This window comes from Nocardia sp. NPDC004415 (assembly GCF_053602435.1).
Genome location: NZ_JBSGDP010000022.1, coordinates 25,856 through 83,526 on the forward strand (window position 1 = coordinate 25,856; position 57,671 = coordinate 83,526).

The 57,671-nt window shown below is 70.4% G+C and carries 49 protein-coding genes and 1 pseudogene (1 of these 50 cut by a window edge); 37 read left to right on the top strand and 13 right to left on the bottom strand.

Features of this window, described 5'->3' with window-relative positions:
• Positions 1–180 (bottom strand): annotated as a pseudogene (locus tag ACWEMY_RS13335) (hypothetical protein); the annotation flags it as partial.
• A 30-nt stretch (positions 181–210) separates the two neighbouring features.
• Here ACWEMY_RS13335 and ACWEMY_RS13340 point away from each other — a divergent pair.
• The 15 genes from ACWEMY_RS13340 to ACWEMY_RS13410 all read left to right on the top strand — a co-directional run bounded on the left by ACWEMY_RS13340 (position 211) and on the right by ACWEMY_RS13410 (position 17,812).
• Positions 211–7,362, top strand: coding sequence for a hypothetical protein (locus ACWEMY_RS13340; protein ID WP_452390228.1), 7,152 nt, complete (start codon positions 211–213; stop codon positions 7,360–7,362).
• 21 nt (positions 7,363–7,383) lie between these two features.
• Positions 7,384–8,127 (top strand): toxin-antitoxin system YwqK family antitoxin, encoded by a 744-nt coding sequence (locus ACWEMY_RS13345; RefSeq protein WP_452390229.1) that lies wholly within the window; start codon positions 7,384–7,386, stop codon positions 8,125–8,127.
• A 14-nt stretch (positions 8,128–8,141) separates the two neighbouring features.
• Positions 8,142–9,341, top strand: coding sequence for a hypothetical protein (locus tag ACWEMY_RS13350; protein ID WP_452390230.1), 1,200 nt, complete (start codon positions 8,142–8,144; stop codon positions 9,339–9,341).
• Between the two features lie 65 nt (positions 9,342–9,406).
• Positions 9,407–9,883 (top strand): YbaB/EbfC family nucleoid-associated protein, encoded by a 477-nt coding sequence (locus ACWEMY_RS13355; RefSeq protein WP_375934282.1) that lies wholly within the window; start codon positions 9,407–9,409, stop codon positions 9,881–9,883.
• 177 nt (positions 9,884–10,060) lie between these two features.
• Positions 10,061–11,809 (top strand): hypothetical protein, encoded by a 1,749-nt coding sequence (locus tag ACWEMY_RS13360; protein ID WP_452390231.1) that lies wholly within the window; start codon positions 10,061–10,063, stop codon positions 11,807–11,809.
• Positions 11,806–12,588, top strand: coding sequence for an ESX secretion-associated protein EspG (locus ACWEMY_RS13365; RefSeq protein ID WP_452390232.1), 783 nt, complete (start codon positions 11,806–11,808; stop codon positions 12,586–12,588). Before ACWEMY_RS13360 ends, ACWEMY_RS13365 begins: the two co-directional genes overlap by 4 nt.
• 4 nt (positions 12,589–12,592) lie before the next feature.
• Entirely contained in the window at positions 12,593–12,925 is a 333-nt protein-coding gene (locus tag ACWEMY_RS13370) for a hypothetical protein (RefSeq protein ID WP_375934291.1), read from the top strand.
• A 28-nt stretch (positions 12,926–12,953) separates the two neighbouring features.
• Complete coding sequence (locus tag ACWEMY_RS13375; protein WP_375934294.1) at positions 12,954–13,250, top strand: YbaB/EbfC family nucleoid-associated protein; 297 nt, start codon at positions 12,954–12,956, stop codon at positions 13,248–13,250.
• 100 nt (positions 13,251–13,350) lie between these two features.
• Entirely contained in the window at positions 13,351–13,662 is a 312-nt protein-coding gene (locus ACWEMY_RS13380) for a type VII secretion target (protein WP_375934297.1), read from the top strand.
• 2 nt (positions 13,663–13,664) lie between these two features.
• Positions 13,665–15,011, top strand: coding sequence for a hypothetical protein (locus ACWEMY_RS13385; protein WP_452390233.1), 1,347 nt, complete (start codon positions 13,665–13,667; stop codon positions 15,009–15,011).
• A gap of 28 nt (positions 15,012–15,039) precedes the next feature.
• On the top strand, positions 15,040–15,345 hold the full coding sequence (locus tag ACWEMY_RS13390) for a PE family protein (RefSeq protein ID WP_452390234.1): 306 nt from the start codon (positions 15,040–15,042) through the stop codon (positions 15,343–15,345).
• A complete protein-coding gene (locus ACWEMY_RS13395) occupies positions 15,342–16,328 on the top strand; it encodes a PPE domain-containing protein (protein WP_452390235.1) in 987 nt (328 codons plus the stop codon). Before ACWEMY_RS13390 ends, ACWEMY_RS13395 begins: the two co-directional genes overlap by 4 nt.
• Entirely contained in the window at positions 16,325–17,116 is a 792-nt protein-coding gene (locus ACWEMY_RS13400; protein ID WP_452390236.1) for an ESX secretion-associated protein EspG, read from the top strand. The genes ACWEMY_RS13395 and ACWEMY_RS13400 overlap by 4 nt, the downstream gene beginning before the upstream one ends.
• A gap of 42 nt (positions 17,117–17,158) precedes the next feature.
• Positions 17,159–17,488, top strand: a complete 330-nt coding sequence (locus tag ACWEMY_RS13405) for a WXG100 family type VII secretion target (RefSeq protein WP_336085347.1) — start codon at positions 17,159–17,161, stop codon at positions 17,486–17,488.
• Positions 17,489–17,518: 30 nt separating this feature from the next.
• A complete protein-coding gene (locus ACWEMY_RS13410; protein WP_375934311.1) occupies positions 17,519–17,812 on the top strand; it encodes a WXG100 family type VII secretion target in 294 nt (97 codons plus the stop codon).
• 94 nt (positions 17,813–17,906) lie between these two features.
• Here ACWEMY_RS13410 and eccE (ACWEMY_RS13415) read toward each other — a convergent pair whose 3' ends face one another.
• Complete coding sequence (gene eccE, locus ACWEMY_RS13415; RefSeq protein ID WP_452390237.1) at positions 17,907–19,646, bottom strand: type VII secretion protein EccE; 1,740 nt, start codon at positions 19,644–19,646, stop codon at positions 17,907–17,909.
• A gap of 117 nt (positions 19,647–19,763) precedes the next feature.
• On the opposite strand from eccE (ACWEMY_RS13415), the gene eccB (ACWEMY_RS13420) reads away from it, so the two are divergent.
• On the top strand, positions 19,764–21,272 hold the full coding sequence (eccB, locus tag ACWEMY_RS13420; protein ID WP_452390238.1) for a type VII secretion protein EccB: 1,509 nt from the start codon (positions 19,764–19,766) through the stop codon (positions 21,270–21,272).
• 44 nt (positions 21,273–21,316) lie between these two features.
• On the opposite strand, the gene eccA is transcribed toward eccB (ACWEMY_RS13420), so the two are convergent.
• A complete protein-coding gene (gene eccA / locus ACWEMY_RS13425; RefSeq protein ID WP_452390239.1) occupies positions 21,317–23,158 on the bottom strand; it encodes a type VII secretion AAA-ATPase EccA in 1,842 nt (613 codons plus the stop codon).
• Positions 23,159–23,316: 158 nt separating this feature from the next.
• On the opposite strand from eccA, the gene eccD (ACWEMY_RS13430) reads away from it, so the two are divergent.
• The 4 genes from eccD (ACWEMY_RS13430) to ACWEMY_RS13445 are packed head-to-tail and all read left to right on the top strand — an operon-like array spanning position 23,317 to position 30,742.
• Entirely contained in the window at positions 23,317–24,777 is a 1,461-nt protein-coding gene (gene eccD, locus ACWEMY_RS13430) for a type VII secretion integral membrane protein EccD (protein WP_452390240.1), read from the top strand.
• Positions 24,774–26,171, top strand: a complete 1,398-nt coding sequence (gene mycP / locus ACWEMY_RS13435) for a type VII secretion-associated serine protease mycosin (protein WP_452390241.1) — start codon at positions 24,774–24,776, stop codon at positions 26,169–26,171. The genes eccD (ACWEMY_RS13430) and mycP (ACWEMY_RS13435) overlap by 4 nt, the downstream gene beginning before the upstream one ends.
• A gap of 6 nt (positions 26,172–26,177) precedes the next feature.
• The gene (gene eccCa / locus ACWEMY_RS13440) at positions 26,178–30,242 is read left to right on the top strand and encodes a type VII secretion protein EccCa (RefSeq protein WP_452390242.1); all 4,065 of its coding nucleotides are present in this window, start codon (positions 26,178–26,180) and stop codon (positions 30,240–30,242) included.
• 2 nt (positions 30,243–30,244) lie between these two features.
• Positions 30,245–30,742, top strand: a complete 498-nt coding sequence (locus ACWEMY_RS13445) for a hypothetical protein (protein WP_452390243.1) — start codon at positions 30,245–30,247, stop codon at positions 30,740–30,742.
• Positions 30,743–30,769: 27 nt separating this feature from the next.
• On the opposite strand, the gene ACWEMY_RS13450 is transcribed toward ACWEMY_RS13445, so the two are convergent.
• Together ACWEMY_RS13450 and ACWEMY_RS13455 are read right to left on the bottom strand one after the other, a co-directional pair.
• A complete protein-coding gene (locus ACWEMY_RS13450) occupies positions 30,770–31,348 on the bottom strand; it encodes a GNAT family N-acetyltransferase (RefSeq protein ID WP_452390244.1) in 579 nt (192 codons plus the stop codon).
• Positions 31,345–32,154: a GntR family transcriptional regulator gene (locus ACWEMY_RS13455; protein ID WP_452390245.1), complete on the bottom strand. Its 810-nt coding sequence runs from the start codon at positions 32,152–32,154 to the stop codon at positions 31,345–31,347. The genes ACWEMY_RS13450 and ACWEMY_RS13455 overlap by 4 nt, the downstream gene beginning before the upstream one ends.
• A 323-nt stretch (positions 32,155–32,477) precedes the next feature.
• On the opposite strand from ACWEMY_RS13455, the gene ACWEMY_RS13460 reads away from it, so the two are divergent.
• On the top strand, positions 32,478–32,828 hold the full coding sequence (locus ACWEMY_RS13460) for a DUF4254 domain-containing protein (protein WP_452390246.1): 351 nt from the start codon (positions 32,478–32,480) through the stop codon (positions 32,826–32,828).
• A 16-nt stretch (positions 32,829–32,844) separates the two neighbouring features.
• On the opposite strand, the gene ACWEMY_RS13465 is transcribed toward ACWEMY_RS13460, so the two are convergent.
• Complete coding sequence (locus tag ACWEMY_RS13465) at positions 32,845–37,248, bottom strand: nucleotide-binding protein (RefSeq protein ID WP_452390247.1); 4,404 nt, start codon at positions 37,246–37,248, stop codon at positions 32,845–32,847.
• 240 nt (positions 37,249–37,488) lie between these two features.
• On the opposite strand from ACWEMY_RS13465, the gene infA reads away from it, so the two are divergent.
• The 12 genes from infA to ACWEMY_RS13525 all read left to right on the top strand — a co-directional run bounded on the left by infA (position 37,489) and on the right by ACWEMY_RS13525 (position 46,181).
• Positions 37,489–37,710, top strand: coding sequence for a translation initiation factor IF-1 (gene infA / locus ACWEMY_RS13470; protein WP_003418601.1), 222 nt, complete (start codon positions 37,489–37,491; stop codon positions 37,708–37,710).
• 148 nt (positions 37,711–37,858) lie between these two features.
• Positions 37,859–37,972, top strand: a complete 114-nt coding sequence (gene rpmJ / locus ACWEMY_RS13475; protein ID WP_011207363.1) for a 50S ribosomal protein L36 — start codon at positions 37,859–37,861, stop codon at positions 37,970–37,972.
• 177 nt (positions 37,973–38,149) lie between these two features.
• Positions 38,150–38,521, top strand: coding sequence for a 30S ribosomal protein S13 (gene rpsM, locus ACWEMY_RS13480; RefSeq protein ID WP_452390248.1), 372 nt, complete (start codon positions 38,150–38,152; stop codon positions 38,519–38,521).
• Positions 38,522–38,530: 9 nt separating this feature from the next.
• Positions 38,531–38,944, top strand: a complete 414-nt coding sequence (rpsK, locus tag ACWEMY_RS13485; protein WP_019045110.1) for a 30S ribosomal protein S11 — start codon at positions 38,531–38,533, stop codon at positions 38,942–38,944.
• A gap of 21 nt (positions 38,945–38,965) precedes the next feature.
• Entirely contained in the window at positions 38,966–39,571 is a 606-nt protein-coding gene (gene rpsD, locus ACWEMY_RS13490; RefSeq protein WP_019045111.1) for a 30S ribosomal protein S4, read from the top strand.
• Positions 39,572–39,664: 93 nt separating this feature from the next.
• Entirely contained in the window at positions 39,665–40,723 is a 1,059-nt protein-coding gene (locus ACWEMY_RS13495) for a DNA-directed RNA polymerase subunit alpha (protein WP_022567324.1), read from the top strand.
• A 44-nt stretch (positions 40,724–40,767) separates the two neighbouring features.
• Positions 40,768–41,277, top strand: a complete 510-nt coding sequence (gene rplQ, locus ACWEMY_RS13500; RefSeq protein WP_375934350.1) for a 50S ribosomal protein L17 — start codon at positions 40,768–40,770, stop codon at positions 41,275–41,277.
• Positions 41,278–41,352: 75 nt separating this feature from the next.
• Positions 41,353–42,192 (top strand): tRNA pseudouridine(38-40) synthase TruA, encoded by an 840-nt coding sequence (truA, locus tag ACWEMY_RS13505; RefSeq protein WP_452390261.1) that lies wholly within the window; start codon positions 41,353–41,355, stop codon positions 42,190–42,192.
• A 272-nt stretch (positions 42,193–42,464) separates the two neighbouring features.
• Positions 42,465–42,839: an SHOCT domain-containing protein gene (locus tag ACWEMY_RS13510; protein WP_452390249.1), complete on the top strand. Its 375-nt coding sequence runs from the start codon at positions 42,465–42,467 to the stop codon at positions 42,837–42,839.
• Between the two features lie 20 nt (positions 42,840–42,859).
• The gene (locus ACWEMY_RS13515; RefSeq protein WP_452390250.1) at positions 42,860–43,834 is read left to right on the top strand and encodes a helix-turn-helix domain-containing protein; all 975 of its coding nucleotides are present in this window, start codon (positions 42,860–42,862) and stop codon (positions 43,832–43,834) included.
• 253 nt (positions 43,835–44,087) lie between these two features.
• Positions 44,088–45,062 (top strand): AraC-like ligand-binding domain-containing protein, encoded by a 975-nt coding sequence (locus tag ACWEMY_RS13520; RefSeq protein ID WP_452390251.1) that lies wholly within the window; start codon positions 44,088–44,090, stop codon positions 45,060–45,062.
• A 213-nt stretch (positions 45,063–45,275) separates the two neighbouring features.
• Positions 45,276–46,181, top strand: a complete 906-nt coding sequence (locus ACWEMY_RS13525) for a nitrilase-related carbon-nitrogen hydrolase (protein WP_452390252.1) — start codon at positions 45,276–45,278, stop codon at positions 46,179–46,181.
• A 9-nt stretch (positions 46,182–46,190) separates the two neighbouring features.
• Here ACWEMY_RS13525 and ACWEMY_RS13530 read toward each other — a convergent pair whose 3' ends face one another.
• On the bottom strand, positions 46,191–46,517 hold the full coding sequence (locus ACWEMY_RS13530) for a metal-sensitive transcriptional regulator (RefSeq protein ID WP_375934362.1): 327 nt from the start codon (positions 46,515–46,517) through the stop codon (positions 46,191–46,193).
• A 129-nt stretch (positions 46,518–46,646) separates the two neighbouring features.
• On the opposite strand from ACWEMY_RS13530, the gene ACWEMY_RS13535 reads away from it, so the two are divergent.
• Complete coding sequence (locus tag ACWEMY_RS13535) at positions 46,647–47,456, top strand: S-methyl-5'-thioadenosine phosphorylase (RefSeq protein ID WP_375934365.1); 810 nt, start codon at positions 46,647–46,649, stop codon at positions 47,454–47,456.
• A 1-nt stretch (position 47,457) separates the two neighbouring features.
• Here ACWEMY_RS13535 and ACWEMY_RS13540 read toward each other — a convergent pair whose 3' ends face one another.
• The 3 genes from ACWEMY_RS13540 to ACWEMY_RS13550 form a co-directional block, all read right to left on the bottom strand.
• On the bottom strand, positions 47,458–48,435 hold the full coding sequence (locus ACWEMY_RS13540) for a GAF domain-containing protein (RefSeq protein ID WP_452390253.1): 978 nt from the start codon (positions 48,433–48,435) through the stop codon (positions 47,458–47,460).
• 84 nt (positions 48,436–48,519) lie between these two features.
• Positions 48,520–48,900, bottom strand: coding sequence for a MerR family transcriptional regulator (locus ACWEMY_RS13545; protein WP_452390254.1), 381 nt, complete (start codon positions 48,898–48,900; stop codon positions 48,520–48,522).
• A gap of 30 nt (positions 48,901–48,930) precedes the next feature.
• Complete coding sequence (locus ACWEMY_RS13550) at positions 48,931–49,950, bottom strand: NADP-dependent oxidoreductase (RefSeq protein ID WP_452390255.1); 1,020 nt, start codon at positions 49,948–49,950, stop codon at positions 48,931–48,933.
• A 66-nt stretch (positions 49,951–50,016) separates the two neighbouring features.
• On the opposite strand from ACWEMY_RS13550, the gene ACWEMY_RS13555 reads away from it, so the two are divergent.
• Positions 50,017–50,577 (top strand): NADPH-dependent FMN reductase, encoded by a 561-nt coding sequence (locus tag ACWEMY_RS13555; protein ID WP_452390256.1) that lies wholly within the window; start codon positions 50,017–50,019, stop codon positions 50,575–50,577.
• Here the strand turns inward: ACWEMY_RS13555 and eccE (ACWEMY_RS13560) are convergent.
• Positions 50,574–52,217: a type VII secretion protein EccE gene (eccE, locus tag ACWEMY_RS13560; protein ID WP_452390257.1), complete on the bottom strand. Its 1,644-nt coding sequence runs from the start codon at positions 52,215–52,217 to the stop codon at positions 50,574–50,576. The genes ACWEMY_RS13555 and eccE (ACWEMY_RS13560) overlap by 4 nt on opposite strands.
• A gap of 113 nt (positions 52,218–52,330) precedes the next feature.
• Here eccE (ACWEMY_RS13560) and eccB (ACWEMY_RS13565) point away from each other — a divergent pair, with 113 nt between their 5' ends.
• Complete coding sequence (gene eccB, locus ACWEMY_RS13565; protein ID WP_452390258.1) at positions 52,331–53,812, top strand: type VII secretion protein EccB; 1,482 nt, start codon at positions 52,331–52,333, stop codon at positions 53,810–53,812.
• A gap of 189 nt (positions 53,813–54,001) precedes the next feature.
• Here eccB (ACWEMY_RS13565) and mycP (ACWEMY_RS13570) read toward each other — a convergent pair whose 3' ends face one another.
• Both mycP (ACWEMY_RS13570) and eccD (ACWEMY_RS13575) read right to left on the bottom strand, forming a co-directional pair.
• The gene (gene mycP, locus ACWEMY_RS13570; protein ID WP_452390259.1) at positions 54,002–55,414 is read right to left on the bottom strand and encodes a type VII secretion-associated serine protease mycosin; all 1,413 of its coding nucleotides are present in this window, start codon (positions 55,412–55,414) and stop codon (positions 54,002–54,004) included.
• Positions 55,411–56,877 (bottom strand): type VII secretion integral membrane protein EccD, encoded by a 1,467-nt coding sequence (gene eccD / locus ACWEMY_RS13575; protein ID WP_375934390.1) that lies wholly within the window; start codon positions 56,875–56,877, stop codon positions 55,411–55,413. The genes mycP (ACWEMY_RS13570) and eccD (ACWEMY_RS13575) overlap by 4 nt, the downstream gene beginning before the upstream one ends.
• A 186-nt stretch (positions 56,878–57,063) precedes the next feature.
• On the opposite strand from eccD (ACWEMY_RS13575), the gene eccCa (ACWEMY_RS13580) reads away from it, so the two are divergent.
• On the top strand, positions 57,064–57,671 hold the 5' portion of the coding sequence (eccCa, locus tag ACWEMY_RS13580) for a type VII secretion protein EccCa (RefSeq protein WP_375934393.1). It continues 3,430 nt past the right edge of the window; 608 of the gene's 4,038 nt are visible here — the first part of the coding sequence; the start codon lies at positions 57,064–57,066; its stop codon lies beyond the right edge, outside the window.

The following is a 57,671-nucleotide window of genomic DNA, read 5'->3' on the forward strand; positions in this document are numbered from 1 at the left end:
GGGCCTGCCGATGGTGGGCCAGCTGCCGGTGGGCCTGCCGATGGTGGGCCAGCTGCCGGTGGGCCTGCCGATGGTGGGCCAGCTGCCGGTGGGCCAGCCGATGGTGGGCCAGCCGATGGTGAGCCAGCCGATGGTGAGCCAGCTGCCGGTGGGTCTGCCGCCGGGCCGCGGACGATCCACGGTGGTCCGGATCCGCGGTCGGCTACCGATGTGCCGCCCGAGCGTGGCGGGGAACTCGACGAGCGGGCCGAGGCGAAGCTCGACGAGACCCTGCGCAAGCTCGATCGGGTCGCCGACGAGCTCGCCGAGCCCCTGCCGACACTGGACGATCTGGTCGGGCCGGGCGAGCGGGTCGACCCGCTGACCAGGATCGATGAGGCCGTCGACCGGCAGAACAGGCTGGCCGATCAGGCCGATGAGCGCCGGGCGGACCGGGCCGACGCGGCGCTGGACGAGACGATGCGCGCCCTAGACGGCGTCGATGACGATCTCGCGGCCCAGCAGTCGCACCTGCGGGCCCAGCGGGAACTCGATGCCGCGCAGGCCGACATCGCCCGCCGATTCGAGGAACTGGCCGGGGAGGCCGCGAATCAGCGCGCGGACGATCCCGCTGCCGCGCCTCCGGGGGGAGACCGAGACGGCACCAACGGCGACAGTAGGACCGGCGATGGTGGGACCGGAGACCGTGGCAAGAGTGTCGCGGGTGACGGCGACAGCGGTGACGGCCGGTCCCGTGGGGACGACGATTCGGGAGAGCCGCCCCTTCCTGCCGATCCGGGTGGGCCGCCGTCGAAGCCGCCCTCCCGGCCGCCGAGCGCGCCGAGCCCGGAACCCGAAGAGCCGTCACGCAATTCGTCACCGCTGGGCTCGGGCCTGCCCAAGGCGCCCGCCGAACTGGCCGTCCCCGCCGCCGACGGGCCGGATCAGCCGGTCACCGACGGCGCGGGCGACGTGCCCCAACGCGCCTACCAGCGCCGGGATTTCCTCAACGACGTCCATCGGTTCCTTCAGGAACTGAGCGACCTGCCGCCCTCGACCACCGCGGGCACGCCACCGCTCACCCCCGACCAGGCCGAGCAGGTCCGGATACTCGCCGAGGCGCTCGGTCTCGGCGACGCGCTGACCGGTCAGCGTGATCCGCTCGGTGCGCTCGCCGAGATCGCCGACATGGCGCGGGCGCGCGGATTCCTCGACCGGGCCCTGGATTCCGATGCCGAGCTCGGCAAGCCCATGCGGTATCCGGACGACTACGAGCCGCTCGACCTGGACGAATTGCAGGACGGGCTCGATCACTGGCGGGTCGAGGGCGATCCGCGCGTGCGCGCCGAGCTGGCCGAGGACCTGCGGTTGGCCGGACTCGATGACGCCCGCCCGGCGCTCGGCGCCGAACCGGAGCCGAACCCGCAGGCCACGCCCTTGCGTCCGTCCGCGATCCTGCCGCCGGAAGACGGGGCGCGGCAGCCGGGTGGACCCCGGCTCGAGCCCGCGCAGCAGGCGATGGATCGCCTGGCCGCCAGGTTCGGGGTGGACCTCACCGACCCCGGTGCCCTCGACGCCGCGCGCTACCGCCAGGTGTTGCGGGCGGGCGCGGTCGAGGCGTTCGCCGCGGCGGTCCGGCACGCCGAGGCCGCCACCGATCCGCAGCAGCGGGCACTGCGCGAGGCCGTCGCGCGGCGCTGGGCCGCCCGGCTGGGACTGCCCGCCGATCCCGGTCTCGTCCGCGCCGCCGACGACATCCTCCGGTTGCGGTCGGGGGTGGCGCGTGATGCCGGGGACATGGCGCACCTGTATCAGATGGTGCGCCACCAGCTCGACGACCGGGTCCTGTCGCTGGATGTCGACGGTGACAAGATGCTGGTGCGGCTGGTGGCCGACGGGCCCGACGCCTGGCATCTCGAACCGCTCGCGCACCGCGAACCGCGGCCGTTCCGGCCTGCCGATGCTCCGGTCGAGGTGGCACCGAAGAAGAACTGGCTGCGCAAGCTCTGGGATCGCCTGGTGAATCGCGGCTTCCACGGCGAGAACCCGAAGTACCCGTCGGGCTCCAGCCTCGACAGCGCGGGCCAGTCCATGCTCGGGCACGGCGCCGGGCTGCCGCTGACCTCGGAGAAGGACGCGACACCCGGGGTGCCCGGCGGCGAATACGACCAGTTGCAGGTCAAGTTCAATCCGGTGCGCATCCTCAAAGAGAGCATCGAGATGTGGCGCAAGCGGGAGCTGGTGCCGATTCTGCGGCATCTGTCCGCGCGGATCGCCGATCAGGCGGGCGAGTTCCTGCCGCTGCGCAATCTCGACGGCACCGAGTACAAGCCGTGGATCTCCGACGCCGATCCGGAACTGCGTCGCCGGATCGAACAGGAACTGCGCGACGCCGGGCTCGAGCACCTGCTCGAACCGGAGAGCCTCACTCCGGAGGAACTCGCCGACCGCGCCGCCGACGAGCTCACGGAACCTGCTGAGCAGCAGCGAGTTTCCGCCGAACCCGAGCGGACACCCCCGCCGGATGAGCCACTGCCGCCGTGGCTGCGCGAGGTGGTCGACGCGGTCGACCAGCGCCTCGCCGACGCCACCGTGCTCGACGCGCTCGCCGCCGAAATCGGCCTGCGGATCACCGATTTCAGCGAGGAGGGTCTGCGCAAGGCCCTCGCCGAGGCGCAGTACCGGTTGCTGCGTCGCGACGGGGTGATCCAGGCGCTGGAAGCCGCGGCGCGGTTGTTCAACGCCGAACACGCCGACATCCCGTTCCGGCCCGCCAATTTCTTCAGCAACGATCCGCTGGGCGCCTACCTCAAGGAAGTCGTCGCGGCCAGGGGCGAGCAGTTCAGCTTCGACATGCTGAACTGGCGCGGGGTGAACAACGGCGGCGAATGGGTCGATCTCTGGCCGGATCTGAGCGACGACGGCTCACCTACCGTCCACGCCGAGGACGCGCGCCGGATCTTCGACGACGCCCTGCGCCGCGCGGGCCTGCGCGACGAACGGTCCACCTGGGCGCATCTGGCGGCCGCTGATCTCACGGCGCTGGTCGGGAACCTCGACGCCGAGATCGCGAAGCTGCGTGACCAGCTGGACCGCAATGCCGGGCTGTTCGACGAATTCGCCCGGCGGACAGCCGATTTCCTCGACCGCGACTCCGGGGACCGGCTCGTGCTCGATCCGGAGAACGGCACGATCGCGATCGTCGACACCGGGGCCGGGCACGAAGCGGCGCTGGCGCGGGCACTCGCCGCGGCCGCCGCGGACTTCATCGATCGGCTCAACCGGGGCGAGATCGACATCCGGATCAGGATCGTCGGGATCGACGAGCACGGGCGGGTGCGGGTCGCGGAGGTCGAGGCGCCGCAGGTGCGTCAGCTGCGTGGGGAGGTGGATGGGCGCACCGTCGACGCGACGATGGTGCGCGACGGGGCGGGGCAGTGGCGGATGGTCGAGGTGCCCACGCGGGACACCGTGCCCGAGGCCGGACCGCCCGCTGTCGTCGACGAGGCGAACAGTGCTGTCCCGGAGCCGCGTTCGCTCGCCGAGGTGCGGGGCGAGATCGCCGAGGTCGCGCGGCGGCTCGCGATCGACGATCCGTCGACTCTCTCGCCGGGGCAGTTGAACGATCTGCTCGCCGAGCTGGACCGCGCCAACCAGGTGCGGGCCAGGCAGCTCGAGGGGCTCGTCGACTACGCGCTCAGCGTCGACGCCGTCGACAACTTCAACGCCCTGCACAATGCGCGCAGCGCGCTGGCGCTGCGGCTCGGTGTCGACCCGGGTGAGCTGAGTCCGCAGGTGGTGGCCGAGGGGCTCGCCGATCCGGCGACCCGGGTGGAACTGCACCGCCAGCGCGCCAAGGACCTCACCGAGTACGCGAAGCTGCTGCGCGCCCTGGACCCGGCCGCGGTCGACGCCGCGCGGGACGCGCTCGCCCCGCATCTCGGATTCCCGCGTGGCGGGCTGCCGCTGGACGCCGCGATCCTGGCCGAGGCGGTGTCGAACCGGGCCGCGCGCGGTGACCTCGACGATCTCACCGGTCCGCTCGCCGACTACGTGCGGGCGCTGGCGAAGGTCGACCCCTACGCCGAAGACCTGGTCTACGACCCGGCCACCGACCCGCGCGCGATCGGCGACGACCCGCCGGTCCACCCCCGCGACGCCCTCGACTTCCTGCGCGAAGTGGGCGCCGACGCCATCGGCGACCGCTCGCCCCGGCCCGCCGCACCCACCGACGCCGTCCCCGGCCCGAGCCGCGACCACGCCCGCCTGCTCGGTGCCGACCTCACCGACGCCGACGACGAGAAGATCGCGAAGGTCTACGACTGGTTCCGCGACGGTCGCATCGACAAACACGAACGCCTCACCCTGGACCGCCTCGCCGAGGTCCACGAACAGATCCGCGACGAGATCCGCCGCCGCGCCACCGATATCGCCCGCCTGCGCGCATTGCTCGACGAACCGTTCGTCACCGACCCCGAACTCGGCGCGCCGGAAACGCCCGCCCAGGTCGACGGGTCGGATGATGTGACCCGGTCGAACCCGGATGGCGCGCCGACGCCCGCGCCGTCGACTCCCGCTGTGCCGGGTGCGCCGGTGCGTCCGGAATTGCCTGCCGGTCCGAAGGGCGAGGGGGATGACGGAACTCGATCCGTGGATCGTTCGCACGATGTGCCCGCTGCCTCGGACGAGGAACCCGGGGGCGCCGATCGTCCCGCTACCGAATCGCCTCGCCCACCGCACAGTGCCCCGGATGTCGTGGTCGGTGATCCTTCCGTACTCAACCCGGTCACGGACCCTGGTGACCCCGGTATTCCGATGAATCGCGGACCCGTCGAGAAGGGTCTGCCTGCAACGGGTCTCGACTCCGCGAACGCGGGTGATGGGTCGTTGCGCCGACCTTCGGTGGACCCGGATCCTGTTGCCGGTGAAGATGAATCGCGCGGGTCCGGCCGATCCGATCAGGAGGGCGGGCCCGCCGAGGAGTCGCGGCATCCTGCCGATCCGGCCGATGTCGACCGCGGCGATCCGGACGGGTCCGACGGCTCGGATGCCGATCCGGACGGTGGAAGCCCGGACAAGGGCTTCGACCCGGGCGGACCGACGCTCCCACCCCGATCCCCGGACGGGGACCACCCCGGTGCGCCTCGTCATCTGCCGGGCTCGTCCCTGCGCTCCCACATCCCGCACCCCCCGCACGAATACGAGGTGGACCTCGACGTACCGCGTTTCGACGCCGTCGAATGGCCGGTCCCCCCACTGGACCTGACCCCACAACCCCACGACCCACCACACCCTCCCCACCCGCCCCTACCCCCACCGGGCCCCCAGGACCCGCCCCGCCCACCGGAGACCCCCGACCCACCACGTCCTCCCGCTCCGCCGAACCCTCCCACCCCGCCGGAACCGCCGACCCCACCACAGCCCCCCGCACCAGCGGACCCACCGATCCCGCCGCGACCCCCTGTGCCCTCGGTTCCGCCAGTTCCGCCGTGGCCGCCTGTGCCCTCGGATCCGCCGGTCCCGCCGCGACCCCCTGTGCCCACGGACCCACCGGTTCCGCCGTGGCCGCCTGAGGCCTCGGATCCGCCGAGTCCGCCGTGGCCGCCTGCGCCGTCGGACCCGACCCCGCAGCCTCCCGTGCCGTCGGACCCGCCTGTGCCGTCGGATCCGCCGGTTCCGCCATGGCCTCCCGTGCCGACGGACCCGACGGTCCCGCCGCGGTCACCTGACCCGGTGGACCCACCGATACCTTCATGGCCTCCTGTTCCGCCGGGTGGCCCCACGCCGCCTGTGCCGTCGGACCCATCGCTTCCGCCTGTGCCGTCGGGCCCGCCGGTTCCGCCATGGTCGCCCGCGCCGTCGGATCCACCGACCGCTCCATGGCCCCCTGTGCCGCCGGGCGGACCGACTGCGCCTGCGCCGCCGTGGCCGACAGAACCGACTGTGCCGCCCCGTATTCCGGTTCCGCCGGGGACTCCAGGTCCCCTGCCGGTCGAGCCGTGGCCGACGAATCCATCAGGGCTTCCGGTGCCATCCGCGCCGTCGGAATCTGTTGTGCTGCCAGGGCTTACGGTCCCGCCGGGCGCGGTACCGAGCGAGCCGTCAGCGAGTGGGTCTCCGGTGCCGTCATGGCCTGATCGACCGACTCCGCCCGACGGTGGTCGTGTCATGCCGTCGCTCCCGCCGTGGGTGACTCAGCCGGGACCGGGCATGCCTTACCAACCGGATGGTGGTCAGCCGTATCCACCTGGGAACGGTCAGCCGTACCAGCCCGGAAACGCTGGGCCGTTCATGCCGGGCACCGGTCATCCGCATGCCCCGGCGGACGGCCAGTCCTTCTCGCCCGGGAACGGTCAGCCGTATTCGCCGGGCTCCGGTGACCCGTACGCACCGGGGAACGGCCAGCCTTACGGAACCGGCACCGGTGCGGTTCAGCCGCCGGTGCCCGGTCAGAACTCCGTGCCCGGGGATGCTCACGCCCCGTCGTCTGGAAACGGTCAGCCTTACGGGACCGGTCAGCTCCAGCCGCCGGCGCCGGGTCAGAACTCCGTGCCCGGGGATGGTCAGGCCCAGCCGCCTGGGAACGGTCAGCCTTACGGGGCCGGGACCGGTCAGCTCCAGCCGCCGGTGCCCGGTCAGAATTTCACGCCCGGGGATGGTCAGGCCCAGTTGCCTGGGAACGGCCAGCCTTACGGGACCGGGGCTGGCCAGGGGCAGCCGCTGGGGTCCGGCCAGGCTTACGCGCCCGGGAACGGTCAGTCGTATCCGCCGGGCAGCCAGCCGCATGCACTCGGATCGGGTGAGCTGTACGGGCCGAGTGGGCAGACGGGTTCCGTACCGGGTGGGCACGGGGCCGTGTCAGGTGGGCAGCAGGGTTCCGGGTCGGGTGGGGGCCAGGGTGGGCCGATGTATCCGCCGCCGGTGATGCCGCCGGGGGGTGGGCAGGGGAGTGAGCGACGGGCTTATCGGCCGGAGTATCGGGCGCCGGTCGAGCCGGTTGTGTTGCTGGTGCGGGCGTATGGCGGGGGTGTGCCTGCCGAGTTCGACCCGCGGTCGGGGGCGTTGCGGCCCGCGGCGCCGGGGCAGCACGGTGCGCACGGGCTGTACGCCGATCTCGGTGGGGTGACGGTGATCTTCTATCGGCTCGCCGACCGGTTGCTGGTGCAGGTCGGTGGTCAGGCGATCGATGTCACCTATGGGGCGCAGGTGGGGTGGGAGCGTTCGCCGCAGCGGATGACGCGGTTCAGCGTCGCGGTGGGTGGGCGGCCGATGGGTGAGCTGATCTACGGTGCCCTGCCACCGGAACTGGACCTCGGCCTGCTGGTCCGTAACGTGGTGGCCGATCCGGCGAGCCGGATGACAATCTTCAGCGACCGAGCCTGACCGATCGGAGAGGTTTTCCAGGTGAGTGACGATCCGATCGAACCGGACGATCCGGATGTGGTGATCGACCCGGCGACCGGCACCCTGTCGTATCGGGGTGAGCCCTACAGCGGCGCGGTGACCCAGTCCTATCCCGACGGCACCTGGCGCGAGTACTGGAGCTACGACGCCGGCGAACGCGACGGCGACTGGACCGGCTGGTATCCCGATGGCACCATGCGCTACAACGGCGAGTTCTACCGCAACCGCCCCGTCGGCACCTGGCAGGAGTGGTATCCCGACGGCACGCGCCGGCTCGAGGACGTCTACGACATCGACGGCGTGCTGCTGACCCACTCGGTGTGGGACCCGGCGGGCGAACTGGTCGAATACTCCGACGAGCGCACCCGCAAGGGCGTCGCCGCGACGGCCGTCCCCGCCGAGGAATTGCGCTGGGACGAAGAGGAACAACGCCGCTACCGCGGTGACGAACCGTTCACCGGTCAGGAATTCCGCCGCGCCGCGCCGAGCAGCCCGATCACCGAGGTCGCCGGCTACACCGACGGCTATCCCGACGGGCCCGTCCGGGGCTGGTACCTCGACGGAACCCCGCGCTACACCGGCGAATACGCCGACCGCCGTCAGGTGGGTACCTGGCGTGAGTGGTTCCCGACCGGGGCCCGCAAAGAGGAAACCGTCTTCGCCCCGGACGGCGCGCTGCTCACCCGGCGGCGATGGGACGAGACCGGCGCCCTGATCGCGCAGTACGACCGGAGCCGGGACTAGGCAAGGAGTGTGCATTGGCTGAGGAGCTGACCGGCGAGCCGGATGTCGGGTTCACGCTCACCACGGCGGTGGCCGAGAACGGCGTGACCGAACAGGCCGCCGCGCTGAGCCACCGCATCGCGAAAACGGTGGCGGCGCTCGGGCCGCCGGGGTGGACGAAGGTCGAGGCGTCGTTCGCGATGACAGCGGCGGCCGAGGTGTCGATGATCGTCTTCCACGACGAACAGGACCGGTTCGCGCGGGTGTTCCCGAGCCCGGACCTGCTCGATCTGCTGCGAGAGCACCGGCACCTGTCCGCCTCGCTGGGGGACGGCCCGTGGTGGCGCTACCTGCTCACGCTCACCAACGCGGGCCGGATGGATGTCGACTACGACTACGGCGACGAGCCCTTCCCCGACGACCAGCTGTTCCCGCCGACGGTGTACCGCACCGATATCGAGATCTACCCGCGCGAGCGGCTGCCGGTCTGGCTGGCCGCCTACATCGGTCACGGCGACCGCCAGATCCGGGGCCCGGTGGCCGCCGCCGAGCAGGCGCGCGCCGACATCGCCGCGGGCAGGCACGCGGTCGGCTCGGCACCGGACGTGGAGTTCCCCGCCCTGGAACCGATGGCCCGCCGGTGGGCGCTGATCGCCGCGGCCTTCGTCGCCGTCGGCTCCAAGTGGGGTCCGCGGGTGACCCCCGCGTTCCATGTCTTCGAGGGGTCGTCGTTCAGTGGTTCGACGCTGTGCCTGCTGCCCGGTGATCGGGCGGTCCTGTCCGGCGGGGTCTGGGACGCACCGGAACTCGACGCCGTCTACAACCGTGACGCGCCCGCACCGCAGCTGTATCTCGGTGCGCCGGACTGGGTGGCCGCCCCGGTGATCAACCGCCGGGCCGACAACGGGCTGCTCACCTTCTGCTACTGGTGGGAGGGCGGTCGCTGGTATCGCGGCGCCTCGCCCGGTGCCGACGCGGTCGCCGCCGCGGTGCCGGGCATGTGGGACACCGCGACCGTGGTGCGGGTGCTGACCGGGCTGCTCGGCGACACGGCGCCCGAACAACGCCGCGCCGCCGTGCTCGGCCTGGTCGAGTCCGCCGAGCGGGCCGCCGTCGCCAGGGACACCTTCACCCGGGTCTTTCCCGCGGACGCCTACCATGTCGACGCGGCCTGGTTCGAGCTGACACTGGCCGGGCTCACCGGCACACACACCGCGGGGCTCGCGAAAGGGTAAGCCCCGCCGCGCTGTTGCGAGGCCGGGGCAGGTGTGGTGTGCTCGCTGACCGAAGGGAGAACGGTATGGCCAACGAGCACGCCAAGGCACAGATGGCGGACATTCTCGAGACCGTCCAGGAGCAGATGCGGGCGATCGCGCAGGTGCAGCGGGACCGCGCGCAGATCGTCGCCAGCGCCACCGTGCGCAAGCGGGTCACGGTGACCGTCAACGCCGATTACAAAGTGATCGAGACGAAGTTCACCCCCGACATCGACGACCTCACCTACACCGAGATCGCCAAGGCCGTCACCGAGGCCGCGCAGCAGGCCGCGGTCGAGGTGGGGCGGCGCACCCAGGAATTGATGGCGCCGTTGCAGCGCGAACGCGCCCGGCTGCCCAAGATCACCGAATTGGTCGACGACATGGACGGATTCGCGATTCCGCAGCCCGTCGAGGCGTCGCTGGCACCGCCCAATTCGCCGGAGCGGGAAGCCGGTTCGGCCCTGCCCGATGACGGCGCCGTCGCCCGTCCGCGCACCGCGACCGACTCCGGCTGGTGACCGTGCCGTGGCGGTGGATGGTCGCCGCACGGTCACCGGTGAGATCGCCGCTGTACATGCGGGATTCATCCGGCAACCCTTAGAATTGATAACGAGCTGTGCGAATCGGCGGTGTCGTGATGGCGGTGCCCGGCGAGGCGCCCGGCGACGCCGGTACGGACTGGGAGGGCCTACTTCATGACGGGACCATCTGCGCAGCAACAGTGGTCGGGTCTGCGTTCGGCGGCAGCGGACGGCACGCTGATGCTCGAGCCTTCGGCGTTGCCTGCCCTGGTCGAGGCCGCCACCAACGCGCGGTACTGGGTCAACACGGTGAAGATGTCGGTCGATACGGTGGCCGAGCTGGTGGACTTCTCCTCGCTGGAGTCGGGCAAGCAGCTGTCCAAGCAGTTCGAGGCCAAAGCCGATCAGCTGAAAACCATTCTCGGCAAACACGAAACGGTGCTCGACGACGTCGGCAACACCTTCCTGGACGCGGCACGCCACTACAAGGGCGCCGAATCCGACAGCTCGGTCGACATGAACCAGCTGCGCACCGAGATCGAGAAGAGCAAGACCGAGGGCATGAAGCTGCCCCCGCCGCCGCCCACCACCGGGCTGCTGCCCGAAGCGGGCACCGCCGTCACCCTGCCCAAGAACCTGGCCGACGGCAAGACCTTCGACCCGGCGGGCATGAAAGCCGAGAGCCCGAGCGGGTTCACCTACGACCAGCTCCAGACGATCCGGGCCTCGCTGGCGACCTCGCCGGGCAATATCGCGCACAACGCGGTGTTCTGGGGCACGCTGGCCTCCTCGCTGAAGACCGGGTTCGACGACCTGAACGCCAAGGTGCAGGCCAGCAAGAAGAGCTGGACCAGTCCCGGTGGCGCCACCAAGGCCATGTCGGCGATGTCGGCCTATCACGACGGCAACGGCGTGCTGGTGGATCAGGTCGAGCAGGTGAAGTCGGCGCTCGAGTACTCGGTGGTGTGGCTCGATGCCACCTCGCGGCAGCTGGCGACGGCGCTGATGCTGCCGCGCTGCTACTCCGATCCCAATGGCACACAGGCGCAGACCGACAAGGAGAACTGCGCCAAGAACGGCCGTCAGGTGATGTGGAATGTCTATGTGCCGGGGGTCAACAGCACCACCAGCCATATCGCCACGCTGCCCGAGCCGACGGCGCCTACCACCGGTGACGGCAGTGGCAACGGGAACGGCAGCGGCAGTGGGTCGGGCTCGGGTTCGGGCTCCGGATCGGGTGCGGGCTCGGGTTCGGGTTCGGGTTCGGGCGGCAGCACGGGCTCGGCGCTCGGGGCGTTCGACAAGGTCCTGTCCCAGCTGCAACAGCAGGAGTCCGGCGCCGGTAAGGGCAAGGACGGCGGCACCCAGAACGGGGGCACCGGCGACAACGGCGGTAGTAGCTCGAGCGGTTCGTCGTCGGCCGATCAGCTGACCTCCGCCGCGCAATCGGCGCTGGAACAGGCGAGTTCGGCCGCGCAGTCCGCGCTGGACCAGGCCAGTTCCGCCGCCGACCAGAGCTCGCTGGCCGGCATCCCGACCTCGGCCGCGCTCAGCTCGCTGCAGGACCAGGCCAAGAAGGCCCTCAGCGCGGCGAGCAAGGGCGGCGGTGGCGGCGGCGGATCGGGTGCCGGTGGCGCGGGCGCGGGACCCGGCGGTCTCTCGCCGAGCCTGGACAGTGCCTCGAAACTGTTCCCGCGCGCCTCGGTCGCCACCGGCGCGGAGTCGGCCGTGCGCGCGGGCCTCGCGTCCACCGCGGGTTCGCCCATGGGCGGCATGCCGATGGCGCCGATGGGTGGCGCGGGCGCGGGTGGACAGGGCCAGCAGAAGGAACACAAGCGCGCCGACTACCTCGACTCGACCGCACACCTCGACGAAGCGCTCGGTGACGCGCCGATCGTCGCGCGTCCGGTGGTGGAACAGTGACGCCCACCTGGGAATTCACCGGCGACGAGTTCGAGGCGCTGTGGACCGGCCTGGAAGCCGAGTACATGCCCGAACCGTTCATCCACACCAGCGAGCCCGCCGACGCCGAGGAGGCCGAGTTCGCCCGCAGGCAGACCTGGATCGAGATCAAACAGCGGTACGGCCACGAGCTGGACGAACTCCTCGACGTGCTCACCCAGCCCGATCTGCGCGTGATCGTGCGCGGCTACGGCGGCGGTGCCCGCCTCACCGACCCGGCCTGGTCGGTGCGCATGCTCGCGGTGCGCAAGGGCGAGGTCGGCTACCTGGTGAGGCAGCGGCCCGGCCGGACCCTCTATCACGCCGACGGTTTCGAGATCACCCGCCACGGCGCGCTCACCCTCGGCGACGTGATCGCCGATCAGCTGCCCGCCGCGCCCGCGGGCCGCGGCCAGGAGATCCGGCTCGACGAGCCCACCGACGAGGAACTCGACCACAGCTACGGCCGCTCGCTGGTGCAGCACTACGACGACGACGCCGCGGTACAGACCCTGACCTTCCAGCGGGCTGCCCTGGATCGTGACGGCTTCATCGATATCGAACAGGGCTGGTCGCGGTTCGGGCCGCGCGGGGTCGTGCGGCTGCGACTGGGCTGGCGCGACCTGACCGACGACGGCCGCTACGTGCTGGTGCCGGGCTCACCGCGGGTGGCCGTGGGCGCCGATCGGCGCAGGCTGGTCTCGCTGGTCAACGGCCAGATCGCCGAAGTTGTCAGAGCCATCCGAGATGATCGGGCGTAACGCGATGGATCAGTTCCCGACCGAGTTCACCGCGGCCTCGCTCACCGGCGCGATCTCCGTGCGCACCACCGAGCAGGGGCTGCCGGTGGGTGTCACCGTGGACGCCGATCAGTTGCGGCGCGACCCCGCCGAACTGGCCGCCGAGATCCTGCGGCTGTGCCGGAAATCGGCCAAGCGGGCGGGGCTGGCGCGGCGGAATCAGCTGGCGGAGGCCGGGTTCGACCCGGCGCTGCTGGCGGCGACGGGGCTGCCGACCGCGGCCGAGGTGGCGGCGGCGGAGATCGTCGAGGAGCAGGAATACGACACCGAGCCGCAGAGCTGGCTGCGCTCGATCTGACGAGCCGACGAGCAGAGAGGAGGGGGCGATGGTCGAGACCATGGACGAACTGATCGCCAAGGTGCAGGGGCAGCTCTACCGGCTGCAGGACCTGAACGAGGCGACCCAGGACATCAGGGCGCAGGAGACCTCGCCCGACGGCGCGGTGACCGCCACCGTCGACGGCGCGGGCGCGCTGGTCGGGCTGGAATTCACGGCGGCGGTCGGCAAGCTCTCGCCCGCCGATTTCGAGCGCGTTCTGGTCGAGACGGCACGGGCCGCCGCGCATCGCGCGCTCGGCGAACGCGCCGAGCTGGTCAGCGCTTTCAACCGGGCGGGCACGTGAGGTTCAGCTGAACTTCACCCTCGATATGCATGGTGCAGGTTTCCAGCGGGTAGATAGAGTAACGAAACACCATGGGCTGTTTCGAGATTGGACGATAGCCATGAATCACGTTGCGGTAGTTCCCGAAGCGGTTCGCGCGTACGCGGGTGCGTCGGCCACCATGGCGGCGGGGGTGGCCCAGGCGGGCGCGGTGGACCAGGCGGCCACGATGGCCGCCGCGGTGCCGGTGTTCGGCCTGATCGGCCAGGAGTTCCTGCTGTCGTTCGCCTACGCGCAGGCCAATCACCTCACTTCGGTGGCCGAGCTTGCCGCGGTGCACGCGGGGACCGCGCTCACCGCCACCCAGGCCGCGGCCACCTACGAGGGCGCCGACGGAGCGTCCAAGCTGGGCATCGCCGCGGTCGATCGGTAGTCATGACGAATCCCGGGGGAAGCGCGGCGGTGCCGGTCGATCCGACCGTGCTCGAGCTGCTGCGCGGAAGTTCGCTGGCGCCGATGCTGGATCAGCCGGTGAGCCAGGTGCTCGGCACGATGGGGCTGCCGCAGCTGCCCGCGCTGCCGGAGTTCATCCAGCTGCCGGACATGCCACCGCTGCCGACGCTCGACCTGAGCGCGCTCATGCAGCCGCTCACCCAGCTGGCCTCGGCCTTCGGCACGGGGTCCCTCGGCGGCGGAACCACCTCCGACACGGGCACCTCGACCAATCCGGTCGACGCGCTCTCGGCCATCACCTCGGGGTTGCAGACCGCGATGTCGCTCGGGTCGACCGCGTTGCAGACGGTGATGCAGCTGTGGCAGAGCGCCGCGGCGATGGAGGCCACCAACAAGGCGACCGCGGCCCAGTCCGACGGCGCGAAGTTGGCCGCGCAGAGCACCCAGGAGAAGGCGGTGCTCACCCACGCGGCGGGCAATGTGGCCGTCGGCGGCGCCAAGATGGCCGCGGTGATCGCGCGCTACTCGGCGACGCTGGCGCTGGCCCCGCTCTACGCGGCGACGCCGGGCGGGCAGGCGGTGCTGGTCGCGGCGACCATGGAGGCGATGGCCGAGGGCTTGGCGATCACCGCCGAGACCAAGGCCGAGATGGTCGCGCGCAGTGGCGAGATGGCGCAGGCGGGGGAGAAGGTCGAGGTCACCAACGCGCCCAGCGGGGTCGACGCGAGCAGCGAGTCGCTGAGTCAGCTGATGAGCTTGATCTCGCCGCTGATCAGCACCGCGAGCACCGCGGTGTCCTCGATCGGCACGCTGGCCGAGCAGGTGAGTTCGCTGTCCACCAGCACCACGACCACCGACACGACCGGCACCGACGCCGCGCTCACCGCCGAGGAATCCGCCGACGCGCTCACCGGTGCGAGCGGTGGTGGCGGTGGCGGCGGCGCGATCGGTGGTGTCGGCGCGATCGGCGCCGCGGGCGCGGCCGCCACGCCGCTGAGCCCGTGGCAGGGCGGGCGCGCGGGCGGGCTGACCAGCACCGGCGCGTTCGGCGGAGCGGGCGGGAGCACCACCTCCGGCGGCGCCGCCACGACCACGGCCGCGGCCAGTGGTTCACCGGGCTACATGCCGATGGGTGGCGCGGCGGGCGCGGGCGCTCCGCTGGCGCGCGCGGTCGACGGGGGCGGCAACGAGGCCGTGCATTCGCAACTGGTGACCGGTAACCACGGCGACGAGGTCGTCGGCCCGATCGCCGGGGTGGCGACACCCGTGGTGGGTGCCGCCGAGACGGTGACCACCGAAGCGCCACCGGACAAAGAACTCTCACTGTGACGCGGGATCAGCACGACAGGAGTGGCACATGACCAACAGCTTCGAATTCGACGCGACCGCCGCGAGCAAGGCCGCGGCCGCCCTGGACGGCATCGCCGAGCGGCTCACCACGGAACTGAGCGCGCTCGCCCCCACCCTGCAGGTGGCACCGGCGGGGACCGACGAGGTGTCCGCGCGGGCGGCGACCACCGCCAACGGCGTGGCCCAGGACTACCTGACCGGCGCCGAGGCCGGTGCGCACGAGATGAGCAAGCTGGCCGCGACCCTGCGCGCGCAGGTCAGCGAGTTCGACCAGATGGAGACCGACAACACCAGCGGCTTCACCGGACGATGATCGAACCACCGCAGCCCGGCTTCACCGGAGTGGTGTGGGAGGCGCGCGAGCCCGAGAAGCTCGCCACCGACCTCACCTCCGGTGCGGGTCCGATGCCGATGGCCGACGCGGCCGCCGCCTGGACGCGGCTCGCCGCGGCCTTCGGCGCGGCCGTGCTCGACTACGAGCAGGTGCTGCACACCCTGCGCGGTTCCTGGACCTCCGGGCGCAGTGAACAAGTGTGGGAACGCATCTCGACGCTGCGCGAATGGCTCATCGAGACGGCCGCCGCCGCGACCGCCAATGCCGCGCGCCTGCAAGCCCAGGTCCTCGCCTACGAGGTGGCGGCCCTGGCCATGCCCGCCACCGCCGACATCGCCGCCATCACCGCGATGCAGCAGGCCCTCGAACAGGTCGGTACCGCGCTCGGCGCGCCGATCAAAGCCATTGCCGCGCAGACCGATACCGAGGCCGACGTGGCCAAAGCCGTCGCCTCCCGGGTGATGCGCAGCTACGAGGCCGCCACCGAACCCCTGGCCACCCCCTGGCTGCACGCCCCGCCGCCGTCCATCGCACCGGAAGCCGCGCTGACAGGCGAACAAGCGGCCGAGACCACACCTCCCGGCGCGCCCGCCACCGGCGTCCTGCCGGGCCTCGGCACGGCAGGGCTCGGCATGCTGCCCGGGATGCCCGCGCCCGTGCAAACCGCGTACCGCGCACCGACTTTCGTACAGTCCACTGCCGCGGTCACCACCACGACACCGCAGGCCACCCCGGTGAGCACTCCCACCGGCCACGCCCCGATCGTCCCCGGTGCCGTGGGCGCCGGCGCGGGCGGCCAGAGCGGCGGCAGCGCCTTCCCCCGCGCCGGGATCGCCTACGAGGAATCCGACCAGCTCGTCGCCGAGGGCGAGATCCAGGCCGCGCCCGCCGTGCTCGGCGTCGCCGAACGACCGGCCCCGCAGACCGGCACCACCACGGCTGGGGCGGAGGGCAGGCCATGACCACCCTCACCAACGACTCGCTGCTGGCCGTCGCCGACCGGCTCGGCGTGCAGACCCTGCCGCTGGTCCTGGGCGTCGCTCCCCAGCAGGACACCTTCGAGGCGTGGCGCGCGGCCCGCGACGCCGCGGTCGACGAGCTCACCGCGACCGGGATATTCGACGCCTACGGCGATGTGGAACCCGGGCTCGCCGACGCCCTGTACATCCTCGCCCAGCCCGACGCCGAACTCGTCGCCCGCCGCTACGGCGACGACGACCGCCGCCGCGTCTGCCTGGCCCGCCGCGGCGCGGGCCACGCCAACGCCGTGCGCACCGGCGCCGCGTTCGACATCACCACCAGCACCATCGACGGTTCCGACCGCGAACTCGCCCGCCTGCTGCTCGCCGCCCTGCCCGCCTGCCCGCCCGCCGAGGTGGCGGGCGTGAGCGTCGCGGCCGACGAGCTGGCCGCGCGCCTGGACGCCGCCGAGACCACCTCCCACTACGTGGACGCGATGTACGCGCTCGGCATCGACGCGCATCAGGCGACCGTGCTCGGCGCGGCCTTCGGCAGCTGTCACGGCTACACCGAGATCGTCGCCACCGTCCATCACGACGGGCTGACCACCCGGGCCCCTGGCGCGGTCGCGGTGTACGACACCGCGCGCGGCCGGATCGTCGTCGCGCCGATGACGGCGCCCGACGGGCAGGTGTGGTCCACCATCACGCCGGGCACCGACCATCGCCTCACCCAGGCGGTCGGTGCGCTCCTCGAGGGGCTTCCCGGTGGGGGGTGGCGGCCCGACTAGCCATCTCTCGTTTCAACCATCAAGTTAGGAAAGGTTCGGCACATGCCCCCTCAGGGACCAGTAGGTGTAGAAGCAGGCGGCGTAGACGGCGTCGTCTCCAAGCTCGAAGGCACCATCAACAACCTGCGCACGTCGGTCGGCCAGATCGACGACGCGGCCCAGGCCGTGCTGCGCGGCTGGAAGGGTGACGCCTCCGACGAATTCGTCAAGGTCGCCCAGGCCTGGCACGACGAAGCCGACGCGCTGAACAAGAAGTTCGACCGGCTCACCGAAGCCGTCAACACCGGTAAGTCGACCCTGGTGAACATGGACGGCGCAGGGCTGTCCGGTGGCGGCGCCTCCGGTGGCGGCGGCACCTACACCAACCTCTGACGCGTACCCGCACGAACAGGAACTGAGCTCATGACCATTCTTTACGATCCCGCGGCGATGAACGAGCTGTTCAGCGACCTGCAGACCTACGGCGGGAAGATGAAGGGCGAGATCGACGAACTCGAAGGCGCCGCTTCGGATTTCCGCAACAACCTGCAGGGTGACAACGCGATCGCGAACTTCGACACCGCGCACAAGAACGTCACCACCGAGCTGACCGACACCCTCGACAAGCTCGACAAGCTGGCCGCCCAGGTCGAGTCGGCGCTCAACCGCGCCCTCGAGGCAGACGGCAAGGTCGGCGACGGCTTCGCCGACTTTTAAAGAGAGCGCTGAAGCGCTCTCGGGTTGCGATGAAAAACGGGGCGTGACTTGTGCCTTCGGCACAGTGTCACGCCCCGTTTCATGCTGACCGAATTCAGCGGGCCGCCAGGGATTCTCCGATGTAGTGCATTTCGTCGGGAGTCGTCACCATCGAAACCGTCGCACTTCCCGTGGCGGTTCGGACGGTGATCCTGTTGGGGGCGTACGGGTCCTGGACGAGGGTGACGTCGGGGGGAATCGCCTCGGGATCGCGTTCGGTCGCGAGTACCTCGACGATCGTCGCGCCACCCATATGGCTCGTGGGGGCGATGCCGTCGAAGACCAGGACCGTGGTCGTCGGATAGGGCGCGGCGGGGGCCGGTGGTGGGCCCGGTGGGGTCTGGGGTGTGGCACCGGCGGCGCGTGGCGCGATCGAGAGAAGTTGCGGGGTGGCCAGATTGGCGACCATCGAGTGCCAGGCCTGGGGGCGGGTCGTGTGGACCACCGCGTGGGCGCCGAGGGCCGTGGCCCGCAGGACCACCTGCTGGGCCAGGTCGAGATTGCCGATCACGTCGACATGGCGGGTGCCCGCGCCGATGAGCGGCACGGCGATGCCCTGGCCGCGTTCGTCGGCGCCGATCAGCTGACCGCAGCCGGTGGTGGGGACGGCGATGTCGGTGAGGGCGGTGAGGGTGCCGCGGTAGCCGTCGCGTCCGCCCAGGTCCTCGGCGGCGCCGATGGGTAAGGCGTCGAGCAGGATTCGGCGCTGGCCGCCGGGCAGTTCCCGCAGTCCGGCGATCGGGACCTCGTCGTAGGGGGCGGGGGAATCGAAACGGACCACGGCGTTGAGCACGACCGTGCCCGCCTTGTCGTCGGCGCGGCCGACCCGCCGCGCGCCGGGATGCAGGCGCAGGGTGACGGTGGTCGACAGCGTCGGCAGCGACCAGATCTCGGCCAGGCCCGCGGTGCTGATCATCGGCGCGGTGAGCTGGTAGTGGGTCAGGTGCCTGCCGAACTCGGACTCGAGGCCGTGGGTGGACTCGGTCAGGCGCAGCGGGTCGAACCCGTGCGAGAGTTCGCGCACCGCGCTGTTCATCTCGGTGGCAGTGAGCACGGCGGCGTCGATGCCCTGGGTGGCCAGGCGATTGGCGACGCGGCGGGTGGCGATGATCATGGTGCGCAGGGCACCGGTGGCGCCGCCGCCGCGCTTGTCCACGGCCGCCGCGTTGGCCACCGGGTCCAGCCGCAGCACCAGCCAGCAGGTGCGGTGCGCGATGGCGGGCAGGGGGCCGAGGATGCGGTCGTAGAGGTGCGCGGCCGCGCCGGTGCCCGCGGTGCGCGCGCCGGTGGCGATCACATCGATGCTCACCAGCTCCACGTCGAACTGGTCCAGGCACTGGGCGACCTCGGTCAGCGGCAGCAGCTGATCGGCGCTCAGCGCGCCGCGGCGCAGCAGGGTGAGGGTGTCCGGGGGTGGGTCGATCCGCAGCATGGTGAGCAGCAGGTCGCCGTCCCAGCGCACGCCGCAGCCGCCGCCCTCGGGCAGCGGGACATCGAAGGCCGGGGCCCGGTCCAGGGTGTCGGCGCGGGCGCGCAGCCGCCGCGCCACCCAGCCCTCGACCCGCACCGCGGGCGGGCGGCGTCGGATCGGGACCAGCCCGATCAGCAGCACCGCCGCGGCGGCACCGAGCGCCCCGTACCCGGAATCGGTGGTGGCCAGGACCACCCACGCCACCACGGCCGCGAGAATCGCGACCGGCACACAGGCCCGCAGCGGATACATGCGGAACAACCAGAATTCCGGATCGCGCAGTGTGTCATAGGCATTGTCGCCGCCGGTTCGCCCGGCGTTCATTTCGTTGTTCAAAATCGTTGTCCCTGCTCGGCATCCGTCGATTCATGGTGAAGGACAATTCCGGATTTACGGTACCGTGTCCGACGAGATGGTGATCAACGCAGCAACGGAGTTCCTGTGCCGGCACAGCTGACAACCAAAGCCCAGGTCAATGGTTATCGTTTTCTGCTGCGCAGGCTCGACCACGCGCTGGTCCGCCGTGACGTGCGCATGTTGCACGATCCGATGCGCTCGCAGAGCCGGTCGATGATGGTCGGCGCGGTGCTCGGGCTGATCATCGTGGCGGGCGCGGCGATTCTGGGTTTCCTCAAACCACAGGGCGCGATCGGTGACGCGTTGATCGTCACCGGCAAGCAGAGCGGCGCCATGTATGTGGTCGTCGAGGCGAAAGAGGGCGAGAAGACGCTGCATCCGGTGCTCAACCTGGCTTCGGCCCGGTTGATCGCCGGTGACGCGCAGACCCCGAAATCGGTGAAGGACGACAAGCTCGGCTCGCTGCCGCGCGGCCCGCTGCTCGGCATCCCCGGCGCCCCCGCGGCCATGCCCGGCTCCGGCCAGGGCGCGAGCTCGCAGTGGACGCTGTGCGAGACCACCCAGCTCTCGGCCTCCGGCAGCGCGTCCGGTGCGACGGGCGGGACCACCACCGCCATCGTCGGCGGGCTGGCGACCGGTGAGCGGATCGGTGTCACGGCCGACGACGACGCCCTGCTCGTGCGCCGCGACGACAAGACCTACCTCGTCCACCGCGGCACCAGGGCCGAGATCGACCCGGCCAACTCGGTGGTCTCGCGCACCCTCGGCCTCACCGATCAGCAGGCGCGCCCGATGGGCAGCGCGGTGCTCGGCGCGACCACCCAGGCCCCGCCGCTGGCCGTGCCCACCATCGACCGCGCGGGTGAGCCCGGGCCGGGCAAACTGTCGAATGTGCCGATCGGCGGCATCATCTCGGTGCGCGGCGTGCGGGCCGCCGACCCGGAAACCCTGTACGTGGTGCTGGCCGACGGCGTGCAGCGGGTCTCGGAGTTCACCGCCGACCTGCTGCGCAATGCCGACTCACGCGGTATGCGCGAGATCGCCGCGCTGGCCCCGGACGCGCTCGACCAGATGCCGATCCGGCACACCCTGCCGATCGACGGTTTCCCCGAGCGCGCGCCGCGCATCCTGTCCGCCGAGGACGCCCCGGTCGCCTGCGTGCACTGGGCCAAGAACCCGGGTGCGGCCGCCGCGCCGGGCAAGTCGGTGGACGGTCCCGGCGAGCGCGCCACGGTGACGATGCTGGCCGGGATGACCCTGCCGCTGCCGGACGCGGCCAAACCTGTCGCCCTGGCCAGCGCCGACGGCACCGGAGACCGGATGGACGCGGTCTACCTGCCCCCGAGCACCGGCGAATACGTGCAGGTCACCGGTGCCGAGCCGGGTAGCCTTCGTCGTGAATCGCTGTTCTATGTGGCCGACAACGGCATTCGCTACGGCATCCCCGACGCCGCAACCGCCGCGGTGCTCGGCCTCGGCACCACCCCGCGGCTCGCGCCCTGGTCGGTGGTCGGCCAGCTGGTCCCCGGGCCGACGCTGTCCGCGAAAGACGCGCTGACCAGCTACGATTCGCTGCCCTCCGCCAGCAAGTAGGCGAGGCCGTGGGCGGATAGCCCACGGCCCCTGCGGTTTCAGGCTCAGTCGAGGCCGGGGACCCTGCCCACATTGAGCGTGGCGACGATTCCGCTCAGCGCGGTCCGCATGTCCGCATCCTCGATCCGCATGAGCACATCGTCGTCGACCTCGGTCAGGTCGATGCCCTCGGTATTGGCCAGCCGGAACTCGCGCTCCTCCTCGGCCGCCTCGATCACATTGCGGATGAACCGGCCGTTGCCCGCCAGGTCCACCCCGCGGCGCGGCTGCCCGCTCTGATCGGTGCTCTCCAGGTCGTAGAGGTACTGGCAGGTCTGCACCAGCGTCGTCAGTGCCTCCGGCGCGAGCTGGGAATCGCGTCCGCCCGCGACGATCTCGCCGATGCGGCCCAGTTCGTCGGCGGTGTAGGAGGGGAATTGCAGACGCTTGGCGAAGCGCGAGGCCAGACCGTCGTTGGCGGTGAGCAGGCGGTCGATCTCGCCGTCGTATCCGGCGATGATGACCACCAGCCGGTCACGGTCGTTCTCCATGCGCGCCAGCAGCGTGTCGACCGCCTCGCGGCCGAACGCGTCACCACCGGACAGGCCGGTCTGGATCAGGGTGTAGGCCTCGTCGATGAACAGCACGCCGTCCATGGCGCTGTCGATGAGCTTCTCGGTCTTGATCGCGGTGCCACCGAGATTCTGGCTGACGAAGTCGACGCGCTTGGCCTCGACCACCTTGTCGGTCTTGAGCAGCCCGACACCGCAGTAGATCTTGGCGACCACGCGCGCGATCGTCGTCTTGCCGGTTCCGGGCGGACCGGTGAAAGCCAGGTGCTGGCCGCGCGATTGGCTCGACAGGCCCTTGCCCGCGCGGATCTTGGCCAGCTGCGCCGAGGACTGCAGCTTGGCCACCTGGTTCTTCACCGAGGCCAGGCCCACCTGCTTGTCCAGTTGCGCACGGGCCTCGGCGAGCACGGTCTTGGCGCGGTCCTCGGCAGCGGCCTCGTCCATCGCGGCCAGCGACGGCGCCGACGTGGGGTCCCACTTGTCGGTGCGCGCGTCGATCACCTCGCGGCTGGTGATCACGATGCGGAAGGTGCGGTCGCGCATGGCCGAGGTGTTGGCGGCGAAATCGGGGAGCTGGGAGTAGACCTGCTCGAACAGCTTCTGGGCCTCGGCCTCGTTGCCCGATTCCCGCAGGCACAGGCCGCGGTTGTACATGGCGGTGAACTTCGCCGACGGGATCGGGCCCGCCTCGGCCTGTTCCATCCGCCGGATCGCCTCACCGAACAGGCCCAGCTGCGCGCAGGCCGTGCCGACCATCACGTTCGCGCCGGTGGCCAGGTACGGGTCCTTCCAGTCCGCCGAACCGGCCAGCACCGTCATCACATCCGGCCAGCGCTGGGTGTTGTAGTGCAGGATGCCGCGGATGTAGGCGCTGATCCGGTCGTCGATCTGTTTATCCGGGTCCTCGGTGCGCCCGGCGCGCAGTTCGGCCAGCTTGTCGAGCACCTGCTCGGCCTGGTCGTAATCCTTGTCGGCGATCAGCTGACTCGCCCAGGCCAGCCAGATCTCGGTGAGCCCGGCCAGCGGATAGTCGATGTAGAGCCCGGGCAGGAAGCGCCCGGCCATCGCCCGCGGCGCCAGGCCGAGCCTGCGCTGTTCACGGCCGAGCGAATCGAGGCTGGTGCGGTGCAGATTGAACAGCACCTCCTTGGTGATCTCGCCCGCGGCCGCGCGGCCCAGCCACGCGTCACACATCGACGAATCCCATTCGGTCGCACGCTGGAAGGCCAGCTTCGCGTACTCCTCGTCGCGCGCGGATTCCTGACCGTCGATGGACAGACCGAGCGAGAGGACGCCCGCGTCGAACGCGCGCTGCGCCTGGCGAATGTCTGGCATGTGGTGTCGGACCCCGAAATCTTCCTCTGGTGGACAGCTGCTGTTCAATCCGGCGGCTCAGACTTCGATCGCGCCGGTTTGCCCTGTCCGTTAGATTAGGTAACGCTGCCGTGTGGTCGCAACGGAAGTAGTCAGCTACAACTGAGAGTTCATCACTGGTGTCGACGTTGTCAGGCAATGAGCCCGAGCTGTGCCGAGTTTCGGTGATCGGGGGTGATACGCAGCTCGATATCGGTCTTCCCGCCACCGTGCCGATCGCCGGATTCATCGGCGATCTGGTCGCCCTGATCCGCTCGCGCAACCCGCGTCTGCCCGACGGTGACGAGGACTCCGCGCCGGTGCGCGCCCAGCACTGGACCCTGGCCCGGCTCGGCCAGGACCCGCTCGCGCCGAGCCGCACACTCACCGAGGCCGAGGTCTACGACGGCGAACTGCTGGTGCTTAGCCCGGTGACCCGCAAGGAGTCACCCGCGCTGTTCGACGATGTCATCGACGCCGTATCCCGGCTCACCGCAGGCGAATTCCGTGGCTGGTCGGGCTCGGCCGCCCGCTGGACCGGCCTGGTGCTGGCCACCGTCGCGATCCTCGCCGCACTCGTGTTGCTCGGGGTCTCGCGCTCGAGCAGCGACCCGCTCGTCCCCGCCTTCGCGCTGCTCGGCACCGGGATCGCGGCCATGGCCGCGGCCGGGATCGCCGCGCGCAAGTTCACCGATCCGGTCACCGCGCACTGGCTTTCGCTCGACGCGCTGCTGTTGCTGTTCGGCGGTGGCGCGCTGATCGTGCCCGGCCCGCTCGGCGCGGGCCAGGTGCTGCTGGGCAGTGTGGTGCTGCTGGTGGCCGGGGTGCTCGGTTACCGGATCACCGGGGTCGGCGCCGGGCTCTTCGCCGCGGCGATCACCCTGAGCGTGTTCGGCGCGGTCACCGGTTTGATCTATCTGCTCTGGCATCCGGGGCTGGCCAAGCTGTTCGCCGGGGTGCTGGTGGCCGCGGTGATCCTGCTGTCGTCGGTGCCACGGCTGGCCGCGGTGGCCGCGCGGCTGCCGATCCCGCCGGTGCCCACCGCGGGCGGCGCGATCGACCCGGCCGACCACGAACAGCGCCCGACCATCGAGGGCATCGGCGCGATCGGCGCCATCGCCCTGCCCTCGGCCGCGGGCCTGGGCGAACGCGCCCGCGTCGCCAATCAGATCCAGACCGGGCTGGTGATCGCCTGCGCCCTGGCCGCGCTGGTCGGTGCCGTCGGCGCGGCCGACCCGCTGGGCACCTTCCACTCCGGCGGCGTCGCGCTGGCCGTCGTCGCGGCGAGCGTGCTGTGCCTGCGCGGACGTTCCTATGCCGACCTGGTCCAGGCCGCCACGCTGATCACCGCCGGTGCGCTCATCGTGCTCGCCCTGCTCACCGGTCTCGGGCTCGGCCACGACTCGCTGCACTTCGCCGCGGTGGCGCTGCTGCTGGCGACCGCGGGCGCGGTGATCGTGTTCGGGGTGATCGGCCCGCACGTCGAGGTGACCCCGGTGACAAGGCGGATGATCGAGATCGTCGAGTACCTGCTGATCATCACGATGATCCCGCTCGCGCTGTGGGTCATGGATGTGTACTCGACCGCTCGCAACATATGACCCGGCTGTCCCTGCTGCTGCGGCTGACCTGCGCGGCGACCGTGCTCGGCGCGGCCGCCGGATTTCCGGCACCCGCGAACGCCGTCGCCCCGCCGAGCATCGACCCCGTCGCCCTGGAGGCCGCGCTGGCACTGAGCGGCCGACCCGCCCCGCTCGAGCCCACCGAACAGCGTGAACTCTGCGCCGAACCGGTGCTGCGCGGCAGCGCGCCGAGTGAACCACCGATGGCGCAGCGGGTGCTCGACCTGCCCTCGGCCTGGCAGTTCAGCCGGGGCGCGGGCCAGAAGGTGGCGGTGATCGACACCGGCGTCAACCGGCATCCGCGGCTGCCCGCGCTGCAGGCGGGCGGCGACTACGTCAGCGATTCCGACGGCACCGTCGACTGCGACGGCCACGGCACGCTGGTGGCCGGGATCATCGCCGCGCGACCGTCACCTGACGATGCGTTCGTCGGCGTCGCCCCCGAGGCGGAGATCCTGACCATCCGTCAGCTCAGCCTCGCCTACGACACCAAGGACCGGCAGCCCGACCGGTCCGGCGAGCTGCGCAACGACGGTTACGGCAGCGTGCTCACCCTCGCCGCCGCCGTGGTCCGCGCCGTCGACCTGGGCGCCACCGTCATCAACATCTCCGAAGTCGCCTGCACCGCGGCCGGTTCCGACACCGCCGACGGGTCGCTCGGCGCCGCCGTGAAATACGCCTACGACCGCAATGTGGTGGTCGTGGCGGCGGCGGGCAATGTGGAACAGGGCGGGCCCTGCCAGAACCAGAACGAGGGCACCGGCTGGAGTTCGGTGACGACCATTCCCTCGCCCGCCTGGTTCACCCCGTACGTGCTCGCGGTCGGCTCGGTCGACGCCGACGGCAAACCCTCGGCGCTGTCGCTGCGCGGGCCGTGGCTCGGGGCCGCCGCGATCGGGCGCGACATCGTCTCGCTCGACAGCAAGCCCGGCGGCACCGGCCTGGTCGACGGTGTGCAGACCATGGACGGTGTGCAACCCGTCGACGGAACCAGTTTCGCCGCACCGTATGTGGCCGGCCTGGCCGCGCTGGTGCGTTCCCGGTTCCCGGAACTGTCCGCCCAGCAGGTGATCGACCGGATCACCCGCACCGCGCACGCGCCGGGCCGCGGCCGCGACGACGCCATCGGCGCGGGCCTGATCGACCCGCTCGCCGCCCTCACCGCGCCACTGGCCGAGCAGCCCCCCAGCCGGGGCGCGGATGTGGGTCATCCGATCGAGACGCCTTACGCGGCACCGGAACCCGACCCGCGCCCGCGCCGGATCGCGATCGCCGGCTCGCTGACGCTGCTGGCCGCGCTGGGTATCGGCGCCGCCTTCGGCTTCCCGTTCCGGGGGCGCCGCGCCGATCTCAATCAGGAATTCGAGGAGTAGGGATCGATGGCCACCGAAGGTTTCGTCCGCCGTCCCCGGATCGCCCCGCCGCGCGCGCCGGGCGGTGAAGTCGCGCTCACCCCGCCGCCGGAGATCCAGCGCGCCATCCCCTCGCCGCTGATGATGAAGCTGATGCCGGTGATCATGGTGGTCGCGGTGGTCGGCATGATCGCGATGATGGTCTCGATGGGCCGCAACCTGCTGGCCAATCCGATGATGATGATGTTCCCGATGATGATGCTCATGTCGATGGTCGGCATGATGGCGGGCATGCGCGGCGGTGGTCCCAAGCGTGCGGTCGAGCTCAACGAGGAACGCAAGGACTACTTCCGCTATCTCGACCAGGTGCGTAAAGACGTGCGCGGCACCGGGATCAAGCAGCTCGAGACGCTGGGCTGGAGTCATCCGGAACCGGCCGATCTGCCCTCGCTGATCGGCAGCAGGCGGATGTGGGAGCGCCGCCCGGCCGACCCGGACTTCGGGCATGTGCGGGTCGGCGTGGGCAGTCATCGCCTGGCCACCAAGCTGGCCCGGCCCGAGACCGGCCCGCTCGAAGACCTCGAACCCGTCTCGACGGTGGCCCTGCGCCGGTTCGTGCGCACCCACTCGGTGGTGCACGGGTTGCCCACCGCCGTCTCGCTGCGCGCGTTCCCCGCCATCAACATCGGCGGCGACCTCGACGAGGGCCGCGAACTGGTGCGCGCGATGCTCATGGAACTCACCACCTTCCACGGCCCCGACCACCTCGCCGTCGCCATCGTCTGCGCCGACCCGGACACGCACTGGTCCTGGGCGAAATGGCTGCCGCACGTGCAGCATCCGTCGGTGCGCGACGGTCTCGGCTCGGCCAGGATGATGTACACCTCGCTCGGCGAATTCGAGTCCGCGTTGCAGGCCGAGCTGATGGAACGCGGCCGGTTCATGCGCAATCCGCAGCCCACCCAGGGCCGGTTGCACGTGGTGGTGGTGATCGACGACGGCTACATCAGCGGCAACGAGCGCATCATCAGCGAATCCGGGCTCGACTCGGTCACCGTGCTCGACCTCACCGCCCCCGAGAACGGCCTGGCCGCCCGGCGCGGCCTGCAACTCGTGGTCGGCGACGGCGCGGTCTCGGCGCGCAGCGCGGCCGGGGTGGAACGCTTCGCCACCGCCGACGAGGTGAGCCCCGCCGAAGCGGAGTCCTTCGCCCGCGCGCTGGCCCGCTACCGGCTGGCCACCGCGGCGCAGATCGTCAGCCTGGGGGAGGGCACCACCAGCGATCCCGGGCTGATGGCGCTGCTGCGCATCCCCGACGCCGCCCAGATCGACCCGGCCCGGGTGTGGCGCCCGCGCACCGCGCGCGAGCGGCTGCGGGTGCCCATCGGCATCACGCCCGACGGCACCCCCGTCGAGATCGACATCAAGGAATCCGCCGAGAACGGCATGGGCCCGCACGGCCTGTGCATCGGCGCCACCGGTTCCGGCAAGTCGGAATTCCTGCGCACCCTGGTGCTCTCGCTGGTGACCACGCACTCGCCCGACGCGCTCAATCTGGTGCTCGTCGACTTCAAGGGTGGCGCGACCTTCCTCGGCCTGGACTCGCTGCCGCACGTCGCTGCCGTGATCACCAACCTCGAGGACGAACTCTCGCTGGTCGACCGCATGAAGGACGCGCTGGCCGGTGAGATGAACCGCCGTCAGGAACTGCTGCGCTCGGCGGGCAACTACGCCAATGTCACCGACTACGAGAAGGCCAGGGCCGCGGGCGTGCCGCTCGATCCGCTGCCCGCGCTGTTCGTGGTGGTCGACGAGTTCTCCGAACTGCTCTCGCAGAAGCCCGATTTCGCCGAACTGTTCGTGATGATCGGCCGCCTTGGCCGCTCGCTGCACGTGCACCTGCTGCTGGCCTCGCAGCGCCTCGAGGAGAACAAACTGCGTGGCCTCGAGTCACACCTGTCCTACCGGATCGGCCTGCGCACTTTCTCCGCCAACGAATCCCGCGCGGTCCTGGGTATCACCGATGCCTATCACCTGCCCAGCGTCCCGGGCGCGGGCTACCTGAAAAGCGATGCCTCCGAACCACTCCGGTTCAACGCCAGCTATGTGTCCGGCCCGTATGTGGCGCCGGTCGGCACGGTCGTCGACGACGACGGCGCACCCGTCGGCGGTCAGCGTCCGGTGGTGTTCACCGCCGCACCGGTCGAGGTGACCGAGCCGGAAGAGGTTGCCGCCGAAGAGGACCCGATCCTGCGTGGCAGGCCCGAGCTGCCCCCGCCGCCGCCGAGCGGCCCGGTCGCCGAGGAGGGCATCCCGGATTCGCTGCTCGACGTGGTGGTCAAGCGGCTGACCGGGCACGGCAGGCCCGCCCACGAGGTGTGGCTGCCGCCGCTCGAGGAATCGCCCACCGCCGACATGCTCCTGCCCGATCCCGACTGGCGCTCGCCGGTCAACCGGCACGGGCAGCTGTGGATGCCGATCGGCGTCATCGACAAGCCCTACGAGCAGCGGCGTGACGTGCTCACCATCAATCTGGCAGGCGCGCAGGGCAATGTGGCCGTCGTCGGCGGTCCGCAGTCGGGCAAGTCGACCACGCTGCGCACCATCATCCTGGCCGCGGCCGCCACCCACACCCCCGAACAGGTGCAGTTCTACTGCCTGGACTTCGGTGGCGGCAGCATGGCCGGTCTGGCCGGTATCCCGCACGTCGGCTCGGTCGCGGGCCGGCTCGACGGCGACCGGGTGCGGCGCACCATCGCCGAACTCACCACGCTCATGCGTCAGCGCGAGGAACGCTTCGCCGAGCTGGGCATCGAGTCGATGGCCGAGTTCCGCAGGCGCAAGTTCTCCGCGCTCGAGGCCCGCCAGATCAACGGCACCACCGCCGCGCCGGGCGATCCGCTCGCGGCCGACCAGTTCGGTGACGTCTTCCTGGTGATCGACGGCTGGGGCGCGATCCGCGAAGAGTTCGACATGCTGGAACCGCTGATCAACGCCATCGCCACCCAGGGCCTGTCCTTCGGTGTGCACCTGATGCTCGGTGCCTCGCGCTGGGCCGAGATCCGCCCCATCGTCAAGGACCAGATCGGCACCCGCCTCGAACTGCGCCTCGGTGACCCCGGCGATTCGGAGATGAATCGCCGCACCGCGCACCAGGTTCCGGTCGGCAGGCCCGGCCGCGGTCTCACCCCCGAGCAGCTGCACATGCTGATCGCGTTGCCGCGCCTGGACTCCGACTCCGATCCGTCCACCATCGCCGACGGTGTCAGCCGGGCCAGGGAGGAACTGATCGCGCTGTATCCGGGCAGGCGCGCGCCCGAGGTGCGCATGCTGCCGCTGAGCTTCCCGCGCGAGCAGGTGCTCGACGCGGCGCGCCAGCAGGGTGTGACGCTGGACCGCACCAAGGTCGTCGTCGGTCTCGGTGAGTCCGAATTGCAGCCGCTGGTCCTGGATTTCGGCCTTGAGCCGCACTTCATGGCCTTCGCCGACGTGGAATGCGGCAAGACCACGCTGCTGCGCAATATCGTCATGAGCATCGCCGAACAGTCCACCGCCTCGGAGGCCAGGGTCATCCTGATCGACTACCGGCGCACCATGCTCGGTGTCCTCGAAGGCGACCAGCTCGCCGGCTACTCCACCTCCTCGCAGACCTGCGGACCGATGATCGCCGAGGTCGCCGCCTACCTGGCCAAGCGCATCCCTGGCGCCGACATCACCCAGCAGCAGTTGCGCGACCGCAGCTGGTGGACCGGCCCCGAGATCTACGTGGTGGTCGACGACTACGACATGGTCGTCACCGGCTCCGGTAACCCCTTCGCCCCGCTGCTCGAATACCTCCCGCAGGCCCGCGACATCGGCCTGCACCTGGTGGTCACCCGTCGCATCGGCGGCGCCTCCCGCGCCCTCTACGACCCGATCCTGGGTGCCATGAAGAACCTCTCGGTCCAGACCCTGATCATGAGCGGCTCCCGCGACGAGGGCAAACTCATCGGCGACGTCCGCCCGAGCAAGATGCCCCCCGGCCGCGGCACCCTCGTCTCCCGCAGCCAGGGCATCGAACTCGTCCACATCGCCGACCTCCCCCCGGTCTAACAGTGGTGCAGGAGGAAATCCACCCGGAGTCGGGCCTGGTCAAAAGCGTGTGGACCGACGACGACTTCGAGACGATGGGCTGGCACGACGCCACCGTCCACGCCCTGTGCGTCCAGCCGGGCGAGGGCGTCCTGCCCCGGCTGATCCTCGATCTCGACTACATCGTCCGCTGGGTTCACCCTGTTCCACCCGCGGTCTATTTCACTTTCTGGGTGGCGCCGGTGACGCTCGTCTTCGACGAGGTCTGGGACCTCACGGGGGACCTCGACTTCCGTGCGCGGGGCCTCTGTCTGGAGATCGCCGACCTGCACCGGGAGACACCCGATGGCGCATCGCCCGAGTTCTCGTTCTGGCGTCTCGAGGGGCATGCGTTCGAGCTGAAGTTCTGCGCACCGGGATTCCGTCAATACTTCCGCCGGGCTCCGGCATTGGTTCCCGGTCAGGTACTTTCGCATGCCGAGCGTGGTGGGTGCAGCTTCGCCGAGGCCGGATTCCACTGATTCTTCCGGGCGCGGCCGGTTCGGGCGTCAGTCGCGCAGGGTCGTGACGGGGACGGCGTGGGGGAGCGTGGCGCGGTGGGGAGGCCAGGTGGTGGTGGGGCGTTCGAAGAGGGCTTTGGAGGGGCCGCTGGCGATGGGGCCTGCGATGCGCGCCAGGACGAAACCGGCGCGGCGGTAGTAGTCGTGGAGTTCGGTGTTGGTGGTCCAGGCGTCGAGGCGGACCCAGGGGCGGCGCTGACGGGCGGCGAGGTGGGCGGCGTGGGCGAGCATGTGGTGGCCGACGCGGCGGCCCGCGAAACGCAGGTCGACGATCATGAAATGCACGATCACCGATTCGGCCAGTTCCCACGGTGACCAGAGGTCGGGGTCGGCGCGGTGGTTGACGGTGATGGTGCCCGCCGGTTCGCCGTCGACCTCGGCGATCCAGGTCTCACCGGCGTCCAGGGAACGGCCCACCGCACCCGCGAAGATCTCGATCGGGCGGCCACGACCCGCGACCGTCCACTGGTCCGAGCCGCGGGCGGTGAGCCACGCGGTGCGTTGCACGCGCAGGCGGCAGATCAGCGGCAGGTCGCCCAGGATGGCCGGGCGAATGCCCACGGTCATGGCAGGGCGACGGCAGGCCCGGGTGCGATGCCGAGGGTCCTGGCGATGACGTCGGTGCCCGCCGCGTCGCCGAGTTGGTAGGCCAGCCGATTGCGGCCCGCCTGGGAACGATGCCGGGTCGCCCGGGTGACCCGCTCGTGGTTGGCGCCGATGCGCAGGTGATCGAGCAGGACCGTGCCGGTGGCGACACCGAGCACCGCGGCCTCCTCCGCGGTCGCCGGGCGGGCCAGCACCGTGTCGCGATGCGCGGTCTCGCCGTAACCGCGGTCGGACAGGCGGCGGGTGGTGCCCTCGGGGATGTCGCGCGGGGAATCGAGGCCGGCCGCCTCGGCCAGATCGCGTGGGTAGAAACTCACCTCCCACGACCACGGTTCGTTATCGAGGTGTTGTACTACGGTGCGGGCGAGCACCCACGAGTCCACCGGGACGCCGAGCCACTGCGCCACCTGCGCGTCGGCAGGCTCCATCCGGGTACTGAACTCCTTGGACGGTTCCCGGTTGGCCGCGCGCGCGATCTCGGAGAAGATGTCGTGCGAGGACTTGGGCCGGTCGCGCCGGATGTGGTCGGTGACCACGGATTCGAGCACTTCCTGGTTTCGCACGATGGTGCCGCGGGAAGTCGCTGTGTAGACGAGGTTTTCGGCGACCAGCACCTGAATCGCGTTGCGCGCGGTGGTGATCGAGACCTGCATCTGCTCGGCGAGTTCGGAATGGCTGGGCAGCCGGTCGCCCGGTTTCCACGTGCCCGCGCGGATCTCCTCGCGGAGGAGGTTCGCGATCCGGAGGTAGGTAGGACCGTCCGCCATCGTGCTCCTCGGTAGGTCGTGCAGGTAACGAAGTGTACTCGTCTGGGTTACCTACGGCCGAGTAATGCTTGACAGGAAGCTTGCGAGGTTTATTGTAATGAACGTCCTGATCCGGTGCTGTGCGGCGATGACGGCGAGGCAACGTGGCTGGTTCGGAGAGTTCTACGGTCGTAATGGCTTTCCCTGACACACTCCGGTGTGTCGATACCGCCGGGCCGCCGGCGAGTACCGGTCTGCTCCCACTCTCCGATCTCCTCGTCCGGGCGTGTCGCGGACATCGAGTGGTCGGTGGGCCGTTGCTGTGGTTCGCGCGCGATCTTGCTGTGCTGCACGAGAAACGGGTCGTCGGCCGGGGCGGCTGCGTCGACACCGATCCGCTGGTCATGCGTGAGATCGACTGCCGCCGAAGCGAATTGGTCCTGGCGATCGACGACTGGGTGTTGCGTGGTGTTCCACAGCACCGGCTCGGCGCCACCCTGCACACCGAGACCATCGGCGCGGTCATCGACCGGCTGGCCGAGTCCACGGTGCGCGCGCACCACGCGCTGATGACCCTGGCCGCCCACGACGAACTGCTGCACTCGGCCTGGCACCACTTGGCCGAACTGGCCGACGCCTACGACGACCTGGTCCGCGACGTACTGGCCGGCAAGCGCAGGCTGCCGGAGTGGTAGTCCGGCAGCCTGGGTGTCAGCCGAAGCGGTGGTGACTGACGCCGAACTCGTCGGCCACGGTCGCCGCCAACTCCACGTAGGCGCGCTTGGTGGTCTTGTGCAGGCGGTGCAGATCGATCTCGGCGCCCTCGGACAGGTGCTCGTCGAACGGGATGATGTGCACGGCCCGGCAGCGCGACAGGAAGTACTCGCGCAGCTGCTGTACGCCGACATTCGGTGAACCCTCGCGCGGCAGGTTGATCACCACCACCGCATTGCGGACCAGATGGTCGTGACCGTGCAGCGACAGCCAGTCCAGCGTCGCCGCGGCGCTGCGCGCGCCGTCGATCGCGGCCGAGGAGATCAGCACCAGCGAGTGCGCCAGATCCAGCACGCCGGTCATCGCCGAGTGCATCAAGCCGGTGCCGCAGTCGGTGAGGATGATGTTGTAGAAGCGCTGCAGGATGCGCGCGACCGCCCGGTACTCCTCGTCGTTGAACGACTCCGACGCGGCCGGATCTCGTTCGCTGGCAAGCACTTCCAGGCGGCTCGAACTCTGCGAAGTGTGCCTGCGGACATCGGAGTAACGCTCGATCGAGGGATCGAGCAGCAGATCGCGCACGGTCGAGCGGGTCTGCAGGGCCACGCGCTGCGACAGGGTGCCGAAGTCGGGGTTGGCGTCGACGGCGATCACCCGGTCACCGCGGATGGAGGCGAAGATCGAGCCGAGGCCGGTGGTGGTCGTCGTCTTGCCGACACCGCCCTTGAGCGAGAGCACCGCGATCCGGTAGTCACCACGCACGGGCTGGCGGATGCGCGCCACCAGTTCCTGCAGACGCAACTCCTCCGCGGACATGCCCGGGTTGATCGCACCACCCGAAACATGGTGCACCGCTTTGCGCCAGCCACTGCCCGGCGCCTTCTTCGCCCGCTTGACCGGGACATTGTCCAGGGACGGGGCCTGGAAACCCGGCTGCTGCGGGTTGCCGCCCCAGCCCTGCTGGTGCTGACCCGGCTGCTGGTACTGCTGCGGGGCCTGCTGGTAGGGCTGGGCCTGATTGTTGGGCGGGTAGCCCTGATACGGGGCTTGACCGCCGTCCGGGGCCTGCTGGGGAGCGCCGTTCGGGTACTGCTGGGGAGCGTGCTCGCCCGGCGCCTGCTGGCCCTGCCACGGCTGCGGTGCGCCGTTGTATCCCGGCTGGTCCGCTGTCTGCGCGGGACCGCCCTGCTGGGCGTAACCGCTTGCGCTGTAGTCGGATTGCGGAGCCTGTCCCTGCCCCGGCCCGCCCTGCCACGGCTGGGCATCGCCGGCCGGTGCCTGGCCGGGTTGCAGGCGCGCATCCTCGGTGCGGAACATCTGGGTCTGCGCGTCCGGCGAGGACTGCACATCGTGCGTGGGGTCGCCCGGGATCGAGTTGTATTGCGTCGCAGCGTAAGCCGCGGGAGCCTGGCCCGAAGCGTACGGCGACTGCTCGTCGGGACCGGGTGCGCGCTGCGGGGCGGAGCTGTAGGGGGAGTGCTGGTGGGGCAGGTGTGCTTCGGCCGGTCGCGCGGGCGCGCCCGATGGCTGCCCGGCGCCGATCTGTTCCTGGTCGGCGTGGCGCTGGTCGGCCGATGCCGTCGGGTGCACCTCGGTGGCCTTGGTGTCGGCGGGTGAGGTGACCGGGTCGGGCACATCGGCCCCGGCCTGCCGGAACGCGTTCGCCGACTGCGTGGGCCCCGCCGGAACCCGCGAACCGGACGCGCCCTCCTTCCGACCGGAATCCCCGGCGCTGTGCCGCCCGGCCGCCGGATCGCCGAGCCTCCGCGGCGCCCGCCCGGCCTCTTCCTCCTCGTCGACCGCGACGCCGTCGGTGCCCCGGTCAGCGGAAGCGGCCCGCTGACCAGCCGCCGCCGCGGCCGCGAGAGCCGCCTCGGCAATGGCGATATGAGGGTTGGCCTCACGCGCGGCTGACGGATCACCGGTCCGCCCAGCCGCCGCTGCGGCCGCCAGGGCGGCTTCGGCGGTGGCGATGTGTGGGTTGGACTCGCGTGTGGCGGAGGATTCGCCGAGTCGTTGTCCGGCTGCCGCCGCTGCTGCGAGGGCGGCTTCGGCGGTCGCGATGTGCGGGTTCGTCTCGCGTGTGGCGGAGGATTCGCCGGGCCGTTGTCCGGCTGCCGCCGCTGCTGCAAGGGCGGCCTCGGCCGTCGCGATGTGCGGGTTGGACTCGCGAGTGGCCGAAGGGTCGTCGGTGCGTTGTCCGGCTGCCGCTGCGGCCGCGAGGGCGGCTTCGGCGGTGGCGATGTGCGGGTTCGTCTCGCGGGTGGTGGAGGAATCGCCGGTCCGCTGTCCGGCCGCGGCTGCTGCTGCGAGGGCGGCTTCGGCCGTGGCGATGTGTGGGTTGGCCTCGCGGGTGGGCGCGGGGTCGTCGGTCTGCTGGCCTGCTTCGGCCGCGGCGGCCAGTGCTGCTTCGGCCGCGGCGATGCGGGGGGACGATTCCGCCGGGGCCGAGGATGGCGATTCGGTGGGGACCGAAGAAGGCGCTTCCGTCGGGGCAGAGGAATCGGTGTTCGAGGGGACCGGCGGGGCGGTCAGTCGCTGGGGAGCCTGGGCCGTGGCCGACTGTGCGGTCTCCGATGCGGTGGTAAGGGGGCTGGATTCAGCTGTGTTCGACGGGTTGTCGGTCTGCTGGGACGCCTGAGCTGCGGCTGCCAGTGCTGCTTCGGCCGCCGCGATGTGCGGGCTCGACTCCGGAGCGGGAGACGGGTCGCTGGTCGGCTGAGGTGCCTGGGCCGCGGCGGCGAGAGCTGCTTCGGCCGCGGCGACGCGGGGAGAGGACTCGGCGGGGGCCGACGGGTCGGTGAGGCGTTGGGGTGCCTGGGCCGCGGCGGCCAGTGCTGCTTCGGCGGCGGCGACGCGGGGGGACGACTCGGGTGTGGCCGAGGGGTCCGTCAGGCGCTGCGGAGCGGGACCGGAACCAGGGGACCGGGTGTCAGCGGGCGCTGCGGTGGTGCTGTTCGGTGCGGTGCCGGCGGCAGCCGAGGAGTCGGGGGCGTGCGATGTGGCCTCGCCGGTCGCCGCGGTGGCGGACGGAGCTACGGGTGCCGAGTCGGTGGCGTGCGCGCCACCGGTCGTACCGCTCGTCGAGCCGGTGGACGGCTGGGGCGCGGTGGCGGGGGCCGTGAGGCGCGGTGGAGCCTCGGTGGGGCGGGGGGTCGGCGGGTCCGGGAGCGGCGGTGGCGGCGGCAGGTCCGGGCGCTGGCGCTGGGCGGACGGGCCCAGGGGAGTGAAGCCGTTCGACGGCGGGGCCGGGGTACGAGTCGGCAGGCCCGACTGCGCGGACGCGGCGGATTCCGGCGCCGAGGTCGCTGCTGAGGGCTGGCCGGTGTTCCACGGTGCCTGATTGCCCGAGTCGGGTCCGGGCGCCGGGGTCGACGGCTGACCGGTGCTCCACGGCACCTGATCGGCGGGGGTCACACCGGGCGCTGTGCTCGGCGTGCCGGTAGGAGGCTGGCCCGCGTTCCAGGGCGCCTGGTCGGCGGCATTCGGGCCGGGGGCTGGCTGGCCGTTGTTCCAGGGCGTCTGATCAGCCGAGGTGACGCCGGGTGCGCTCGGCGCGCCGCCGGTAGGGGGCTGGCCCGTGTTCCACGGCGCCTGGTCGGCGGCATCCGGGCCCGAGGCCGGCTGCCCGCTGCTCCAGGGAGCCTGGTCAGCCGGGGTAAGACCAGGCGCACTCGGCGCGGCACCGGTCGAGGGCTGGCCTGCATTCCAGGGCGCTTGATCAGCGGCATTCGGCCCCGGCGCCGGGGTTGACTGGCCGGTGCTCCAAGGTGCGCGGTCTGCAGTGCCGGTCGCGGTGCCTGGCGCGGCACCGGTCGGGGGCTGGCCCGTGCTCCACGGTGCCTGGTCGGCGGCGCTGGGCGGCGGGGGCTGACCAGTGCTCCAAGGCGCTTGGGCCGGGGTGCCGGGGGTGCCGGTCGGCGGTTGGCCGGTGTTCCAGGCTGCCTGGTCCGGGGTGGCAGGGGAAGGCTGGCCGGTGTTCCAGGGGGCCTGGTCAGTGGACGTCCCGGGGGTCGGGTGCGCGGAGCCCTGGAAGGGGGGCTGCTCGTTCGGGTCGAGTGGGTTGGCGGTCCAGCCCTGTTGGTTCGGCGTGGGGGAGCCCGATGCGGGGTCCTGGGTGCCGGACTGAGTGGGGGACGGCTGGGCGTGGTCGGGCCAGCCCTGTTGACCCTGGGTGGGCTCGGGGGCGACGTCCTCGGCCTCGCGGTCCTTGCGACGGCGGCGCTTGTCCTTGCGGCCCGAATCGTCGCCGCGGCTCATGAAGCGGCGGCGTTTGGGTGCCTCGTCGATCAGATCGTCCTGGGGCAGGTTCTCGACCGGAGCCTCGTAACCGACCTGTGTGACGTCGCTCTCCGACAGCCACGGCGGCAACATGGGGAGACTGTCGTTGTTGCGGCTCACCGGCGCGCCTCGCTCACCAGGGTCCCCCGATCTGCTCGACCCACATCTGGACGGCGCCGAGTTTACGCGACAACCTCCGCGGCCGTGGCGGGCGGTACGGGCGGGGCATTTTTGCCTCTGGACACGCGGCCCGGTAAGCTTGAGCGGCGGTGCACCCATGCGCCGACTGCTCGCGTGTCAGCGAGCAGCTACGAGGCAATCCAAACTCAGGTTAGAAGCATAACCGGGATCGCGGAGGATATGGCGAAGAAAGACGGGGCCATCGAGGTCGAGGGTCGAGTTGTCGAGCCGCTGCCCAATGCGATGTTCCGGATCGAGCTCGAGAACGGTCACAAGGTTCTCGCGCACATCAGCGGAAAGATGCGGCAGCACTACATTCGTATCCTTCCGGAGGACCGCGTGGTCGTCGAGCTGTCGCCCTACGACCTCTCACGCGGCCGGATTGTCTACCGCTACAAGTGAGACCTGCTCGACGCCGCGAGCCTGACCGGCACGCGGCGTCGCCTGGTGTTCCGGCCCAGGCCGGAGCGCGCTACAAGACTTCCCCAGTCGTCGGCTGGGGAAAAACTGTGTTCACAGACCTTGTGGACCAAGAAAAGATTGGACGGACGTGAAGGTTCAGCCGAGCGTCAAGAAGATCTGCGAGAAGTGCAAGGTGATCCGCCGTCACGGCCGGGTCATGGTGATCTGCGACAACCTGCGCCACAAGCAGCGCCAGGGCTGATCCAGCAGCACCGCCGGGCACCGATCGTCTGATCGGACTGACCGAAAAGAAGAACTCCCAGCTCCAGCACGCACGTACTTGTGCGCGCCAACCACCGGTACGGAGGCCGGTGCCCCCACCTGAAAGACGGGGGGACGGACAGGGAGCAGACCTCCGCAACCAGAAGGAACCTGCCACATGGCACGTCTGATGGGCGTCGATCTCCCGCGCGAAAAGCGCATGGAGATCGCGTTGACCTGCATTTTCGGAATCGGGCGCACCCGCGCCACCGAGATCCTGGCTCAGACCGGCGTCAGCCCGGACCTGCGCTCGAAGGATCTCAGCGACGACGACCTGACCAAGCTCCGCGACTACATCGAGGCGTCGGAGTTCAAGGTCGAAGGTGACCTGCGCCGCGAGGTCCAGGCCGATATTCGCCGCAAGATCGAGATCGGCTGCTACCAGGGCATCCGCCACCGTCGTGGCCTGCCCGTTCGTGGTCAGCGCACCAAGACCAACGCGCGTACGCGTAAGGGTCCGAAGAAGACCGTCGCCGGCAAGAAGAAGTAGGGATAGCGTATGCCTCCGAAGAGCCGGGCCGCTGGCCCGAAGAAGACTCAGAAGTCGCGTCGCCGGGATAAGAAGAACATCCCGCACGGCCACGCGCACATCAAGAGCACGTTCAACAACACCATCGTCTCGATCACCGACCCCGAGGGCAACGTGATCTCGTGGGCGTCCTCGGGCCACGTCGGCTTCAAGGGTTCGCGTAAGTCGACCCCGTTCGCCGCGCAGCTCGCCGCCGAGAACGCTGCCCGCAAGGCGCAGGAGAACGGTGTCAAGAAGGTCGACGTGTTCGTGAAGGGCCCGGGTTCGGGCCGCGAGACCGCGATCCGTTCGCTTCAGGCCGCAGGCCTCGAGGTCGGCTCGATCTCCGATGTCACCCCCCAGCCCCACAACGGCTGCCGGCCGCCCAAGCGCCGTCGCGTCTAGCGGGAAAGGAAACAGCTAAAAATGGCTCGTTATACAGGCCCCATCACCCGCAAGTCGCGTCGTCTGCGCGTCGACCTCGTCGGAGGCGACCAGGCGTTCGAGCGTCGTCCTTACCCGCCCGGCCAGCACGGCCGCGCGCGGATCAAGGAATCCGAGTACCTGATGCAGCTGCAGGAGAAGCAGAAGGCTCGCTTCTCCTACGGCGTCATGGAGAAGCAGTTCCGTCGCTACTACGAAGAGGCCAACCGCCTCAAGGGCAAGACCGGCGACAACCTGCTGCGTCTGCTCGAGTCGCGTCTGGACAACGTCGTGTACCGCGCCGGTCTGGCGCGCACCCGTCGTCAGGCTCGTCAGCTCGTCAGCCACGGCCACTTCGTGGTCAACGGCGTCAAGGTGAACGTCCCGAGCTACCAGGTCTCCCAGTACGACATCATCGATGTCAAGGAGAAGTCGCTGCCGACGCTGCCGTTCCAGGTGGCGCGTGAGACCGTCGGCGACCGTCCGGTCCCGGGTTGGCTGCAGGTCGTCCCCGGCCGTCTGCGCATCCTGGTGCACCAGCTGCCCGAGCGCGCGCAGATCGATGTGCCGCTGCAGGAACAGCTCATCGTCGAGTACTACTCGAAGTAAGCGTTTCGACGGTAGGGGCCGCACTGTGCGGCGGCCCCTGCAATCACTGATTAGGCGTCAAATAGCGGACGCCCTGACAGGAAGTAGATCCTCATGCTGATTTCCCAGCGTCCGACACTGACCGAAGAGGTTGTGGCGGAGAACCGCTCGAAGTTCACCATCGAACCCCTCGAGCCGGGCTTCGGTTACACCCTCGGCAACTCGCTGCGTCGTACCCTGCTGTCCTCCATCCCGGGGGCCGCGGTCACGAGCATCCGCATCGACGGTGTCCTGCACGAGTTCACCACCGTTCCCGGTGTGAAGGAAGACGTCACCGACATCATCCTGAACCTCAAGGGTCTGGTCGTGTCCTCCGAAGAGGACGAGCCGGTCACCATGTACGTGCGTAAGCAGGGCCCGGGCACCGTCACCGCCGGTGACATCGTCCCGCCGGCCGGCGTCGTCGTGCACAACCCGGACATGCACATCGCCACCCTGAACGACAAGGGCAAGCTCGAGATCGAGCTCGTCGTCGAGCGGGGCCGCGGTTACGTGCCCGCCGTGCAGAACAAGGCGACCGGTGCGGAAATCGGCCGGATCCCGGTGGATTCGATCTACTCCCCGGTGCTCAAGGTGACCTACAAGGTCGAGGCCACCCGTGTCGAGCAGCGCACCGACTTCGACCGTCTCATCCTCGACGTGGAGACCAAGAACTCCATCACGGCCCGGGACGCGCTGGCTTCGGCCGGTAAGACCCTGGTCGAGCTCTTCGGGCTGGCCCGTGAGCTCAACGTCGAAGCCGAGGGCATCGAGATCGGCCCCAGCCCGGCCGAGGCGGATCACATCGCCTCCTTCGGTCTGCCGATCGAGGACCTGGACCTCACCGTCCGGTCCTACAACTGCCTCAAGCGCGAGGGTGTGCACACGGTGGGCGAGCTCGTGGCCCGCACCGAGTCGGACCTGCTGGACATCCGCAACTTCGGCCAGAAGTCCATCGACGAGGTCAAGGTCAAGCTGCACGCGCTCGGCCTCTCGCTGAAGGACTCGCCCGCTTCGTTCGACCCGTCCTCCGTGGTGGGTTACGACGCGAGCACCGGCACCTGGAGCGATTCCGGCACTTTCAGTGACACCGACGGCGGCGAGCAGGACTACGCCGAGACCGAACAGCTCTAGGTCATCGGGGGGCACCCCGGTAGACCTTTCCCAAGGAGAATCCAATGCCCAAGCCCAAGAAGGGTGCTCGCTTCGGCGGGTCGGCGTCGCACCAGAAGGCGATCTTCGCCAACCTGGCCACGGCGCTTTTCGAGCACGGTCGGATCACGACCACCGAGTCGAAGGCCAAGGCGGTTCGCCCCTACGCCGAGAAGCTCATCACCAAGGCGAAGGGCGGCACCCTGGCCGACCGTCGCGAGGTCATGAAGGTCATCCGCAACAAGGACATCGTGCACGCGCTGTTCGCGGAGATCGGCCCCTCGTTCGAGGGTCGCGAGGGTGGCTACACCCGCATCACCAAGGCGCTGCCGCGCAAGGGTGACAACGCGCCGATGGCCGTCATCGAGCTCGTCCGCGAGAAGACCGTGACCAACGAGGCCGACCGGGCCCGTCGCGTCGCCGCTTCGCAGAAGACCGAGGCGCCCGCCGCCGAGGTCGCCGAGGAGAAGACCGAAGAGGTCGTCGCCGAGGCTCCGGCCGCCGATGAGGCCGCCGAGGACAAGAAGGACGCCTGATTCCCAGGTAGTTCCGGCCGAGCCCGTCACCCCGCGTGGGTGGCGGGCTCGGTTCTTTTCGTGGGAGAGGAAGCGATGCAGGAGACCGGCGAGACGACCCGGGTGCGTCTGGGGATCAGTTACGACGGCACCGATTTCACCGGCTGGGCGCGTCAGCCCGGCCTGCGTACGGTGCAGGGCGTGCTGGAGGACTCGCTGTCGAAGGTCTTCCGGGAGCCGATCCAGCTCACCGTCGCCGGGCGCACCGACGCAGGCGTGCACGCCGAGGGCCAGGTCGCGCATTTCGACACCACCGCCGAACTCGACGCCCCCAAGCTCCTGCACCGGATGGCCCGCTTCCTGCCCAAGGACGTGCGCATCACCGACGCGCGCCTCGCGCCCGCCGAGTTCGACGCGCGCTTCTCGGCGATGCGCCGCCACTACGTCTACCGGCTGACCACCGCCCCCTACGGCGCCGACCCGCTGCGCGCCCGCAGCGTCGTGGCCTGCAAGCCCGGCGTCGACCTCGACGCCATGCGCGCGGCCTCGCGGCACCTGCTCGGCCTGCACGACTTCGCCGCCTTCTGCCGCCGTCGCGAGGGCGCCACCACCGTGCGCGAACTGCAGCGTTTCGACTGGGTGCGCGAGGGCGAGCTGCTGAGCGCCTACGTCAGCGCCGACGCGTTCTGCTGGTCGATGGTGCGCAGCCTGGTCGGCGCGGTGCTGGCCGTCGGGGAGGGCAGGCGCACGCCGGAGTGGGTGAGCGGCCTGCTGGCCGAGACCGAGCGGTCGAGCGCGGTGACCGTGGCGCCCGCGCACGGCCTGAGCCTGGTCGCGGTCGACTATCCCGCCGACGCCGACCTGGCCGCCCGCAATGCCGAGACCCGCGAGGTGCGCACCGTGCCCGCGACGGGCGAGGGCTGCTGCGGCGACTGAGTTCCCGCGGGCGCCGCATTGTGCGCCGCCGACCCGGTAAGGGCCGGGCACACCCTGATATCGATGCGGCTTCGAGACACGCCGCGCACTTCCGCTGGGTTTCGCAAACCGTCGGCTAACGCTGGCGATGAATTGGTTCCGCAGGTGGGAGCCGTTACGGCGGTTCTCCTTGGTCGCAATAACAATTCGGTGCTAACTTCGGCATTCGAAGGCGGGTGCATCGGCAATCGCCCGGGAAATCATTGCCGGATAAAACGATTCAGGGGAACACCATGTCGTTCTGGGACGTTGTCTGGCTCATCATCATGAGCTTCGCATTCGTGGCGTATCTGCTGCTGCTCTTCATGATCATTTCCGACCTTTTCCGGGACAAGAAGACCTCCGGCTGGGTGAAGGCGATCTGGGTGGTGTTCCTGTTCATCCTGCCGTTGCTCACCGCGCTGGTGTATCTGATCGTGCGCGGTGGCGGTATGGCCGAGCGAACCGAGGTCGAGGCGAAACAGGTGAAGGCCGCGCAGGATCACTACATTCGCGAGACCGCGGGCACCAGCCCGGCCGCGCAGATCGCCGATGCCAAGAAACTGCTCGACACCGGTGCCATCTCCCAGGACGAATTCGATCGGCTGAAGGCGAAGGCGCTGGGCTGAGTTCGTGCCATGATCTCGCCATGGCGTTCGAGGGATTCCCCGAGGTCTGCTCGACCGGGCAGATCGCGGCGCCGGACGCGTTCGGGTACTGGGAACATCTGGTCACCGGCGCGCTCACCGAGGTGGCGATCGCGCCGACGGTGCCGCGCCCGTTCGCGGGGCGGATCAGATCGGCCGATTTCGGCGAGGTGGCCATCGGGACGGTGGCGGTCGAAGGGCACGAGCTGCGGCGGCATCGCCGTCACATCGCCAGGGCCGGGGAATTCCATGTCATCGGCAGTGTCGTGCTCGGCGGCTCGGCCCAGGTGGAGCACGCGGGCCACCGGGTCGAGCTCACCCCGGGCGCGATGGTCTTCTACGACACCACCCAGCCCATCAGCTGGCGCTCGGACGGCCCGATCGAGGACCTGACGATCCGGGTGCCCCGCCAGCGGGTGGTGGACTTCCTCGGGGTGCGCGCCGAGGCCCTGCCCGCCGGGCGGGTGATCGGCGGCGGCGAGGTGGGGTTCACGCTGGCCAGGTTCTTCCGCCGCGTCGCCGACCTGCACGCCACCGATCCCGCCGCGGCCGCGGTGCTCGCCGCCGCCGGGATCGATCTGCTCGGCGCGGCCGCCACCATCGCGGCCGGCCGGGAACCGGGCCGCGCCCAGGCCGAGGCGGTGACCCGTCAGCAGGTGCTGGACTTCGTGCACGCCCACTTCACCGACCCCGGCCTCTCGGTGGAGCGGATCGCGACGGGATGCCGGGTCTCGCGGCGCACGCTGTACCGGCTCGTCGACGACCTCGACGGCGGACTCGGGGCGCTGGTGCGCCGGCTGCGGGTGGAACGGGCCCGGACGCTGCTGGCAGCGGGGGAGGTCTCCTCGATCGCGGCCGTGGCGAGCGCGTCGGGCTTCGGCACCGAGCGGCAGTTCTACCGGGTCTTCCGCGCGGCCACCGGCATGACCCCGGGCGAATACCGGATTGTTGCCCGTGATGGTGGCGCGGCCGCGTGAAGCGGTATTGCGCGATCACCCGGAGTGATCTGCCTCACGTCGTGGTTGTCGAATGTGCTGTTCTCCCAATGGGTATCACCTGCGATAGGTCGTGCTAGTCGAATCTTCGGGGCTGCGCCGCGACGACGGATGAATCGGTTTCGGTGGAAAGGGACCGGATCATCTGGCAGGCTCAGCGGCCAGGAGCGTCCCGGTTTCCGGGTGACGCCCATTGTTTGCTGATCGATTCGGATTGGGGAGCGAGGTGGTTGGCGTGGTGTCGTCGGGGCCTCGCGTCGCGAACGAATCGTTCGCGCAGTGGGAGTCGATGCTCTCGGCGAGTTATGTGCCGCTGGCCGTGGACGCCGACCGCCAGGGGGGCTTCCACGGCTGGATCGACCGCGCGAGCATGCCGGATTTCGACCTGTCCACGCTGGGGTCGAGCGGCCAGTTCGTCCGCCGCACCCCGCGCTGTATCGGGCGCTCCGACGACGAGTTCCTGCTGGTCTCGATCCTGACCGAGGGGGTCGGTTCGCTGCACCAGGACGGTCGCGTCGCCGAGGTCACCCCCGGTGACATGGTCTTCTACGACACCTCCCGGCCCTACCACTGGGACCTCACGGCCGCGGACTGGGCGCAGGTGGTCATCCGGTTGCCGATGACCGTGGTCGAGGAGCAGTTCGGCACCGATCGCGCGCATCTGCCCACCGCGGTGCGGGTGGCCGCCGACAGCGCGGGCGGTGTGGTCGCCGGGTTCTTCCGCGATCTCGCCCGGATCCAGGGCGAAGCGCCCGGTCAGGCCGAGGTGCTGGCGGGCAACGCGGTGAGCCTGCTGTCCTCGGCCGTGCGCCTGGCGGTGGGTGACCTGCCGACCGGCCAGCCCGCGCAGGCGCTCACCCGCGAGCAGGTGCTGTCGTTCATGCGCAGCCGCTGCGCCGACCCGGCGTTGACCGTCGACGAGATCGCCCGGTCCTGCCTGGTCTCGCGCCGCACCCTCTACCGCCTCTTCGACGACGTGGGCGAGAGCCTCAGCGCCGTGCTGCGGCGCATGCGAGTCGACGGTGCCCGCGCGCTGCTCACCCGCGATCCCGCCCGCCCGGCCGCCTCGGTCGCGCTGTCGGCGGGATTCGCCTCCGAACGGCACTTCTTCCGGGCGTTCCGGCTGGAGATGGGGATGACCCCGGGGGAGTACCGGATGCTCGCGGCCGCGGCCCCCGGGGGCGGCCGGCTGCGCGGCGTGACCGCCTGAGCACACGCGGCGAATTATCGGGGATTGCCCGGAATACGATCAGGGCGAATACTGTTGACGTGCTGAATTCGCGACAGTCGCATTTCGCCGGGTTGGCACGGACGGTCAGTCGCCTGGCACGGTATGACAGTTTGGTGCGCGCCTATCTGAGAGAGAGTGAATCGAACACTTTTCAGGGATGAGCGACAGGGGTCACGGATGAGCCGAGTACGCGTGGCTGCGGTGCAAGCCGAGCCGAAGTGGTTGAACTTGTCTGCCGGGGTCGAGCAGGCCATCGAGTACATCGATGCGGCCGCCGACGGGGGTGCGCGATTGGTGGCCTTTCCGGAGACATTCCTGCCCGGATTTCCGTGGTGGATGTGGCTGAACTCGGTCGATTGGGGTGAGGAGTTCCTGTCCCGGTATCTGTCCAACGCGCTCACCGCCGATGGCCCGGAACTTCGCGCGATCGGATACGCCGCGCGCCGGAAAGGCATTCATGTCTCGATCGGTTTCGCCGAACGCGCCGGGCGTGAGGTATTCATGGCGCAGGCGCTGATCGACGGCGACGGCGACATCGCGGTGGTCCGTAAAGCCGAACCGACCGGCCTGGAACGCACCGTGTTCAGCCCGTCCGACGGCGGCCTGCTGATCCGCGACACCGAATACGGCCGCGTCGGTGTGCTCGGCGGCGCCGACCACCTGCGTTCCGAGCTGCGCGGCCGCATGCACGAGCAACGCGAGCAGATCCACATCGCGGCGTGGTCGGGTTTCACGGTGTACTACGGCGAGGGCAAGGAGTGGGGCCCCGAACTCAACACCGCCGCCAGCGTGCGCTACGCCATGGACGGCGCGACCCATGTGATCGCCCCGGTCGCGGTGGTGCCGGTGGCGGGCTGGGAGGTGGTCGACGCGCGCAGGCCAGATCGCAGGCTGCTGCACGGCGGCGGGGGCGTCTCGCGGATCTTCGGCCCCGGCGGGCTGGAACTCGCCCCGCCGCTGGGCGAGGGCGAGGAGGGGGTGATCTTCGCCGATCTGGACATCAACCGTCCCCTGCGCCCGGCGCCCTACTCCGACCGCCCGGCTTCCTGTCGCACACCCAGCGGCCGGATCACCCGCCGGGAACCGGCGCACACCTGATCGCCTCGCTCAGGAGCGCACCAGGCGGGCGATCGCGTCGGTGGCTTCCTTGATCTTGGCCTCGGCCTCGGGTCCGCCCGCGACGGCGGCATCGACCACGCAGTGACTGATGTGGTCTTCGAGCAGGCCCATCGCGACGGCCTGGAGTGCCTTGGTCATGGCCGAGACCTGGGTGAGGATGTCGATGCAGTACTTCTCCTCCTCGACCATCCGCTGCAGGCCGCGGGCCTGGCCCTCGATGCGGCGCAGGCGCTTGAGGTAGTCGTCCTTGGCGGTGATGTAGCCGTGGGCCGCGTGCTCGCAGCTCGGGTCGGTCTCGGGGGTGGGTGCGGTCACCGGGGTCTCCTCGCCTGCCTGGGTGCTCGCGGGGCGAGCTGATACCCCCCTAGGGTACAGAATCGGGCGGGGGTTGTCAGGTCAGGTCCCGGTGCTGCGCCCGGCCGGGCCGGGCGGGAGAATCAGGGCATGAGTTCGCTTCCCCGGCCCGCCCTCGCCGTCATCGGCGGCAGCGGTTTCTATGACTTCTTCGACAACGACGTCACCCACGTCGAGGTCGACACCCCGTACGGCGCCCCGAGCGCGCCCGTCGCGATCGGCGAGGTCGACGGACGGCCGGTGGCCTTCCTGCCGCGCCACGGCAAGCAGCACGAGTTCGCCCCGCACACCCTGCCCTACCAGGCCAACCTGTGGGCCCTGCGCTCGCTGGGCGTGCGCCGGGTGTTCGCGCCGTGTGCGGTCGGCAGCCTGCGCGCCGACTGGGGGCCGGGCACCGTCGCGGTGCCGGATCAGCTCGTCGACCGGACCTCGGGCCGCCCGCAGACCTACTTCGACGGCGGCGGCGTGCACGTCTCCTTCGCCGACCCGTACTGCGACGAGCTGCGTGCCGCCGCCGTGAAGGCGGCCGGTGACGACCTGCGCGTCGAGGACGGCGGCACCATGGTCGTGGTGCAGGGCCCGCGCTTCTCCACCCGCGCCGAGAGCCGCTGGTTCGCCGGGCAGGGCTGGGACCTGGTGAACATGACCGGGCATCCCGAAGCGGTCCTCGCCCGCGAACTGGAGATGTGCTACAGCGCGGTCGCGCTGATCACCGACCTCGACGCGGGCCTCGAGGAGGGCGACGGCGTGCACGCGGTGGACGTGTTCGCCGAGTTCAAGAAGAACCTGGGCCCGTTCAAGGAACTGATGCGCCGGGCCGTGTCGGCCGTCGACGGCACCGACACCTGCGAGCGCTGCCGCGTGCACGCCGGGGTCTCGCTGCCCTTCGAACTGCCCTGACTCACGCGGGCGGCGTGGTGACCTGCAGCTGAGCCAGCACGAAGGCGGGCACCACGTCGCTGCCGGGCAGCGGCGAGACCTCCACGTCGGCGGTCAGCCAGCCGCCGTTCTCGGCGGCCAGCCGCAGCGCGGGCAGCGCGGCCCGGCCGGCGCCCGCCATGATCTGCGCGCGGGCGGCGGCGATCCTGGCCCGATCCTCGGGATGCGGCACGGTCCGCTCGTCGGCGCCGCGCCAGCGCAGCCCGGGCACCGGCTCGGTCACCCAGCGCACCATGCGCACCTGCGCGGTGTCGAGGATGACCAGATACAGCCCCGGCTGGGTGTCGCGCAGCAGTTCCAGGGTCGCCGCCTCGAACGACTTGGGTTGCGGGACAACGCTGTCGGTGACGTCGACGGCCAGGCCACGCCAGTCGAACCGGTCGGCGGCACTGTTGCGCGCCGCCAGCAGCAGCGAACGCGGCCCGGTGCCGGAGTGCACCGTCGCGATCGCCGACCACCGGCTGCCCGGCTCCGAGCGGGTCAGCGCCGCGACGACATCGAGCGCGCCGTCGAAGCGCTCGATGCGCTGGAACTGTTCTGCCCCGGTGTATTCGACCGGCGTGGCCCCGAAGTGCGGGCCGAGGCCCGCGGGCATGGTGCGCACGACGCGGGCGTGCGCGTCGACCCGGAACGGCGCGACGCCGAGCCGCTCCTCCGGTGCCCGCGCGCCCACCCACACCAGCACCGCGTGCACCCCGCCATCGGACCACCGCACCGGATCGGCCCGGAAGACCGCCTCCGACCAGGCATTCCGCGATTTCGGCAGCACCTGATCGACCCGCTCGCCGGAGGCGTGCGCGGTCGCCACCAGTGGTCGCAGCCGGGGCGGGACGGCGCGCTGATACGACGCCCACTCCCGCGGCGTCGTCCCCGCCGTCAGCATCGACCAGCTGTCCGGCGGGCCGAGTGTCTCCACCAGTTGCCATCGCCCGATGATCACCACTGCCCCCTTCGCGTCACCACCCCGCCTACGAACACGACCCGGACCATCGTGCCCGATCGAGCGCGCGCGGTGTGGGGCAGGTCAGCGGGCCGGATCGTCCTGGGCCAGCCACGGCATCCGTTCCACCATCCGGTCCCGCAGCTCGGTGAGCCGGGCGATGCGCCGCTCGAGCTCGGCCACCCGTGGCCGCCCGATGGCCGCGTAGCCGTCGGTGCAGCGCGGCTCGAACGGAAACCGCTGCGGCAGCTCACGATCCAGGTACGGCTGGAAGGCGCGCACGTCCTCGACGGTGAAGCCGATCTCGAGCAGTTCGCGGATATTGCGCACCCGCGCCACCGTGTCCTCGCCGTAGGTGCGATAGCCCGCGGGCGTGCGGTCGCTGGTGAGCAGGCCGAGTTCCTCGTAGAAGCGCAGTGCCCGCCGCGTCACCCCGGTGCGCGCTGCGAGTTCCCCGATGAGCATGGATCATCCCTTCGCCGCTGTGTGGTCAGGTCAACGCGTGTGGCGCACGACAACCTTCCCGCGATATTCCCCGCGCACCAGATCCAGCAGCGCGCGCGGGGCGTTCGCCAGGCCGTCGACGATCGTCTCGGTTCGCACGATGGCGTCATCGGCGAGCCATTCCCGCAGGCGGCGGCCGTATTCGGGCGCCAGGTGCAGATGATCGAAGGCGGTGAAGCCGCGCAGGGTCAGGCGCTTGCCGATCACCGGCAGCAGATCTCCCGGCCCGGCATCGGGGATGCCGCCCGCGCGCTGACGGGCCAGCGCGCCGCACAGGGCGACGCGGCCACCGGGATTCATGACCTCGATGGCGGCGCGCAACTGCTCGCCGCCGACGGTATCGAAGTAGACGTCGATCCCGTCGGGAGCGAGCGCGCGCAGCCGGTCGGCGACGGGTCCGTCGTGGTAGTCGAAGGCGGCGTCGAAGCCCAGCTCACCGACGGCGTAGGCCACCTTCGCCGCCGATCCCGCGCTCCCGATGACCCGGCCCGCGCCGAGCAGCCGGGCGAGCTGACCGGCCAGCCCGCCGGTCGCCCCGGCCGCACTGGAGACGAACACCGTGTCGCCGGCACGCATTCCGGCCACCGCGGTCAGCCCGGCATAGGCCACCAGGCCCGGGCCGAGATGGGTCGAGGGCGAGTCGTAGGCATCGGCGTCGACGGCGCGCACCGTCGCGATGTCGGCGACGGCGTGGTCGCGCCAGCCCAGCCGGTGCGTCACCAGCGTCCCCGGTGGCAGCGCCTCGTCCCCGGACAGCACCACCTCGCCGATCGCGTCGCCGCTGAGCGGTTCGCCGATCCCGAAGGGCGGCATCGGGATTCCCGGATAGGCGCCGATGCGCATGAGCAGGCCGGGATCGAGTGCGGTGAACAGGTTGCGGATCAGCACCTGGCCGGGCGCGGGTTCGGTGACGGGCAGTTCGACGAGCGCGAAATCGGCGGGCTCGGGGAAGCCCGCGGGGCGGGAGATCAGCTGGATCGCACCGGTGGTGCGGGCAATGGTCTCGATCATGGCCCGACGCTAAAGCTTCACGTATGCGTGAAGGTCAAGCGCGACGCGCGCGGATAGGCTCACCGCATGCAGACACCGTTGCGGTTGGAGGTCATCGTCGCCAGCGTCCGGCCCGAGCGGTTCGCGCCGGTGGTGGCGGACTGGTTCCTCGCCGAGGCCGCGCGGCGATCCGAATTCGAGGTCGGCGTGCTGGACCTGCGCGAGCTCGCGTTGCCCGTCGATCTCACCGAAACGGAGGCGGTGCGGCAGTTCCGGGACCGCATCGGGGCCGCCGATGCCTTCGTGGCGGTGACCTCGGAGTACAACCACGGCTATCCGGCGTCGCTGAAGACCGCGCTGGACAGCGTCAAACACGAATGGCGGGCCAAGCCGATCGGATTCGTGTCCTACGGCGGGCTCTCCGGCGGCCTGCGCGCGGTCGAACAGCTGCGGCAGGTGGTCACCGAACTGCACATGGTCCCGGTGCGCGAGTCGGTGAGCTTCGCCCAGGCCAAGCGCCGCTTCGACGCCGCGGGCGGCACCGACGACCGCGCCGCGATCGACGCCTCGGCCCGGATGCTCGGCCAATTGGCCTGGTGGGGGCGGACTCTGCGCGCGGCGCGAACCGCCGATCCGTATCCGGGCTAGGCGTTGGCCATCTGGCGCTGCCCGCGCGGCTGACCGATGTAGGTCGCCTCGCGCGGGATGGACACCAGGCTCAGATTCACCCGCGTGGTGCCGGTGCGCAGCACCACCCGGTTGCCGACCGCGCCCGGCTGGTAGATCTCCAGATCGGGCCGCGAGGCGGGCCAGCCGTTGGGATCGCCGGTGAGGTAGATGGTGGTGACACCCGCGTGCGGGGCGGGCGCGAGCACGCCGTCGACGATGGTCGCGGTGAATCCCGCGTCGGACTGGTGGGTCTCGACCGCGATGGTCAGCCGCTCGGGGTTGCCGACGGTGTTCACCAGGTGCTCCCACGCCTGCGCGCGGTCGGTGCGCACCAGCACCCGCTCACCCACGGCCAGCGCGCGGAACACCAGCTGCTGGGCCAGATACAGCTCGCCCGCCACATAGACGGTGGAGATGCCCGAACCGATGATCCTGGCCGCGACGCCGTTGCCCTCGTCGTCGGAACCCAGCAGCTGCCCGCACCCGGCCGAGGGCAGGTGCAGCGCACCGATGACGTCGATCGGGTACTCGGTGGTCGGGATGGTGTCGTCCAGGCCGGGCACCGCGATCGGCAGGTGCGCGAGCAACGCGTCGCGATGACGCCCGTTCATCGACACCATGCCCTTGTTCTTGGTCTTCTCCGGCAGTTCACGGGCGGTCAGCCGCCAGGCCGCGCCCACGCTCACCGACTCGGCATCGCTGCCCGGCCGCAGCCGCACCGAGACCGTGGTGCCGCGCGAGGGCGCCACCCACAGCTGGGCGAGCAGATCCGAACCGAGCTGCTTGGGGTCGACCGCGCTGCCGATATTGACCGCGTTGCCGATCTCGGCGTACTTCCAGCGCTGGCTCAGTGTGCGCGGGTCGAGGCCGGTGGTGATCTGCTGCACGGCCTTACGGATCTCGGGGGCGGTGAGGATGCGGGCGTTGCAGTCGGCGTCCTCGAGCGTGCGCATGATGCGCTGGGTGGCGATGGTGACCGCGCGCGAGGCGCCGTCGGTGCCGCCGCCACGACGTTCGGCCGCGTCCGGGCAGCGCACCGCGTCGAAGCTGATGGCCAGCCACACCGTGCGATGCGCGGTCGCGGGCAGCGGGCCGAGCAGCGATTCGTAGATCGCGCCCGCGGGCGTGCCCGAGCGGCTGCGGTGGCCGTGGCTGATGATGTCGATGCCGCTGAGCAGGATGTCGTGCTGGTTGAGGCAGGCGGCCAGCTCGGGCAGCGGCAGCAGGTGCGAGGCGTGGACCGTGGTGCGGGCGATGCGGGTCAGCCCGCCGCGCGGCGGCAGCACCTCGACCACGGTGACCACGCGGCTGCCGTCCCAGTACAGGCCGAGCGAGCGGCCGTCGGTGTCACGGAAGTCGACGGTGTCGCCGAGGGTGTACTCGCGCTTGCCCAGATACCGGCGCACGGTGGCGATCCAGTCGAGCAGGGTCCGCTTGCCGAGCGGGATCAGCGGGATCAGCGCCACCACCACGGCGATGCCGAGCGCGATCCACGGATTCAGCCCGCACACCAGCGCGACCACCCCGACGATCAGGCCGATGACCTGCGCGGTCAGCAGGTGCGGCAATGTGATCCGACCGAACAGCGGGCGCGGTCCCGTACCGGTGAACTCGGCCATTCGTTCCTCCCCCAGGTACCCGATTGTCGATCGGCCGATGGCCGAATGCGAACAAGTGCTGCGGGGAACTGTACTGTGTTGCCCGGACGAGAGCACTGTTCGGGGGAGGAACCATGCCTTCAAAACCCACAACGCGCTGGCAGGTCAGCGGGTACCGCTTCCTGGTGCGGCGGATGGAGCACGCCCTGGTGCGCCGGGACGTGCGCATGCTGCACGATCCGATGCGCGCCCAGACCCGTGCTTACGTGGTCGGATTGGTGCTCGGCATCGTCGTGCTGGCCGGCTGTGGCGTGCTCGCGCTGCTCAAGCCGCAGGACAAGATCGGCGACAACAAGATCCTGATCGCCAAGGAATCCGGTGGCGTCTACGTGGTCATCGACAATGTCGTGCATCCCGCGCTGAACCTCGCCTCGGCCCGCCTGGCCGCCGGTGAGGCGTCGAAGGCGGCGGTGGTCAAGGAATCCGAGCTGAGCAAGAAGCCGCGCGGTCAGCTGATCGGTATTCCCGGCGCGCCCTCGTCGATCCTCTACGACAAGGACGGCAAGGGCCGGACCTGGACGGTGTGCGACCGGCTCAAGGCCGACGGCAGCGCCAACCTGACCACCTCGGTGCTGGCGGGTTCGCCGGATCTGGGGGCCAAGGCGGCCAAGCTGGAGGCCGGTAAGGCACTGCTGGTCCAGGGCAAGGACTCGCTCTACCTGGTCTACGACGGCAAGCGGGCGCGCGTGAAGATGGACGACGCCCCCGTCGTCCAGGCGCTCGGCATCAGCGGGGCGACCCCGCGCACCATCAGCGAGGGCCTGCTCAACGCCATTCCCGAAGTGCTGCCGATCATCACCCCGACGATCGACAACCCCGGCGGCGTGCCGACCTACAACGTGAGTGGTCACCGGATCGGTGATGTGGTCCAGGTGTTCAACGAGTCGAACCAGAACTACGTGGTGCTCCAGGACGGGCTGCAGCCGATCTCGGCGCTGACCGCCCAGATCATCCGCAACTTCTACCCGACGATCATGAACGGCACCACGATCCAGTCGACGGACCGCACCTACGCGCCGAAGCTGCAGAACCCGCTGAAGGTGGACCACTACCCGACGGATCGTCCGACGCTCGTCTCCGACAAGGACCAGCCCGTTAGCTGCATGTCCTGGAAGCCCATCGCCGGCGCCACCGACAACGCCGACGGCACCGCCCGCGCGGAACTCTCGCTGCTCACCGGCATCGACGTGCCCATCCCGGACAAGGCCAAGCTGGTCGACCTCGCCCAGGCCGACGGCGCGGGCCCCAACGCCGACTCGGTCTACATCCCGCCCGCCTCCGGCGCCTACGTCCAAGCCACCGGCATCGAACCCGACAGCCGCCGCAAGGACAGCCTGTTCTACATCGCCGACACCGGCGTGCGCTTCGGCATCAAGAACACCGACGCGGTCAAGGCCCTCGGCCTGGAGAAGATCACCGCCGAACCCGCCCCCTGGCCGATCATCGGCCTCCTGGCCGGCGGCCCCAGCCTCGGCCGCGAAGACGCCATGGTCGCCCACGACGGCATCGCCCCCGACCCGTCCCCCGCGAAGAAGCCTGTCGCCCAGGTCAACTGAATCCTGTCGGGGGACAGCCCGCAGCCGGTCATCCCGACCGGCTGCGGGCTTTATTCGTAGGTCCGGTCGTCTGCCCGGGCGCACGACAGTGGTGTGTGATCCGGTCTCATCGAACCGGAATAGGGTGGTTAGCCAACGGAATCGGGCCGTGCTCCAGAGGAAGCACAGCCCGATTCCGGTTCTGATCTCTTACAGGTCGTCCGAGGTCATCCCGAATCTGCGGCGAATGGGGAACGAGGCCAGGACGCCGAGCGTGAGGATCAGGGCGATGGCGCCGGTGCCGATCAGGGCCACGTTGCGGGCCAGATGGTCCGGGGCGGGCTCGGGGGCGGGGACCGCGAGTTGCACGCTGCGGGGCGGTGAGGACTGCTTGGGGGGCAGTGCGGCCGGGACCTCGTTGGTCAGGGCGGCGATGGGATCGACTGTGCCGTAACCGATATAGGGGTTCCAGCCTTCGGCGGGTGCGTGGGCGGTCGCCTCGAGGCGTTCGATGACCTGCTTGGCCGACAGCTCGGGGAATCGGGCACGCACCAGCGCGGCTACGCCCGCCACGTAGGGCGAGGCGAAGCTGGTGCCGCTGTAGGCGAGGTACTTGCCCTGGTTGTCGTACTTGCCGTTGGAGATTCCGGTCGTGCGCGCGTCCAGTGATGTGACGCCTTCACCAGGCGCGGCGATGCCGACCCACGGACCGGGCACGGTGAACGAAGAAGGTGCGCCGTTGTTGTCGACCGAGCCGACCGAGAGCACGTACTCGTCGAACCAGGCGGGGCTCACGTACGTCCGGATGGACTCCCACAGGTCCTGTGCAGGCTTGAGCGGATCCGGGGTCGGATTGCCGTTCTTGCAGGTGTCGGAATTGCCTGCCGAGCTGACGATGACGACATTCTTCTCGATCGCCGCATACCGCACCGCGGCGCCGAGTGCGCCATAGGCCGCGTCCTTCACCGATGTTCCGTCGGTGCAGGCGACCAGGGAGATGTTGATGACCGTGGCGCCGAAATCGGCGGCTCGCCGAATGGCCGCGGCCAGCGTGGACACCTTGCCATAGCTGTCGGGGAAGTCATCGGGTGACTTGTTGCGTCCCGCGCCTTCCGCCTGCCACAGCGCACTGGTCTGGCGAATGCTGAGGATGCGCGATTCCGGCGCGACACCGGCGAAACCCTGGCCGTCGATCTTGGTCGCCCCGATGATCCCGGCGACGACGGTGCCGTGCACGTCGCAGTCGTCGGTGCCGTCACCACCCGCCGCCACGTAGTCGCCGCCGTGCCACAGATCCGGCAGCCGCGGATGCGCCGCGACGCCGGTGTCGATCACCGCGACGAGCTGTCCCGCACCACGCGAGAACTCCCACGCGCGATCCAGATCCAGCGAGCGCTGGGTGGTCGGCACGGCCACTTCGGTGGTCGGCTGGGTGCGGAAGCACATGCCGTTCACGCCGCTGCCCTGCTCGGTCTTGTCCGGCGGCGCCGCCGGATCACCGGCGGGCAGCAGGCCCATATCGATCGCGGGCGGTCGGTCGGCTGACGCGGTCCCGCCGAGCCCGACCCCGGCACTCAGGCCGACGGCCAGCGTGACCGCCGTCAGCCGAAGGCCCAGCCTCACAGCCCGCGGACCAGCGAGTAGAGATCAGCGACCCAGAACACCAGCGGCAGTACCGCGGCGACGAACGCGTATTCCAGCAGTTCGGCCGCGCGCCGCATCGGCGGGGTGGCCGACTGGTTGGGCACGATCAGGCCGATCACCAGCGCGGCGATCAGGATCGTGACGGCCGCGCCGAAGACCAGCAGCGGCTGTTCCATCTCGACCGAGACACCGACAAGCATGAGCAGCACGATCGCCGAGCCACCCGCGATGAGCACGATGGCCTGCTCGGCGCCCGCGTAGGTGCGGCTGCGGAACATCAGCACCACCGAGCACACCAGCGCCAGCGCGATCCCGGGCCAGAACGGATCGTCGGCTCCGGCGTCGGTGGACAGCAGCGCGCCGACGACGGTGACCAGCGTGGTCGCGCCGACCAGTCCGGCCAGGTAGTTGCGGGCCCGCTCCGACCGCGCGCGCAGGGCGTCGAGGGTGGGCAGGGCGCGATGGTCGTCGGGATCGTCCTCGGTCGGATCGATCGGGGTGCCGGGGGAGGGGACCGGCGGCAGCGGCAGTTTGGCCAGCGCCATCGACACCCGCGGCGCGAGCGACAGCGCGGCCAGCCCCAGCGCGGCCACGACCGCGCCGACGGCCTTGACCGGCTGATCGGTGAGCAGGCCGACCAGCGCGGCGGGAACGATGAACACCGAGATCGTCGCCGTACCGATGAACAGCGCCAGGCCCACGCCGGTCACCCGCCAGGCCAGCACCGCCGTGGCGCCGAGCAGCGCGCCGCCCAGCAGCAGATGCGCCCAGCCGTAGTGATCGGGCACCAGCAGCATGCCGCCGGTGAACGCGGTCGGCAGCGCGCAGCCGCCGAGGACCAGCGCCGCCGAGGTGTCGCCGTACATGCGGCTGAGCACGGTGCCGGCGACCACGCACAGGATGGCGACGAACAGCGCCACCGAGCCGGTGATCCAGGACGGCAGCGCGTCCGGCGCGGCCAGCAGGCCGAAGCAGCCGACCAGCATGGTGATCGCGGCGAGCACCGAACCGGTGATCCGGGCCGTCTTCGGCGTCCAGCTGCGGTAGTGCTCGGCGTCGGCGATCGCGACGTTGTACATGATGTCGTCGAACAGCGGGGTCGGCGCGGTGTGCGAGGCGCTCTCGAGCATGAGCAGTTCGCCGTCGCGCACGCCCTGCTCGCCCAGGCTCAGCGAGTTCGAGAACGGGGGATGACCGATGCGGGCCAGCACCCATTCGGCGGGCTCGTAGCGCTCGCCCTCGTTGTCGAACGTATTCGACCGGCTGTGCTGAGCGACCATGTCGACCACGCTCGGAATCACCAGCGCCACCGGGACATCGACCGGAATAGCCATGTCGACCTGCGTGTGCTTGGCCAGAATGGTCACCCGGGCAAGGTCCGGCGCGCGAACGATACCGCGCGCGGAGTCTTCATCCACATGATCGAGTCGCGCGTGCGTCAAAACTCCCCCAACTCCGTCTCTACCTCGTGTTTCCGCTCGACCACTGGAGATGGTCGACAGTTTGCGGAACCCACCGCTCGGACAGCAGAATGCCTGACGAACCATACGACATGTCGGCCGCTACCTCTACACTGAGCCCGTCGTGCGGACAGACAGCGAGTAGTCAAGCAGGGGGAGTCTTCGACCATGAGCACAGTTCGGTTCCAGCGCCGTGCCCGGCGCGAGATGCCGCGCACGCCCGGTGGCGAGGTCACCCTGCAGCCGCCGCCGGAGATTCCCCGGATCACCCCCGGCAACCTGCTGATGAAGCTGATGCCCGTGGTCATGGTGGTCGGCATGGTCGGCATGATGGCGCTGATGTTCACCCAGGGCAGCGGCATGCTGTCCAACCCCATGTCGATGATGTTCCCGCTGATGATGATCATGTCGATGGTCACCATGTTCGGTCAGGGCAACGGCAAGGGTGCCAAGGCGGCCGAGGCCAACGAGGACCGCAAGGACTACCTGCGCTACCTCGACCAGGTCCGCAAGGACGTCGACGAGACCGCCACCCAGCAGCGCGCCGCCGTCGAGTGGAGTCACCCCGAGCCCGGCCTGATCTGGATGCTCGCCGGAACCAGCCGCATGTGGGAGCGCCGCTCCGGCGACAAGGACTTCTGCCACGCCCGCATCGGTCTGGGCGGTCAGCGCCTGGCGACCCGGCTGGTCGCCCCCGAGACCGGCCCGGTCGAAGAGCTCGAGCCCATCGCGGCGGTCTCCCTGCGCCGCTTCGTGCGCGCGCATTCCACCGTCCC

What these genes read in the sequence shown, in the direction of transcription:
- rpsD (WP_019045111.1), top strand. Translation starts at nt 38,966, where the DNA reads ATGGCTCGTTATACAGGCCCCATCACCCGCAAGTCGCGTCGTCTGCGC.
- ACWEMY_RS13550 (WP_452390255.1), bottom strand. Translation starts at nt 49,950, where the DNA reads ATGATCGAGACCATTGCCCGCACCACCGGTGCGATCCAGCTGATCTCC.
- ACWEMY_RS13380 (WP_375934297.1), top strand. Translation starts at nt 13,351, where the DNA reads ATGAATCACGTTGCGGTAGTTCCCGAAGCGGTTCGCGCGTACGCGGGT.
- rplQ (WP_375934350.1), top strand. Translation starts at nt 40,768, where the DNA reads ATGCCCAAGCCCAAGAAGGGTGCTCGCTTCGGCGGGTCGGCGTCGCAC.
- truA (WP_452390261.1), top strand. Translation starts at nt 41,353, where the DNA reads ATGCAGGAGACCGGCGAGACGACCCGGGTGCGTCTGGGGATCAGTTAC.
- ACWEMY_RS13375 (WP_375934294.1), top strand. Translation starts at nt 12,954, where the DNA reads ATGGTCGAGACCATGGACGAACTGATCGCCAAGGTGCAGGGGCAGCTC.
- rpsM (WP_452390248.1), top strand. Translation starts at nt 38,150, where the DNA reads ATGGCACGTCTGATGGGCGTCGATCTCCCGCGCGAAAAGCGCATGGAG.
- ACWEMY_RS13370 (WP_375934291.1), top strand. Translation starts at nt 12,593, where the DNA reads ATGGATCAGTTCCCGACCGAGTTCACCGCGGCCTCGCTCACCGGCGCG.
- ACWEMY_RS13390 (WP_452390234.1), top strand. Translation starts at nt 15,040, where the DNA reads ATGACCAACAGCTTCGAATTCGACGCGACCGCCGCGAGCAAGGCCGCG.
- ACWEMY_RS13405 (WP_336085347.1), top strand. Translation starts at nt 17,159, where the DNA reads ATGCCCCCTCAGGGACCAGTAGGTGTAGAAGCAGGCGGCGTAGACGGC.
- ACWEMY_RS13455 (WP_452390245.1), bottom strand. Translation starts at nt 32,154, where the DNA reads ATGGCGGACGGTCCTACCTACCTCCGGATCGCGAACCTCCTCCGCGAG.
- ACWEMY_RS13355 (WP_375934282.1), top strand. Translation starts at nt 9,407, where the DNA reads ATGGCCAACGAGCACGCCAAGGCACAGATGGCGGACATTCTCGAGACC.
- ACWEMY_RS13450 (WP_452390244.1), bottom strand. Translation starts at nt 31,348, where the DNA reads ATGACCGTGGGCATTCGCCCGGCCATCCTGGGCGACCTGCCGCTGATC.
- eccA (WP_452390239.1), bottom strand. Translation starts at nt 23,158, where the DNA reads ATGCCAGACATTCGCCAGGCGCAGCGCGCGTTCGACGCGGGCGTCCTC.
- eccE (WP_452390257.1), bottom strand. Translation starts at nt 52,217, where the DNA reads ATGGCCGAGTTCACCGGTACGGGACCGCGCCCGCTGTTCGGTCGGATC.
- rpsK (WP_019045110.1), top strand. Translation starts at nt 38,531, where the DNA reads ATGCCTCCGAAGAGCCGGGCCGCTGGCCCGAAGAAGACTCAGAAGTCG.
- ACWEMY_RS13515 (WP_452390250.1), top strand. Translation starts at nt 42,860, where the DNA reads ATGGCGTTCGAGGGATTCCCCGAGGTCTGCTCGACCGGGCAGATCGCG.
- eccE (WP_452390237.1), bottom strand. Translation starts at nt 19,646, where the DNA reads ATGAACGCCGGGCGAACCGGCGGCGACAATGCCTATGACACACTGCGC.
- ACWEMY_RS13495 (WP_022567324.1), top strand. Translation starts at nt 39,665, where the DNA reads ATGCTGATTTCCCAGCGTCCGACACTGACCGAAGAGGTTGTGGCGGAG.
- ACWEMY_RS13400 (WP_452390236.1), top strand. Translation starts at nt 16,325, where the DNA reads ATGACCACCCTCACCAACGACTCGCTGCTGGCCGTCGCCGACCGGCTC.
- eccB (WP_452390258.1), top strand. Translation starts at nt 52,331, where the DNA reads ATGCCTTCAAAACCCACAACGCGCTGGCAGGTCAGCGGGTACCGCTTC.
- eccCa (WP_452390242.1), top strand. Translation starts at nt 26,178, where the DNA reads ATGGCCACCGAAGGTTTCGTCCGCCGTCCCCGGATCGCCCCGCCGCGC.
- ACWEMY_RS13510 (WP_452390249.1), top strand. Translation starts at nt 42,465, where the DNA reads ATGTCGTTCTGGGACGTTGTCTGGCTCATCATCATGAGCTTCGCATTC.
- ACWEMY_RS13385 (WP_452390233.1), top strand. Translation starts at nt 13,665, where the DNA reads ATGACGAATCCCGGGGGAAGCGCGGCGGTGCCGGTCGATCCGACCGTG.
- ACWEMY_RS13535 (WP_375934365.1), top strand. Translation starts at nt 46,647, where the DNA reads ATGAGTTCGCTTCCCCGGCCCGCCCTCGCCGTCATCGGCGGCAGCGGT.
- ACWEMY_RS13395 (WP_452390235.1), top strand. Translation starts at nt 15,342, where the DNA reads ATGATCGAACCACCGCAGCCCGGCTTCACCGGAGTGGTGTGGGAGGCG.
- mycP (WP_452390241.1), top strand. Translation starts at nt 24,774, where the DNA reads ATGACCCGGCTGTCCCTGCTGCTGCGGCTGACCTGCGCGGCGACCGTG.
- infA (WP_003418601.1), top strand. Translation starts at nt 37,489, where the DNA reads ATGGCGAAGAAAGACGGGGCCATCGAGGTCGAGGGTCGAGTTGTCGAG.
- ACWEMY_RS13360 (WP_452390231.1), top strand. Translation starts at nt 10,061, where the DNA reads ATGACGGGACCATCTGCGCAGCAACAGTGGTCGGGTCTGCGTTCGGCG.
- ACWEMY_RS13555 (WP_452390256.1), top strand. Translation starts at nt 50,017, where the DNA reads ATGCAGACACCGTTGCGGTTGGAGGTCATCGTCGCCAGCGTCCGGCCC.
- ACWEMY_RS13410 (WP_375934311.1), top strand. Translation starts at nt 17,519, where the DNA reads ATGACCATTCTTTACGATCCCGCGGCGATGAACGAGCTGTTCAGCGAC.
- ACWEMY_RS13545 (WP_452390254.1), bottom strand. Translation starts at nt 48,900, where the DNA reads ATGCTCATCGGGGAACTCGCAGCGCGCACCGGGGTGACGCGGCGGGCA.